General features: G+C 42.4%; 61 protein-coding genes (1 of these 61 cut by a window edge). 37 read left to right on the top strand and 24 right to left on the bottom strand.

Features of this window, described 5'->3' with window-relative positions; translation table 11 throughout:
- Positions 1-380 carry the 3' portion of a class I SAM-dependent methyltransferase gene (locus BLR82_RS05855; protein ID WP_074598014.1) on the top strand. Its footprint begins 235 nt before the window's first position, so 380 of the gene's 615 nt are visible here — the last part of the coding sequence; its start codon lies beyond the left edge, outside the window; it ends in the stop codon at positions 378-380.
- A 105-nt stretch (positions 381-485) separates the two neighbouring features.
- Here BLR82_RS05855 and BLR82_RS05850 read toward each other — a convergent pair whose 3' ends face one another.
- Complete coding sequence (locus BLR82_RS05850; protein WP_074598013.1) at positions 486-812, bottom strand: four-helix bundle copper-binding protein; 327 nt, start codon at positions 810-812, stop codon at positions 486-488.
- Between the two features lie 309 nt (positions 813-1121).
- Between BLR82_RS05850 and BLR82_RS05845 the strand changes: the two genes are divergently transcribed.
- The 6 genes from BLR82_RS05845 (at position 1122) to BLR82_RS05820 (ending at position 12214) form a co-directional block, all read left to right on the top strand.
- Positions 1122-3056 (top strand): PTS mannitol transporter subunit IICBA, encoded by a 1935-nt coding sequence (locus BLR82_RS05845; protein WP_074598012.1) that lies wholly within the window; start codon positions 1122-1124, stop codon positions 3054-3056.
- A gap of 164 nt (positions 3057-3220) precedes the next feature.
- Positions 3221-5308 (top strand): BglG family transcription antiterminator, encoded by a 2088-nt coding sequence (locus tag BLR82_RS05840; RefSeq protein WP_074598011.1) that lies wholly within the window; start codon positions 3221-3223, stop codon positions 5306-5308.
- 5 nt (positions 5309-5313) lie between these two features.
- Positions 5314-6456, top strand: a complete 1143-nt coding sequence (locus tag BLR82_RS05835; RefSeq protein ID WP_074598293.1) for a mannitol-1-phosphate 5-dehydrogenase — start codon at positions 5314-5316, stop codon at positions 6454-6456.
- Between the two features lie 838 nt (positions 6457-7294).
- Positions 7295-8917: a BCCT family transporter gene (locus tag BLR82_RS05830; protein ID WP_074598010.1), complete on the top strand. Its 1623-nt coding sequence runs from the start codon at positions 7295-7297 to the stop codon at positions 8915-8917.
- A 121-nt stretch (positions 8918-9038) separates the two neighbouring features.
- Positions 9039-10340, top strand: a complete 1302-nt coding sequence (locus tag BLR82_RS21445) for a globin-coupled sensor protein (protein WP_083334724.1) — start codon at positions 9039-9041, stop codon at positions 10338-10340.
- Positions 10341-10717: 377 nt separating this feature from the next.
- Positions 10718-12214, top strand: coding sequence for an esterase/lipase family protein (locus BLR82_RS05820; RefSeq protein WP_083334723.1), 1497 nt, complete (start codon positions 10718-10720; stop codon positions 12212-12214).
- Positions 12215-12286: 72 nt separating this feature from the next.
- Here the strand turns inward: BLR82_RS05820 and rpsN are convergent, their stop codons facing one another.
- From rpsN to BLR82_RS05805, 3 genes are all read right to left on the bottom strand, one after another.
- Positions 12287-12472, bottom strand: coding sequence for a 30S ribosomal protein S14 (gene rpsN, locus BLR82_RS05815; protein ID WP_011064535.1), 186 nt, complete (start codon positions 12470-12472; stop codon positions 12287-12289).
- A gap of 148 nt (positions 12473-12620) precedes the next feature.
- Positions 12621-12986, bottom strand: a complete 366-nt coding sequence (locus tag BLR82_RS05810; protein ID WP_074598009.1) for a DUF4363 family protein — start codon at positions 12984-12986, stop codon at positions 12621-12623.
- An 18-nt stretch (positions 12987-13004) separates the two neighbouring features.
- Positions 13005-13733: a DUF421 domain-containing protein gene (locus BLR82_RS05805; RefSeq protein WP_074598008.1), complete on the bottom strand. Its 729-nt coding sequence runs from the start codon at positions 13731-13733 to the stop codon at positions 13005-13007.
- A 200-nt stretch (positions 13734-13933) separates the two neighbouring features.
- Between BLR82_RS05805 and BLR82_RS05800 the strand changes: the two genes are divergently transcribed.
- Positions 13934-14176: a hypothetical protein gene (locus BLR82_RS05800; RefSeq protein ID WP_074598007.1), complete on the top strand. Its 243-nt coding sequence runs from the start codon at positions 13934-13936 to the stop codon at positions 14174-14176.
- 38 nt (positions 14177-14214) lie between these two features.
- Here the strand turns inward: BLR82_RS05800 and qoxD are convergent, their stop codons facing one another.
- The 4 genes from qoxD to qoxA form a co-directional block, all read right to left on the bottom strand.
- Positions 14215-14499 (bottom strand): cytochrome aa3 quinol oxidase subunit IV, encoded by a 285-nt coding sequence (gene qoxD / locus BLR82_RS05795; RefSeq protein WP_074598006.1) that lies wholly within the window; start codon positions 14497-14499, stop codon positions 14215-14217.
- Between the two features lies 1 nt (position 14500).
- Positions 14501-15097, bottom strand: a complete 597-nt coding sequence (qoxC, locus tag BLR82_RS05790; protein WP_074598005.1) for a cytochrome aa3 quinol oxidase subunit III — start codon at positions 15095-15097, stop codon at positions 14501-14503.
- Positions 15097-17043 carry a cytochrome aa3 quinol oxidase subunit I gene (gene qoxB, locus BLR82_RS05785; protein WP_074598004.1) on the bottom strand — a complete coding sequence of 649 codons (1947 nt, stop codon included), beginning with the start codon at positions 17041-17043 and terminating at the stop codon, positions 15097-15099. The genes qoxC and qoxB overlap by 1 nt, the downstream gene beginning before the upstream one ends.
- Positions 17044-17114: 71 nt before the next feature.
- The gene (qoxA, locus tag BLR82_RS05780) at positions 17115-18035 is read right to left on the bottom strand and encodes a cytochrome aa3 quinol oxidase subunit II (RefSeq protein WP_074598003.1); all 921 of its coding nucleotides are present in this window, start codon (positions 18033-18035) and stop codon (positions 17115-17117) included.
- A gap of 311 nt (positions 18036-18346) precedes the next feature.
- Between qoxA and BLR82_RS05775 the strand changes: the two genes are divergently transcribed.
- Both BLR82_RS05775 and BLR82_RS05770 read left to right on the top strand, forming a co-directional pair.
- A complete protein-coding gene (locus tag BLR82_RS05775; protein ID WP_245693652.1) occupies positions 18347-19042 on the top strand; it encodes a DUF1295 domain-containing protein in 696 nt (231 codons plus the stop codon).
- A gap of 138 nt (positions 19043-19180) precedes the next feature.
- Positions 19181-19960, top strand: a complete 780-nt coding sequence (locus BLR82_RS05770; protein ID WP_074598001.1) for an SIR2 family NAD-dependent protein deacylase — start codon at positions 19181-19183, stop codon at positions 19958-19960.
- A 56-nt stretch (positions 19961-20016) separates the two neighbouring features.
- Here the strand turns inward: BLR82_RS05770 and BLR82_RS05765 are convergent, their stop codons facing one another.
- From BLR82_RS05765 to BLR82_RS05755, 3 genes are all read right to left on the bottom strand, one after another.
- The gene (locus BLR82_RS05765) at positions 20017-20634 is read right to left on the bottom strand and encodes an HD domain-containing protein (RefSeq protein ID WP_074598000.1); all 618 of its coding nucleotides are present in this window, start codon (positions 20632-20634) and stop codon (positions 20017-20019) included.
- Positions 20631-21410 (bottom strand): potassium channel family protein, encoded by a 780-nt coding sequence (locus tag BLR82_RS05760; protein WP_074597999.1) that lies wholly within the window; start codon positions 21408-21410, stop codon positions 20631-20633. The genes BLR82_RS05765 and BLR82_RS05760 overlap by 4 nt, the downstream gene beginning before the upstream one ends.
- Positions 21411-21627: 217 nt before the next feature.
- On the bottom strand, positions 21628-22839 hold the full coding sequence (locus BLR82_RS05755) for a permease (protein ID WP_217629881.1): 1212 nt from the start codon (positions 22837-22839) through the stop codon (positions 21628-21630).
- Positions 22840-23146: 307 nt separating this feature from the next.
- Here BLR82_RS05755 and BLR82_RS05750 point away from each other — a divergent pair, with 307 nt between their 5' ends.
- Both BLR82_RS05750 and BLR82_RS05745 read left to right on the top strand, forming a co-directional pair.
- Entirely contained in the window at positions 23147-23587 is a 441-nt protein-coding gene (locus BLR82_RS05750; RefSeq protein ID WP_074597997.1) for a DinB family protein, read from the top strand.
- Between the two features lie 122 nt (positions 23588-23709).
- Positions 23710-24957 carry a sugar efflux transporter gene (locus BLR82_RS05745; RefSeq protein ID WP_074597996.1) on the top strand — a complete coding sequence of 416 codons (1248 nt, stop codon included), beginning with the start codon at positions 23710-23712 and terminating at the stop codon, positions 24955-24957.
- 325 nt (positions 24958-25282) lie between these two features.
- Here BLR82_RS05745 and BLR82_RS05740 read toward each other — a convergent pair whose 3' ends face one another.
- The 3 genes from BLR82_RS05740 to BLR82_RS05730 are packed head-to-tail and all read right to left on the bottom strand — an operon-like array spanning position 25283 to position 29077.
- Positions 25283-26452, bottom strand: a complete 1170-nt coding sequence (locus tag BLR82_RS05740) for a Ger(x)C family spore germination protein (RefSeq protein ID WP_074597995.1) — start codon at positions 26450-26452, stop codon at positions 25283-25285.
- A complete protein-coding gene (locus tag BLR82_RS05735) occupies positions 26439-27542 on the bottom strand; it encodes a GerAB/ArcD/ProY family transporter (RefSeq protein ID WP_074597994.1) in 1104 nt (367 codons plus the stop codon). The genes BLR82_RS05740 and BLR82_RS05735 overlap by 14 nt, the downstream gene beginning before the upstream one ends.
- Positions 27542-29077 carry a spore germination protein gene (locus tag BLR82_RS05730; RefSeq protein ID WP_074597993.1) on the bottom strand — a complete coding sequence of 512 codons (1536 nt, stop codon included), beginning with the start codon at positions 29075-29077 and terminating at the stop codon, positions 27542-27544. The genes BLR82_RS05735 and BLR82_RS05730 overlap by 1 nt, the downstream gene beginning before the upstream one ends.
- 667 nt (positions 29078-29744) lie before the next feature.
- Here BLR82_RS05730 and BLR82_RS05725 point away from each other — a divergent pair.
- Positions 29745-31499 (top strand): PAS domain S-box protein, encoded by a 1755-nt coding sequence (locus BLR82_RS05725; protein WP_074597992.1) that lies wholly within the window; start codon positions 29745-29747, stop codon positions 31497-31499.
- Between the two features lie 134 nt (positions 31500-31633).
- On the opposite strand, the gene cysC is transcribed toward BLR82_RS05725, so the two are convergent.
- The 4 genes from cysC to BLR82_RS05705 are packed head-to-tail and all read right to left on the bottom strand — an operon-like array spanning position 31634 to position 35214.
- A complete protein-coding gene (cysC, locus tag BLR82_RS05720) occupies positions 31634-32239 on the bottom strand; it encodes an adenylyl-sulfate kinase (protein ID WP_074597991.1) in 606 nt (201 codons plus the stop codon).
- On the bottom strand, positions 32236-33390 hold the full coding sequence (sat, locus tag BLR82_RS05715; RefSeq protein ID WP_074597990.1) for a sulfate adenylyltransferase: 1155 nt from the start codon (positions 33388-33390) through the stop codon (positions 32236-32238). Before sat ends, cysC begins: the two co-directional genes overlap by 4 nt.
- Positions 33387-34484, bottom strand: a complete 1098-nt coding sequence (locus tag BLR82_RS05710; protein WP_074597989.1) for a sulfate permease — start codon at positions 34482-34484, stop codon at positions 33387-33389. Before BLR82_RS05710 ends, sat begins: the two co-directional genes overlap by 4 nt.
- Positions 34485-34500: 16 nt before the next feature.
- The gene (locus tag BLR82_RS05705; RefSeq protein ID WP_074597988.1) at positions 34501-35214 is read right to left on the bottom strand and encodes a phosphoadenylyl-sulfate reductase; all 714 of its coding nucleotides are present in this window, start codon (positions 35212-35214) and stop codon (positions 34501-34503) included.
- 292 nt (positions 35215-35506) lie between these two features.
- Here BLR82_RS05705 and BLR82_RS05700 point away from each other — a divergent pair, with 292 nt between their 5' ends.
- From BLR82_RS05700 to BLR82_RS05640, 14 genes are all read left to right on the top strand, one after another.
- Positions 35507-36268: a phosphosulfolactate synthase gene (locus BLR82_RS05700; RefSeq protein ID WP_074597987.1), complete on the top strand. Its 762-nt coding sequence runs from the start codon at positions 35507-35509 to the stop codon at positions 36266-36268.
- 333 nt (positions 36269-36601) lie between these two features.
- Positions 36602-37000, top strand: a complete 399-nt coding sequence (locus BLR82_RS05695; RefSeq protein WP_074597986.1) for a VOC family protein — start codon at positions 36602-36604, stop codon at positions 36998-37000.
- Positions 37001-37052: 52 nt separating this feature from the next.
- Entirely contained in the window at positions 37053-37382 is a 330-nt protein-coding gene (locus BLR82_RS05690) for a hypothetical protein (RefSeq protein WP_139186893.1), read from the top strand.
- Between the two features lie 293 nt (positions 37383-37675).
- Positions 37676-38422, top strand: a complete 747-nt coding sequence (locus tag BLR82_RS05685) for a GNAT family N-acetyltransferase (RefSeq protein WP_074597984.1) — start codon at positions 37676-37678, stop codon at positions 38420-38422.
- A 102-nt stretch (positions 38423-38524) separates the two neighbouring features.
- The gene (locus tag BLR82_RS05680; RefSeq protein WP_074597983.1) at positions 38525-38707 is read left to right on the top strand and encodes a hypothetical protein; all 183 of its coding nucleotides are present in this window, start codon (positions 38525-38527) and stop codon (positions 38705-38707) included.
- A 2-nt stretch (positions 38708-38709) separates the two neighbouring features.
- Entirely contained in the window at positions 38710-38946 is a 237-nt protein-coding gene (locus BLR82_RS05675) for a hypothetical protein (protein ID WP_074597982.1), read from the top strand.
- Positions 38947-39323: 377 nt separating this feature from the next.
- Positions 39324-39875: a GNAT family N-acetyltransferase gene (locus BLR82_RS05670; protein ID WP_074597981.1), complete on the top strand. Its 552-nt coding sequence runs from the start codon at positions 39324-39326 to the stop codon at positions 39873-39875.
- Between the two features lie 27 nt (positions 39876-39902).
- On the top strand, positions 39903-40133 hold the full coding sequence (locus BLR82_RS20555) for an alpha/beta fold hydrolase (RefSeq protein WP_083334719.1): 231 nt from the start codon (positions 39903-39905) through the stop codon (positions 40131-40133).
- Positions 40124-40675, top strand: coding sequence for an alpha/beta hydrolase (locus tag BLR82_RS05665; RefSeq protein ID WP_083334718.1), 552 nt, complete (start codon positions 40124-40126; stop codon positions 40673-40675). The genes BLR82_RS20555 and BLR82_RS05665 overlap by 10 nt, the downstream gene beginning before the upstream one ends.
- Before the next feature lie 63 nt (positions 40676-40738).
- Entirely contained in the window at positions 40739-41974 is a 1236-nt protein-coding gene (locus BLR82_RS05660; RefSeq protein ID WP_074597980.1) for an MFS transporter, read from the top strand.
- A 20-nt stretch (positions 41975-41994) separates the two neighbouring features.
- A complete protein-coding gene (locus tag BLR82_RS05655; RefSeq protein WP_074597979.1) occupies positions 41995-42540 on the top strand; it encodes a Rossmann-fold NAD(P)-binding domain-containing protein in 546 nt (181 codons plus the stop codon).
- A 23-nt stretch (positions 42541-42563) separates the two neighbouring features.
- On the top strand, positions 42564-43460 hold the full coding sequence (gene cidR, locus BLR82_RS05650; protein ID WP_074598290.1) for a cidABC operon transcriptional activator CidR: 897 nt from the start codon (positions 42564-42566) through the stop codon (positions 43458-43460).
- A gap of 168 nt (positions 43461-43628) precedes the next feature.
- Complete coding sequence (locus tag BLR82_RS05645; RefSeq protein WP_074597978.1) at positions 43629-44180, top strand: acyl-CoA thioesterase; 552 nt, start codon at positions 43629-43631, stop codon at positions 44178-44180.
- On the top strand, positions 44161-44535 hold the full coding sequence (locus tag BLR82_RS05640; protein ID WP_074597977.1) for a hypothetical protein: 375 nt from the start codon (positions 44161-44163) through the stop codon (positions 44533-44535). The genes BLR82_RS05645 and BLR82_RS05640 overlap by 20 nt, the downstream gene beginning before the upstream one ends.
- Before the next feature lie 66 nt (positions 44536-44601).
- Here the strand turns inward: BLR82_RS05640 and dacB are convergent, their stop codons facing one another.
- Positions 44602-46116 (bottom strand): D-alanyl-D-alanine carboxypeptidase/D-alanyl-D-alanine endopeptidase, encoded by a 1515-nt coding sequence (dacB, locus tag BLR82_RS05635; RefSeq protein ID WP_074598289.1) that lies wholly within the window; start codon positions 46114-46116, stop codon positions 44602-44604.
- 245 nt (positions 46117-46361) lie between these two features.
- Between dacB and BLR82_RS05630 the strand changes: the two genes are divergently transcribed.
- From BLR82_RS05630 to BLR82_RS05610, 5 genes are all read left to right on the top strand, one after another.
- Positions 46362-47150, top strand: coding sequence for an alpha/beta hydrolase (locus tag BLR82_RS05630; RefSeq protein WP_074597976.1), 789 nt, complete (start codon positions 46362-46364; stop codon positions 47148-47150).
- Between the two features lie 211 nt (positions 47151-47361).
- Positions 47362-47901, top strand: a complete 540-nt coding sequence (locus BLR82_RS05625; protein ID WP_074598288.1) for a GNAT family N-acetyltransferase — start codon at positions 47362-47364, stop codon at positions 47899-47901.
- Positions 47902-47925: 24 nt separating this feature from the next.
- On the top strand, positions 47926-48588 hold the full coding sequence (locus tag BLR82_RS05620) for an HAD family hydrolase (protein ID WP_074597975.1): 663 nt from the start codon (positions 47926-47928) through the stop codon (positions 48586-48588).
- Between the two features lie 170 nt (positions 48589-48758).
- Entirely contained in the window at positions 48759-49646 is an 888-nt protein-coding gene (locus BLR82_RS05615; RefSeq protein WP_281242163.1) for a TetR/AcrR family transcriptional regulator, read from the top strand.
- Complete coding sequence (locus tag BLR82_RS05610; protein WP_083334717.1) at positions 49646-51121, top strand: MDR family MFS transporter; 1476 nt, start codon at positions 49646-49648, stop codon at positions 51119-51121. The genes BLR82_RS05615 and BLR82_RS05610 overlap by 1 nt, the downstream gene beginning before the upstream one ends.
- A gap of 136 nt (positions 51122-51257) precedes the next feature.
- Here BLR82_RS05610 and BLR82_RS05605 read toward each other — a convergent pair whose 3' ends face one another.
- A complete protein-coding gene (locus BLR82_RS05605) occupies positions 51258-51458 on the bottom strand; it encodes a Spo0E family sporulation regulatory protein-aspartic acid phosphatase (RefSeq protein ID WP_074597972.1) in 201 nt (66 codons plus the stop codon).
- Between the two features lie 396 nt (positions 51459-51854).
- The gene (locus tag BLR82_RS05600; RefSeq protein ID WP_074597971.1) at positions 51855-52007 is read right to left on the bottom strand and encodes an aspartyl-phosphate phosphatase Spo0E family protein; all 153 of its coding nucleotides are present in this window, start codon (positions 52005-52007) and stop codon (positions 51855-51857) included.
- A gap of 171 nt (positions 52008-52178) precedes the next feature.
- Here BLR82_RS05600 and BLR82_RS21265 point away from each other — a divergent pair, with 171 nt between their 5' ends.
- The gene (locus BLR82_RS21265) at positions 52179-52568 is read left to right on the top strand and encodes a hypothetical protein (protein ID WP_074597970.1); all 390 of its coding nucleotides are present in this window, start codon (positions 52179-52181) and stop codon (positions 52566-52568) included.
- Between the two features lie 131 nt (positions 52569-52699).
- Here the strand turns inward: BLR82_RS21265 and BLR82_RS21260 are convergent, their stop codons facing one another.
- The 3 genes from BLR82_RS21260 to BLR82_RS05585 all read right to left on the bottom strand — a co-directional run bounded on the left by BLR82_RS21260 (position 52700) and on the right by BLR82_RS05585 (position 54581).
- Complete coding sequence (locus BLR82_RS21260; RefSeq protein ID WP_245693651.1) at positions 52700-52993, bottom strand: hypothetical protein; 294 nt, start codon at positions 52991-52993, stop codon at positions 52700-52702.
- A gap of 8 nt (positions 52994-53001) precedes the next feature.
- Complete coding sequence (locus BLR82_RS05590) at positions 53002-53913, bottom strand: MFS transporter (RefSeq protein ID WP_245693650.1); 912 nt, start codon at positions 53911-53913, stop codon at positions 53002-53004.
- 62 nt (positions 53914-53975) lie between these two features.
- Positions 53976-54581, bottom strand: coding sequence for a TetR/AcrR family transcriptional regulator (locus BLR82_RS05585; RefSeq protein ID WP_074597969.1), 606 nt, complete (start codon positions 54579-54581; stop codon positions 53976-53978).
- Positions 54582-55021: 440 nt separating this feature from the next.
- On the opposite strand from BLR82_RS05585, the gene BLR82_RS05580 reads away from it, so the two are divergent.
- The 4 genes from BLR82_RS05580 (at position 55022) to BLR82_RS05570 (ending at position 56762) form a co-directional block, all read left to right on the top strand.
- Positions 55022-55174, top strand: coding sequence for a small acid-soluble spore protein P (locus BLR82_RS05580; RefSeq protein ID WP_074597968.1), 153 nt, complete (start codon positions 55022-55024; stop codon positions 55172-55174).
- A 54-nt stretch (positions 55175-55228) separates the two neighbouring features.
- The gene (locus tag BLR82_RS21440; protein ID WP_281242160.1) at positions 55229-55363 is read left to right on the top strand and encodes a hypothetical protein; all 135 of its coding nucleotides are present in this window, start codon (positions 55229-55231) and stop codon (positions 55361-55363) included.
- A 161-nt stretch (positions 55364-55524) separates the two neighbouring features.
- Entirely contained in the window at positions 55525-56478 is a 954-nt protein-coding gene (locus tag BLR82_RS05575) for a bifunctional riboflavin kinase/FAD synthetase (RefSeq protein ID WP_074597967.1), read from the top strand.
- Positions 56479-56513: 35 nt separating this feature from the next.
- Entirely contained in the window at positions 56514-56762 is a 249-nt protein-coding gene (locus tag BLR82_RS05570) for a YuzB family protein (RefSeq protein ID WP_074597966.1), read from the top strand.
- Positions 56763-56805: the final 43 nt, after the last annotated feature.

The following is a 56805-nucleotide window of genomic DNA, read 5'->3' as shown; positions in this document are numbered from 1 at the left end:
TGAAGATCCAGCTTCTGAATGCAGAGGCGGAGAAACTTCCTTTTGCGGACAATACATTTGATACAGTGGTAGCAACATTGGTATTTTGTACGGTTGCAGATCCCGAAAAAGTCATATTAGAAATAAAGAGAGTGAGTAAACCCGGTGCAAGGATACTTTTATTCGAGCATGTGAAAGTATCAAACCCGTTCTGGGCGAAGGTTCAAGACAGACTTACGCCAATCTGGAAAAGAGTGTGCGATGGCTGTCATCTAAATCGGAACACACTTGGTTATTTTAAACAGGCGGGATTATCTATGCAAGAAGTTAAAAAGTATTACAAAGGAACATTCATAACGGTAGATTGTTTATACCAGCCAGAAAGAAAGGGTCAGACTTAAAAATTCCCGGTGGAAGCTAATTAGTGAAGTAGTGCTATCATGTTTTTTTGTGTGAGAAAAGTCTCCGAAATGTATTTCGGAGACTTTTTAAGAGTGTCAAATAAATTAAGCGACCTTACGGCAAGCATCTGCACACTTCATGCAGATATCCGCACATTTCTGGCAATGTTCTTGTTCGTGTTTTTTACATTCATTTCCACAGTCTTCACAAATTTTAGCACATACAGAGGCAAGCTCTGCTACATATGGTGTACCATGCGTAATTGCTTGAGCCAGGTAACCGCAAATATCCGCACATTCACGATCAAGACGAATGCATGGTGCCATCATTTTCACGTCGTCTTCATTTAGACAAGCATCATAACAATGGTTGCACTGCACCATACAGTCATGTAAGGTATTGAGGAGCTCTTGATATTTTTCGTGTGCCATTATAACTTCCCTCCAATAAGTATTTATACTTTAATACTTTCCCATTTTAGGCTCCACTAAACAGATAAGTCCCTGCTCAGAGAGATGCCAGGGAATATGAATGGCTAATAAAATACACCGCCAATAAATGAGAATCAACTTGGCTGATAAGTACACAATAATGCCATAGGTCATTATGCATAGGAGAAACATTACCTTTGTCTTATTGACTGCGACAAAGGTAATGTTAGTGTTTCTTGAATGGCGCTTACATGTGGCTTATGATGATAACGTCTGATATTATCTTATTTTATTGAAAGGAAGTATAGTATGGCTCAATCATCTGTAAAAGTTGGAATACAGAAGTTTGGTAATTTCCTTAGTTCCATGGTATTACCCAACATTGGTGCTTTTATAGCCTGGGGTTTGATTACGGCATTGTTTATTCCGGATGGAATTATTCCGAATGAAGAACTTGCCAAATTAGTTGACCCAATGGTTAAGTACTTATTGCCGCTATTAATCGGTTATACAGGCGGTAAATTGATTCACGATCAACGCGGAGGGGTAGTCGGTGCGATTGCTACCATCGGTGTGATTGTCGGAGCTCCTGATACGCCAATGTTTCTTGGCGCGATGATCATGGGTCCTCTTGGGGGATATGTGATCAAAAAGTTCGATCAGTTGATTGAAGGGAAAATCAGAACTGGTTTCGAAATGCTTGTCAATAACTTTTCTGCCGGCATTCTCGGTGGATGTCTTGCAATCCTGTCTTTCCTTGCGATCGGACCAGCAGTAGACGGGTTCACGCAAGTTTTAGTGGTAGGTGTTGACTGGTTAGTAGGCGCAGGCTTATTGCCATTGACAAGTATCCTGATCGAACCGGCAAAAATACTGTTCCTGAACAATGCGATCAACCACGGGGTATTGTCTCCGATTGGACTTGAGCAAGTGCAGAATGCAGGGAAGTCTGTGTTATTCCTGCTAGAAGCCAATCCGGGTCCAGGTCTGGGTGTCTTGCTGGCCTTCTCTCTTTTCGGAAAAGGTTCTGCTAAACAATCCGCACCAGGTGCAGGAATCATTCACTTCTTGGGCGGTATTCATGAAATTTATTTCCCGTATGTATTGATGAAACCTATGTTGTTCATCGCTGTCATTCTTGGCGGAATGAGCGGTGTATTTACGCTGGTACTGCTGGGCGGAGGCCTTGTTGCTCCTTCATCGCCGGGAAGTATTATTGCCATTACAGCTGTCACACCTCCACAGGCTATGTCTTATGTCGCCAACTATGCGGGTGTGATTGTGGCGGCGGTAGTTTCATTTGTTATTTCGGCAATTATTCTTAAATCCGGAAAACAGTCTGAAGAAGATATTGATGAAGCTACCAAAAAGATGGAAGAAATGAAAGGGAAGAAAAGTTCTGTTGCAGGTTCTGTATCTTCAGGAGCTGGAAAAAACACAGCGGAACATGGTGTTATGCCTGAAGACGTAGACAAAATCGTATTCGCTTGTGATGCCGGCATGGGGTCGAGCGCCATGGGAGCATCCTTGCTGCGCAAAAAGGTGAAGGAAGCGGATCTTGATGTTACGGTGACGAATACGTCCATCAGCAATCTGCCGAGTGACGCGCAAATCGTCATTACACAGGAAGAGCTGACACCTCGTGCTCAAAACAAGCTTCCGAATGCTTACCATATTTCGGTGGATAACTTCCTATCCAGTCCAGAATATGACAAGCTGATTGACAGCTTGCAAAGCGGGGTATCAGAAGAACTGGCGGAACTTACGGAAGATTCTCAGGAAGAAGTAACAGAACCAGATCCGGGAAAAGCGGATGATGATGACTTGCTTCTCGAAGAGAACATTTTTATCGGACAGGAATTTGACTCGAAAGAGGACGCAATCCGCTTTGCTGGGGAAGCGTTGGTGAAAGCGGGTTATGTAGAAGAAAGCTATGTTGAGGCCATGATCGAGCGGGATAACATAACATCCACATACATGGGGAACAATGTGGCGATTCCACACGGAACAGAAGATGCGAAGAAAGCGGTACTCAAGTCTGGTTTCACGGTAGTACAGGTACCGAATGGCGTCGATTTTGACGGAGACGAAACAAAATTGATTTTCGGTATCGCAGGAAAAGACGGTACCCATTTGGAAATCCTTTCAGGAATCGCAGTCATTTGTTCGGAAATGGAAAATATCGAGCAGATGGTTCAGGCGAAAACACCAAAAGAACTGAAGGACATCGTTAACAGTAAATAAACGCAGCATAGATTAGAAAGGCGGGGTATTCCTGCCTTTCTGTTCTCATTTAAGCCAAAAAACTGGAATGAGGGACAAGAAGAGTCGTAAGTATTTTCTTGTTTTCCTGTATAGATGGACAAAGTACTTAGAAGAACATTTTAATGTAGAAATGAGTGGGTAATATGTTTATTACATCACGAGAAAAATCCATCATCGATCTGATTGTCAGAACCTCAGGAAAGCATACCGCACAATCTTTGGCTGCGTTTCTTAATGTAAGTGTTCGGACGATTCAGCGGGATCTGAAATCAGTAGAAAAATCGCTGCAACAATTTCAGTTGGAATTGACCAGAACGTCGAGCGATGGGCTCGTCATCGGTGGAAAAAATGAACATATTTACCGTCTGATGCAGCATCTTTCCAGTCTGAATCCGACAGATGAAACACCGGAGGAGCGAAAACTTTATCTATTGATTACCTTGCTGCAGGAGGGGCCGTCTTTTAAGACGCAAGTGCTGGCAAAACAGCTTGGCGTCAGCACGGCGACGTTGAGTGCTTATTTAGATGACTTGGCTGCCTGGCTGGAAAAATTCCGGGTAAGACTTTCGAGGAAACGTGGAGTAGGCGTGGAATTGCACGCTCAGGAGTCCGACAAACGAAAGGCTTTGGCAGGCTATTTTTCAATGCATTTCCACGAAGAGCTGATCGAGCAGTTATACTTGCTGCAAAAAGGGAATCAGGTAGAGGGTCCGGTATTGAGTTACTTTTCTCCGCAATATTTATTGGAAATAGATACGTTGGTCAGCCGGACGATCAATAAGGGACAAACTAGACTTGCCGATAGTGATTACATCGGTTTGGTTATCCATATATGTATCACGATGCAGCGAACGGAAAATCAATTTCCGATAGAGGAAATTGACCGATCTGTGGATAAATCCTCTATGGAGTACCAGGGAATGAAGCAAGTTTGCGAAGAGTTGAAACAAAAGTATGAAGTGCCTCTTACGGGAGCGGATGTACGGTTTCTGTCGGTTATTTTAAAGGGGTCCAAACTACAGGCTGCTGATGCCATTGAATATGACAGCATTATGCTGGGCAGATTGATTAAAAATGTTATCGCGGATGTTTCCAAACAGCTCCACGTCCATTTGTCAGATGACTTCTCGTTATTTCAGGGTCTGCTGGCCCATATGGAGCCTTCTTTGTTCCGATTGCAGCAAGGAATGGAGTTATTCAACCCTTTGACAGAAGATATTAAGCGGAAATACCCGGTATTGTTTATGGCAGTGAAAAACAGTCTGGAAGAACAATTTCAAGATGTCCGGTTTCCTGATGAAGAGGTCGCTTTTATCGTACTACATTTTGGTTCGGCACTGTTGATGAACGAGGAAAAGGCATCTATCGAGGCGGTAGTTGTCTGTCCAACAGGAATCGGCGCCTCGAAAATGCTAGCCAGTCGTATTCAACAGGAAATCCCGGAGATCCAAGAAGTAGAAATATTATCGATCAATGACTTTCAACATGCAGATCTGGATTCATTCGATATCGTTATTTCTACCGTGCGGCTGCCTTTCACAGAATTTGATTACATTCTGGTGAGCCCTTTGCTCAGCGAAGAGGACACGAAAGCGATCCATGATTTTTTACAACGAAATCTGGAAAAAATGACAAGCAAAAAACACTATTTGCAACCAGCGAATGAAAACAGACCTGTTAACCATACGGAGCAACCGGCAATTCATGATTTGCTTAATGAAATCAAGGAAGTCCATTCCAGCATAGAAGGAATCCTTGCTAATCTTCGTGTTTTCCGCCAAAAACAAACGACTGATCATCGGGAAGTATTGTGGAAAATGGTTGAACAAGCAGAGGAAGACAACTTGCTGGATGCGCCGAAAAAAATTATGAAAGAGCTTGAAGAGCGTGAAAAAAGAGGCGGCTTAGGGATTCCGGGTACGAACATGGGCTTGTACCATTGTCGGGATGATCATATTCATGAATTGATTTTTCAGGTATCTCATTTAGAGCAGCCCTGTACCATTAAAGGAATGGATGGACAAGAAGTGCAAATGAAAAACTTGTTGTTAATGCTTGCCCCCGACAGTATGAGCCATCGTGAGCAGGAAGTACTTAGCCTGATCAGCACGAGTATAATTGAAAATGATGTCGCCATGATGATTTTTTCATCATCAAACGAAGCAATGATTCGCAAAAAATTGGAGGACCTGTTTTTGAATTACCTTCAAAATAACTTGATAAAGGAATGATGACATTGAAACAAACCGTTCACTTTGGTGCAGGAAATATCGGTCGTGGTTTTATCGGTGGTTTATTCGCCGAGTCTGGTTACCATGTCACTTTTGTCGATATTGCTGACCAAATCATTGATAAATTGAATGAACAAAAAAGCTATCAGGTTAAATTGGCTACAGAGCAGGAACAAACGACCACCATTGAAAATGTATCCGGCTTGAACAATATGAAACAGGAAGAAGGAGTGATCGAAGCGATCAAGGGTGCCGTTTATCTGACCACGGCAATTGGTCCGAACATTCTGCCGCGGATTGCTCCTTTGATTGCCCGGGGGCTAACAGAGCGTGTCTATGAAACGGATGAAGCGCTCTATGTCATTGCTTGTGAAAACCAAATCTCTGCTACTGACATTTTAAAAAAACATATCTTCGAAAATCTTGATGAGGACACCAAAGAAAGATTGGAAGGGAGAGTGTATTTCTTCAACTCGGCAGTCGACAGAATTGTTCCTATCCAGGAAGATCCAGAGTCGCTTGATGTTTTGGTGGAACCATACTTTGAATGGGTTGTCGAAACAACTCAAACGATCCCGCCAATTGAAGGAATGACCGTCGTTGAAGAGCTTGCCCCTTTTATAGAGCGTAAATTATTCACCGTGAATACAGGTCATGCAGTGATTGCTTACTTTGGCTATCTAGCTGGAAAGAGTACAATCGACAAAACGTTGGCTGATGGGACTGTTGCTAAGCAAGTACAGGATACCTTGAAAGAAACCGGGGCTTACCTTGTGAAGCAATATGGTTTGAACGAAGAAGAGCATTTTGCTTATATTCAAAAGATTATCGAACGGTTTAAAAATCCGTATTTGAATGATGCTGTTACAAGAGTTGGCCGTGCTCCAATGCGTAAGCTGGGACCAGAGGACAGGCTGATTCGGCCGGCGACAGAGGCCCAGAAAGTCGGATTGCCGTTTACGAATTTAGCGAAGGCGATCGCAGCTGCACTGTTATTTGATTACCAAGAAGATGAAGAAGCAATGAAAATCCAGGAAATGCTCAAGGAGCATGGACCAGCATATGTGCTGAAAGAAGTGAGCGGATTGGATGAAAACAGTGAAATCAGCAAGGAAGTAATCGAGCAATACCATGCATTGAAACAATAATATCTAGTTATACGAAAAACGCCTGGAGGAAATTTTCCTTCAGGCGTTTTTGTTAGCTCTTTTATGTAGTGTCGTAATAAATATAAACTGCGACATCGTTTGAGTGCGTCTTCCTAACTTCCTACTTTTATCGAGTGGGAGTACGGCGCTACGGAAATACCCTGCGCTTTCCGCGGGCGGCTGGTGAGCTTCCTCGAGCTAACGCTCTGCGGGATCTCACCGAGGCCATTCCTCCCGCTGGAGTCTCCGGGTATTTTCTCCGCTGAGAACAGCTTCCTGTTTATAAACGAGTGTAATAGACATTCTTCTCTTGAATCACTTGTTACTGGATGTAGCTAGGATAACAAGCAGAGTCCAAGAGAAGGACAAATGACGGAACCCAGCTGTTTTTAATGAAGGAGAAGTACGATTCCTGGCAAGCCTTTTTAGATATCTTGTTGAGTCTCAAGGAAAAAGTTTCTACACTTGCGACATTCAGCAAGCTTCTTAGCGCAGGCAGCATACGCATACTCCTGCGGGAAAAGCGCGAGCTGAAGATTCACTTAGGAAAGCGGTCTTCTTTACCAAGTTAGCTGAAGCCGTGCCCGCGGAAAGCGAAGTATGCTACCGAAGCGGTGGTTAACAACTTTATTTAACAGGCAATGGAAATTCCCATTACAGTTACTGCGCAGTTTCTAGCCAGTACGAACAATTAACAACATTGGGAAGGTTATTATTTGTCATTGAACGGTTAATGAAGCACGGACCGGATAAAAATCCGTTTTTAAACAAAACTAACTGACAAAAGGTTCTTATTCCTATAAAAAATTATCCGTTATTATCAGGAAAGGAAGATAATATGAAAAATCGCTTAATTGATTGGCCGACTTTTATTGGAGCCTTAATAATATTGCTGGCAGTTACCATCCCGCTCGTTCTGTTCCCTGAACAGGGTGAATCATTTGTCCTGGCGGCTAATGATTTTGTCACCCAGAACTTCGGTGTTGTTTATTTGCTTGTCGGCTTTGTTTTGTTTTTCTTTCTGATATACGTGGCGTTTAGCGTAAATGGACACATCAAACTGGGTGAAAAAGACGAGAAGCCGGAGTTTAATACTTTTTCCTGGGCAGCCATGCTATTCTGTGCCGGAATTGGTTCTAGTATATTGTACTGGGGAACGATTGAATGGGCGTACTATTATCAGGACCCGCCCTTTGGGATTGAAGCAGGTTCCAGAGAAGCAATTCAATGGGCCAGTTCATACGGAATATTCCATTGGGGGCCGATTGCCTGGGCTATTTACACCCTTCCGGCATTGCCAATGGCTTATTTTTACTACGTCCGGAAGAAACCGGTATTAAAAATAAGTGAGGCTTGCCGGCCATTGATCGGGCGGCTAACCGATGGTCCCGTCGGTAAACTGATCGATATTTTATTTATGTTCGGACTAATGGGCGGAGCAGGTACCACTCTTGCACTAGGTGCTCCGATGATTGCGGAGGGTGTCTCCCGTTTGACAGGTCTGCCCGCAAATATGACCATGCAGACGCTAATTCTGATTTTGTGTACGACCATTTTCGCTATAAGCGCTTATTCGGGTTTGCGTAAGGGAATCAAAGTGCTCAGTGATTTGAACCTATGGTTGGCCATCTTTTTACTGGCATTTATTTTTGTATTCGGACCGACTACCTTTATTGCAGAGACGACGACCAATAGTATCGGCTTGATATTGGATAACTTTTTTCATATGAGTACTTGGACAGAACCATTCAATAATTTAGGACCGTTCGAACGTACTGGTTTTCCGGAAGGATGGACGGTGTTCTATTGGGCATGGTGGCTTGTGTATGCCCCGTTTGTGGGCTTGTTTGTCGCGAAAATCTCTCGTGGCCGGACGATCCGTCAAATGGTCCTTGGAACAATTATCTATGGCTCGCTAGGTAGTTTGCTATTTTTTGGAATCATGGGGAACTTTGGACTGTATATGCAGCTTACCGGTCAGTTCGATGTTGTCAATGTTTTGAATAACCAAGGTGCCCCTTATGCGATTATCAGCATAATCAATCAACTGCCATGGGCACCTTTGATTATCCTTGTTTTTACAGTCCTGGCGATTATCTTTCTGGCAACCACATTTGATTCAAGCTCTTATATTCTTGCCTCCGTTGTCCAGTCGGAAGTGGAGGACGAGCCATTACGGTGGAATCGTTTGTTTTGGGCATTCACCCTATGTTTGATGCCGTTGGTGCTGATGTTTATCGGAGGGTTGTCGACATTACAGACAGCCAGTATTGTCGGTGGGTTTCCGTTACTCTTTATCATGCTCATGCTGGCATGGTCGTTCATGAAAGCATCCACCGATGATTTGAAAGCATCCGAACATTATAAGCCGAAAACCATCAATCTTGACTATAAAAAGATCCTGCAGCGGTTGAGACGAAAGAAGAAGAGGCAGGAATCGTCCGATAAAACAGAAAGCTGATTGGAGTTTGCCTGTGAAGGTTAAACGTTTCCAATATGCCCGAGTTCTCATCTTCATAATCCCTCCCATACTTCCGATATAAAATAAGAAGGAAATAAAAGGGATATATGGGGGAAAAAACATGCAGTTAGGATTAAAAAAGCGAAATGGTTCAAGCAAGGGGACTTTCATCGATGATACACTTGCCGGGAAAACAAGGCTGAACATCGACCACCATGAGGATTTGAAGAAACAGATCAGAATGATAAATCTGCAAAAGCAGGATTTAGTGGTGCTCGCTTCCTTGAAGCCTTTTGTTCAGGAGAAAATCCATACTATCGTGGAACAATTTTATCGCAATTTGGAGCACGAAAGTTCGTTAATGAGTATCATTGAAACGAATAGCTCGGTCGACAGGCTGAAAAAAACACTGCTCGCCCACATTCAAGAGATGTTTGACGGGAAGATCGACGATGACTTTATTGATAAGCGGCTGAAAATTGCTCATATACATTTTAAAATCGGGTTGGAGCCCAAGTGGTATATGTGCGCCTTCCAAGACTTATTGCTGTCTCTTATTGCCATCATCAACGAAAAAATACAAACAAAAGAAGAATCGCTTAAGGCGATCGAATCCGTAACTAAAATATTGAGTTTGGAGCAACAACTTGTACTGGACGCTTTCCAGCAAGAAAATGAGAAAACCCATCGACAACAAGAGGAAGAAAAGAACCTGTTGCATAGTGAAATCAAGGATACCTCTTCTGAGTTGGCAGCAGTGTTTGAGGAGACCACAGGATCGATCGGGGAGCTGGTAGCTAACTTAGAAGGGATTTTACGCATTTCCAAAGAGGGTACCGAAACATCGATGGATGTTGAGCAGACCTCGATCACTGGAAAACAGGATTTGGAAGGCCAGCAAGAAAAAATGACTGATATTAATGACAAGATGGAAAAAATCAAAGAAGAAACAGTAGGGCTCCTGGAGATATCCAACCAAATAGGAGAAGTAGTCACCATTGTGACAGGAATCGCAGAGCAAACGAATTTGCTAGCCTTAAATGCCTCAATTGAAGCTGCCAGAGCAGGTGAACATGGGAAGGGTTTTACTGTGGTTGCTGACGAAGTGCGGAAGCTCGCCGAAGAAACGAAGAAGTCTGTATCAAGTGTCTCCGAGCTTGTTGGTAAAACGGACGCCCAAATTAATGGTGTTTCTTCGTATATTTCGGAAGTAAGGGAGTTAATTCATAACGGAACAGATGACATGAAACAAATCAATCAAGTGTTTGATACGATTGTATTAAAAATGAAACAAAGCAAGAATCAAAGTGATTCGATTGAGGTGGAAATCGAAACCTTCAAAAGCAGTCTGGATGAAGTCAATAATGCTGTGACCCATGTAGCCGGTTCCATTGACGGACTCGTGGAATTGACGAAAAAGTAAAGCGTCAAAAATCGCATAAGTCTAGTCTTTTTAGTGATAAAATCATCAGCATTTTCCAGGATGCTGGTGATTTTTTGCATGATAGCGCTAAGATTTACAAGAGTTATCATCGCTGAAAAACACGCAGCTTTCCACAGCTAGTTTTGAGAGCCTTCTCGAGCTCAGGGCAGCGTGGTTTCAGACAGATGTTTCCTATCTGCTAATCACCACCATCCTCTTTCCTACCCTGGTTAAGTTCTGAATTTCACATGGTGAATTTCTTCATTTTTCTTTCTCAAGACAAGGGTATGTAAAATATTACATTGTTTCCGTATTAAGGTTCTACCGCATTCATCTCCTTATATACTCTCAATGAGAATAAAAAAAGGAGTGAGGAAATGCTGAAAAAGGTTCTGGTTGTTGGTGTTCTATTGTTTTGTCTGCTTCCTACAGCAGTATTGGCTGGATCATTTGGTAAAGGGGATCCACCAGGGAATACGGGTGAATGGTATGTCGGGATAACACCGTCCAACGGTTCAGATGCCAATCATCCCATTTTGTTCGTTCACGGTCTCAACAGTTCTTCCTATACATGGTGGGAAGACAATGACATGTATGATACAGCATTATTAAACGGATTTGAAACGGCATTTATCGATTTATATCCGACCAGCGATATGTGGGACAATGGAGCATTGCTGGCCGAGAAACTTCAGGAGATATATTCCTTCTTTGGTGAGAAGGTTGTCGTCGTAGCTCATAGTAAGGGTGGCATCGATGTACAATCTGCTGTAATTCATTATGGAGCCGCCCCGTATGTCGAGAAAGTCATTACGTTATCGGCCCCACACCACGGCAGCCAGCTTGCTGATCTTGCTTATAGTAGCTGGGCCGGTTGGCTGGCGGGAATATTGGGCAACAAAAACGATGCAACCTATTCGCTGCAGACTGGTTACATGGCGAATTTTCGAACCGTTACGGATTCCATTACAAATGATATTCCTTTTCTTACGTTTGGGGGAACGGAGCGAGGAAGCTTTGGTAGCTCGCTGTATTGGGGAGGTTTGTATTTGAGCAGTTTTGGACCGAATGACGGGGCAGTCACCTTCGCAAGCTCCAGGCTGCCTTATGGAACGGAAGTAAGTGCAGGGGCATGGAATCACTATACCATTAAGCAAGGTAGTTCTACCTTTGAACTCTTTTCTGGTTTTTTATCTGAAGCTGGAGAAGGAACTGAAACCTTGTACAAACCATCCCAATTGGAGAAAAACGAGCAGTCGGTTCAACAGGATGAGCAGTATGGATTTATATTAAGAGGAGGGCAGTCACAAGGGAAACAAACAGAATCCTTCTATGTAGAAGGGAAGGCTGAAGGATTGGTTGTCGACTGGATAAGTGATAAAAAAACTTCACGATTACAACTTGTCGGTCCTGATCGAAAAACATACACGGCTTTTTCCGTTGAGGTAGATAAAACAGATTACTTAAAGGGAGCGTACCATCATCGTATTTCGGTACCAAAACCACTACCTGGTAAATGGTCGATGATAGCTGACACCGATCTGTCACAGCATTATTTGCTTCAAGCAGCTATCGATGGTCCGCTTAATGACAAACTGAATGTGGAGATGGGAGAGGGGCAATTTAATGTTGAAGCAAAGGACCAAGTAAAAAAACCTACTGTAACCGTTAAACTGGTGAAGTATCAAAATAACCAGCAACAAGCCCAGGTGATACAGAGTCTTGATCAGATTTCTTATTATCGCTTGCCAGATTTGGGAGAGGGTGTGTATAACGTAACATTCGATATTCAAGGTGAGAGTGGAGGAGAGAAATATGAACGGACGATTGTTAAATCGGTTTTTGTTGATGAGGAAGGGAGGAAGTATCCATGACTATCGTGAAAAGGAGACGGCCTATGGTAGGAAATAGACAGGAAGAGTCAGCCTTTTCAGCTGACCCTTGTTTTACCAGCTTGCTTTCTTGACGCCAGGAATTTGTCCTTTATAAGCTAATTCTCGAAAACAAATTCGGCATAGCTTGAACTTACGAATGACAGAGTGTGGCCGGCCGCATCGCTCACAACGCGTATATTCTTGTACTTTAAATTTTTGTGGTCGCTTCTGTTTTGCTATCATCGACTTTTTGGCCAATTGGTTGTACCTCCTTTTAGAAAATTGTTTATAAAAATAGATGAAATAAGATAGGTTTAAACAAATATTATATCATACTTAGAAACAATAAGTTAATGAGAATATTACCCAATATAACTTTTGGATATAAATAGAAAGCTACCGTCATTTATCTGGCTAATTGTTCCCACTGCCCATAGTAATAATAGATTTCTTCCAACACACTTTGATCATCTTCGGCTTCGACTCCGCCGCGAATGCGGGCGATCGTTCCGTCTATTTCTAAGAGTTGTTCTTTTTCCACGCTGAATTGGATGCGCCGTACGATTTTATCCCAGGCTTTTTCCATCGTAGCTGCTTCTGCTTTTACCTCGCTCCAGTCTTTATTCTTCACTCCTGCTTCAATATGTTGAATCGATTCGTATAGACGGTCGTCATTTCCGAGTGGCTGTTTTAGAAAGGCGCCGCTATTCATTACGGCAATGAAAATAGCTAAAGTCAGCAATGGAATAAAGTATAAAAGAAACTTTTTCATCAGTTGTTCCCTCCATCCTTAATAAGGTCCATCATAATCGCCCATTTCAGTTTCTTTTCCAATATTGTCTTTAAAGGTATCGATATAAAGACTGTCATCAGGCAGGATCAATGCATAAGAAATTTGTTTAACGTCGTTTATCTGTTTGGCTTGTAATTGTTGCTGAAGCCACTCCCGGTCTTTGTGCCGCTGAGTCAGGTTTTGTTCCAGCACGATGCCGTCCTGTATTATTTCTGTAGCTAATCGACCGGTTTTGGTTGGAATCTGTAAATCCTTGCGGGTGACGGGAAGATATTCCGGTTTTTGTTTAACAGACAGTTCACCATTTATTTCGAAAACAGCATACTCTACCTGCGTGATATCAAATATTTGTTGACTGCGCAGCAAGGTCATCAATTCGCTCATTTTTATCCGCATTTTTCCAAGATTGGTCTCCAATATCTTCCCATCCTCTATGACGACTGTCGGTTCTCCATCGAGTACTTTGCCTAGATAACGGTTTTTGATGGTGATGTATTGCAACAAACCAGTCAACAAAGCATAACCAACGAGTCCCAGCCAATGCGCCCATGCCTTGGCGGATAGATCGGTTGCCAGAGTGGCTGCAATGGAACCGATTGTAATGCCATTGATATAGTCAAAAAAAGTGAGTTGACCGACCTCTTGTTTACCGAGTAACCTGGTAAAAATCAACAAGGTGAAGAAGGATATAATGACGCGTACGATTACAACAACAGTTTCATTCATCGTGGGAATCTCCTTTCTTTCCTTCTTGTATTTTTTACATAACCGGTAAATTTATAAGTCTCGGGGAGTCATGTTTGACAACGCATACTAACGGAAATAATAAAAGGAAAGGAAATAAGGTTCACAATTCCGTAACAAACTTTTGACAAAAGTGTGAACAAGGTGGATAATAGAGGTAAGAATAAAGGAGGATGAGTTGGATGGCTACAAAAGCTCAAATTCTCAATGCAACCAAAATTACAGGGGCTGTCGTGCTCACGGCAGGTATTATCATTTTTCTGGCAGGTTTCTTTGCAAACGGTTCCAGTATTTTGACGCCGATTGGCATCGGGACTGTGATGGGGGCCGTGTTTATTTTTCTCATGGGTGTTTTCTTTGTAGTGACCGAAGAAATCCTGGAGAAAGTCGAACACCGGAAGCAAATGGGTTCTAAACATGCATAAAAAAGAGCACCTGGCAGCAGGTGCTCTTTTTCTATTATTTATACATAACCCCAAATCATTGCCAACAGTGTACCGAAAACAGTAAGCAGGGCAATGATGACTCCGTAATAAATATTGAGGTAAATCGTCCCTTTATCCTCTGATTCGCCAGCATGCATGAACACGATCAGCTGTAAACCGGCTTGAGTGAAGGCTGTTAAAAGCAATACAGTCATGCCAACGGCAAACGACATATCCAGAAAGTAAACCAACAGCGCAACGATTGTCAGGACTAACGAAAAGACAAAGCCCATGACTTGTTTACGTGGGAATAGTTCTTTCATATTACATCATTCCTTTCAAGTAGACGAAACTGAATATGAAAATCCAGACGACGTCCAGAAAGTGCCAGTAAAGCGAGAAAATGAATGATTTATTTGCCGTTTCCGGAGTGAGCCCCCGCTTTTTGATCTGGATGAGAATGAATAATCCCCAAAACAAACCGAAGGTAACGTGTGCTCCGTGCGTTCCTAAAGTGGACAGCAGAATCGATGTGAATGCACTTGTTTGCAGTGCAGCTCCTTCTTCAATATAAGTGAAGAATTCCACTACTTCGAATCCGACAAAGGCAAGGCCTAACAGCAAGGTAATGCTGAAGAAAGTAATTGTCGCTTTTTTATTCATCAGCCGCATTGCATGGACGCCGAGACCAATGGTAAAACTACTGGTCAACAGGATAAAGGTTTCAAAGATGACCGGTGTAATTTCGAAAATTTCACTGCCGGAAGGACCGCTTCCTGTCCAGCCTTCTAATGTGAAATAAGAGGCGAACAGGGTGGCAAATAGCATGATTTCCGCTCCCAGGAACATCCAAAAGCCCAATATATTCAAGTTGTTTTGTTCTGTGCTATATTCGAGAGGCTTTGTTTGGTCTACCTTCATTATCGGGCACCTCCCAATTTTTCTTCTGTTTCTTTCACTTCTTCTACCGGTATATGGTAGCCGTGATCCTGTTCAAAAGAACGGTGCGCCAGGCAGGCAAAGATACCAAGCAGTGCAATCACTGCCAAAACCCAGATGCTGAACACTAATGAAAAGCCGAGTACAAAGAAGATAGCACTCATGATAAATGGAACACCGCTGTTATTCGGCATGTGAATTTCTTTATACTCTCCAGAAAACAGTTTGTGTCCGTTTTTCTTGGAATCCCAGAATGCTTCACTGGAATTGACCTGCGGTGTAATCGCAAAGTTGTAATCAGGTACCGGCGTATGGGTAGCCCATTCAAGTGAGCGGGCATCCCACGGATCGGAACCGATATCTCTGGATGCATAGCGTGTGCTGTAATAAATATTGTAAACAATCGTTACGAACCCTGCGGCCAGCATGATGGCGCCGACAAAGGAAAGCATATTCCAAATGCCGAATCCAGTTGCTTCCGAGTACGTGTACATCCGGCGTGCCTGTCCGTCCAGTCCGGAAATGAACATCGGGAAGAATGCGACACATGTACCGATGGAAATCAGCCAGAAGGATAATTTGCCGATTCGCTCGTTCAGCATGAAACCGAACATTTTTGGCCACCAGTAGGTGAGTCCAGCCAACATGGCAAATACAACCCCTGGAATGATTACCAGATGGAAGTGGGCAACCAGAAACATCGTGTTATGGTATTGATAGTCGGCTGCCGACATACCAAGCATAACCCCGGTAACACCGCCGATTGTAAAGATCGGAATGAAACCTAGAGAATAAAGCATCGGTACAGTGATGGTGATTTTCCCTTTCCAAAGGGTGAACAGCCAGTTGAAAATCTTGATTCCGGTCGGTATCGCAATCGCCATCGTCGTGATGGAGAAGATGCTGTTGACCATTGCGCCTTGTCCCATTGTAAAGAAGTGGTGCACCCAAACGACAAAGGAAAGCACGGAAATCAACACAATCGATGCAACCATCGATTTGTACCCGTACAGATTACGCCTTGCAAATGTCGGGATGATTTCACTGTAAATACCGAAGGCCGGTAATATGAGAATATAAACTTCAGGGTGCCCCCATACCCAAAACAGGTTAGCCCATAGCATATCCATCCCGCCATCGGTGGTAGTAAAGAAGTTACCGCCGAATAGACGATCGATGGTTCCCATAGCCAAAGCTACTGTCAACACAGGGAAGGCAAACACGATGATCAGGTTGGTGATCAAAGCTGACCACGTAAACATCGGCATTTTCATCAGTGTCATGCCAGGTGCACGCATTTTTAAAATGGTTACGATAAAGTTGATACCGGTAATCAGTGTACCGAGACCAGCGATTTGAATCGCAATCATATAATAGTTGGTTCCAACTGATTGGCTGAATTCATTCCCGGCCAGCGGGAAGTAAGATGTCCATCCGGCATCTGGAGAACCGCCGATGACAAAGGAAATGTTAAACAGCATGGCTCCCCAAAAATAAAGCCAAAAGCTTAAGGCATTCAGACGAGGGAATGCCACATCACGAGCTCCGATTTGCAGCGGTACGACAAAGTTCATCAATGCCATGATAAACGCCATGGCCATAAAGATAATCATGACCACTCCATGAGTGGTGAATATCTCGTTGTAGTGCTGTGAATCGAGCAGCGTATTTTCAGGGAGGGCCGTTTGCGCCCGCATCATGATGGCGTCAGCTCCTCCGCGGAAAAGCATCAGTAAAGCGGAGATTAAATACATCATGCCGATCCGTTTATGGTCTACGGTTGTCAGCCACTCACGCCATAGATAGCCCCATTTTTTTGTATAAGTGACACCTGCGACGATCGCTACCAAGGTAAGCGTGATGGCCACCATGGAAGCATAGATCACAGGACTTGGATGAGGTATGGCAAATCTATCAAAAAAGTCCATCCTTTTGTGACTCCTTTCAGGAAATAACTCGGATTGTCTTTCGTATCTTGGATTCTGTCAGTCTACTAGTCTCACTCGGAATGATTATGGTCTTCATGGTCTTGATCCATATTCATGTTTCCTTCTTCCGAATTGTCGGAGCTGTCGCCATGGTGATGGCCGCCATGCTCACCTTCGGGAGGAGGAGAGAATTCCAAATGTGTGCTTGAAAATGTCAACTGTCCAAGATGTCCCGGCTCCAGCAATTCGTTGTACTTTTCTTCCGTAAGCGGTTCTGCCGTTTCTTGGACTTCATCAACCCATTCATCGAATTCATCCGGTGCCACAGCGTTGACGCTGAAGGTGTTTTCAGCAAAACCTTCACCACTGAAGTTGGCGTTTCGTCCCATATATTCACCAGGTGCGTCAGCTGCCAGGTGAAGGGTGGTCACCATGTCGGACATTGCGTATTTTTGTCCACCAAGCTGTGGTACCCAAAAGCTGGTGATGGGCCCTTCCGAGTAAAGCTTGAATTCCAATGCTCTGTCGGTTGGAATGTAAAGGTAATTGACTGTTTCTATCCCTTGTTCCGGATAACTGAAATGCCATTTCCAGTTGGAAGATTGAGCATAAACAACCAATGGGTCCTGATCTTCATAACCTTCTGGAGTCGCTTCGACAAGATAGTTGCTTCGTACAGAAACGATCGAAAGAACAATAACGATAAGGACTGGTATACCGACAATAATGCCCTCGACAATGTGATTTCCCTCAATATGGGGAGGTTCATAATCGTCGCTTTGCTTGGAAGAGCGGTATTTAACCAACATATAAATTAAAATGGCAAAAACTGCTATAACGATAAAGGACATAATACCAATCGATAATAGAATGACATCTGCCTGTGTCTGGGCTTGCGGCCCTTTAGGATTTAAAACCATCAAAGGTTCACAGCCGGTCAATACAGCCATGACTGCAAACATAAGTAATAGTAAAGCGCCTTTTATTTTCATGAAGGTACCCCTTTCTGTTTATTTAGTAGCTTATCAAGAAGCTAAAGCGGTACATGGTCTTTTCATTTAATTATCATAGTACGGTGTATGAAAAAATACAATTATATGTGAAGTTTGTCACAAAAGGTTCATGAATTTAATGTGAGTTTTGTCACTGAATGTTCATGATTATATATAGGAAGAAGTTCATGATAAAGAATGCTAGTATGACGGTTTTTACTAACTTTCAGTAATTAAAATTCGTATTAATTGGCAGGCGATAATCGTCCCTCGTTTTATCTGGCATTTTTGGTAAAATGAATAAGGAGGAGATGAGCAGATTGATGTATCCAAAACATGCAGCTAGTATGCCTCAGAAGGTGATGCTAGTTTTAATGGAGACCGCTATATTGTTTGTAGCAGGTTGGCTACTTCTAGGGAATGGCGGACAAATGGTGCATGATTTAGTTGGTAAAGGCTTTTTAAAAGGAAACACAGAAAGAAATAGCATGCTGTTTGTTCTTTATTTAGTCGTCTATACTCGTATGTTTCTGACTATTTTTTATCTGTTGAAAAGAGAAATGCCTTGGAAAGAAGCATTAACGATACCGTTTGCTTTTTCCTTCTATTATGTTGGATTTTCCCTGTTTGCCTTAAACACGGAACAACCACTTGTCTGGTGGGACTTCCTGTTGGTACTGCTTTTTCTGGTAGGTTCATTTCTTAATACCTTTTCAGAACTGCAGCGCCACCGGTGGAAAAAGGATCCGGTAAATCGGGGCAAACTATTCACTGGGGGATTGTTCCGATTTTCCATGCACATCAATTATTTCGGCGACCTTGTTTGGGTGACAGCTCTTGCACTACTGACACGTTCAGGCTTTGCCTTATTTATTCCCTTGTTATTGTTTTTTCTGTTTGTCTTTTACAATATTCCCCTGCTAGACCGTCATTTAGCATGGAAGTACGGCAGTCAGTTTACCCATTATCGAAAAACTACCAGTAAATTCATACCCTTTATTTACTGAGTCTACGCCACTTAGTATGATGAAATCTTTATAATAAGAGGCTATGAATGAAGCAGCCTGTTTCGTCATCAGTAATATCATGAGGTGGAAATGGGCAAATTAAAGGGATGTTTTGATCCATACAGCAGGGGGGATATTATGTCGCTTGAACTATTGTTAAACAAGATAGTCAACAATGAAGTGATCATTTGGGCAGGAGCTGGCTTTTCGCTTTATGCCGGGATGCCTGCTGTCGACGAAATCAAACAGGAAGTCCGAGGTTTATGCAATGGACAGGAATGGAAACAATTACAATCAATGAAGCACTTTCCGGATATGGTAGAGGAATTTATTCGCCTTCGCCATGGATCCCGCAAACCAATTGTTCAAATCCTGACCAGGATGATTGACAAAAATCCGGGGAGCCTTGACGTTCACAAGCAACTTGCCGGGATTTCTACCATCGATACCATTATCACGACAAATTATGATCGGTTATTTGAACTGGCTTATGGAAATAGATTGGCAACCGTTTTCACAGATGACCAGTTGGAAGACGCAGACAAAAAGCCTGTACAGCTTTATAAAATCCACGGTGATATCCGGACACCGGAAAGTATGTTGATTTCCAGCGGAGATTATGAGCGTAGGCATACGAGCAAAATTTGGCAAAGACTGAAAGCACTGGTGGCTCAAAAATCCACTTTGTTCATTGGGTACAGTTTTGCGGATGAAGATAATGATCTTTTAATTACCAATGTGTTAAAACATCTGGAAAAAAACGATCAATTATCATACATGGTCACTCCTGACCTGCCGGAATTGAAGCTGACTCATTTACAGAAGAAAAATATTGAGCCAATCAATCTAACGGGGGAAGCGTTCGTCCATCATATCTACCAGTACATGAATGGAAGTGAAAAATCTGTGGAAGTGTGAAAATAAAAAAGCCCCTTTCTCCATATCAGTCGAAATTAGGGCAACATGATCCAAGTTTATAGAAGGTGGTTAACATCGGTTAAAGAAACACCAGCTTTTGTCAACTTTGATTCTGCCTCCTGCTCGACTAATCGCCGAAACGAGATAAGTGCCTGATCGAAGTCCGTGTGTCTCCCCAGCATAAAGCTCATTTTATATTCAACTTCCAGCCAAGTATCTATTGCTGCTTCATTATGTTGGAGTTGTGCTTCCAGCTTATCGAGCGCATTGGCGACTTTTGCTTCATAACTGGACTTATCCTCAAATTCTAACCACAGCTGCTGAATGTCTTTTCCTAAATCACCGCCAAGCGTCTTACGGATATTTTCTATTGCCTGAAGCTCCCTTTCTTGTTTTTCCATCTGTGCCTGCTGGTTGTCCATCGTGTCAAAAGCCGGGATATCTGTCGCCTCTGCTTCCACCAGGTCATGGATGGTGATCATTTTCAAAAGCTTGGCTGTGTCGACTTGTTTGTCTAGATAAGGCTCCAGAAAAACCGCCATCAATGCAACCCGCCATGAGTGCTCTGCGACACTTTCTTGCCGTCCATTGGATAGCCAGCTGTGCCGCAACTCATACTTTAATTTTTCAGCTAATTTAAGTACCTCCAGTATTCGTTTCAATGCTTCATTCATTGTTTTTCCTCCTTAGTTAGAGCATTAGAGGAGTAACCAACTGGATGCTCATTGATCTTTTCTTTTTTTAGTTCGTTCACTAGTAAAGCGAGTTGTTTCATTTCTGAATAGGTGAGGTTGTCAAAACGATCTAATTGGTTTTGTATAAACTCTACGGTGGGATGGTTGGTTTTCTTTTCCTTAACGAAAAAGGTAGTTATCGATCCAGTAAGCATTCCAATTATGCCAATGCCGATCAACATTAAAACGATAGCAATCAATCTCCCGGGGGCAGTAGAAGGGGAAATATCACCATACCCCACAGTAGTGGTAGTGACAATCGACCACCACAGCCCATCCATAAAACTGTCGATATTTGGCTCAACATATCGCACAATAATTGTTGAAGTAAAGATTAGCAGGATAGACACTGTTAATACTCTATCTAAGCCATTGGTCCGAAGAATAGCGAATAGTTGCTTGTAACGATTTTTAGACAACGAAATGATTCGCAGGACTCTAAATAACCTGGCAACACGAGCGGTTTGAAAAATGGCATCGAGAGGCAAAGCCGCGATAATATCCAATGGATTTTGTTTGACATACTCCCATTTTGCAGGACTGATTATTAAACGTACAGTTACATCGAGAAAGAAAAACACCCACACGAAAAAGTGCAGATAAACCCACCTTTCCTCATCAAACCAGATAAAAAAGACGGATATAAAGGCAAGAATGACCATAAAAGTTTCATAAGCTAATGTCCAATTGACATTCCTAAAAAAGTTCTTATTCATTGAATCATTCCTTGTTATCAGCTTGCTATCTATCATTCTACTAAATTGTGTATAATTTTGTAAATAAACAGTGGGACAGGTTCAGAGGCATATTCATAAAGAGGGTTCTCATCCAAGTTCGGTTGGAGTGTGCATACCTAGCTAGTCCCAATAGCCGTAATGAAGGGAGAAATAAAAGGTTCCATCCTCCTTTTAAAAGAGAATGGAACCTTTAATCCTATAGCATCAATACAAAATGAAGGAGCGTTCCTATAGCCAAGAATGCGATACAGATCCAGGTGACTATCGTTTTAAACCGAGAATCCCCTTCCATGCTCATCATGCCTGCATGTGCACCGGACTTTTTAAATTGTCGAAACAGCCAAAGGGCGAACAGGGCAATCAGGGCAAAAACAATATTGAACCAAAAGGTATAATCGATTTGAAAAGGACTTTCGTTCATGATTTGCCTTCCGGATTCCGGAAGAATACCGAGTGCTGCAAAACCGCCATGGATCAATAAAGCTGTAGCCACAATCGATACATAAAATATACCGGCTATATAAAGAGCCAACTTCCAACCATAATATTTTTTATTGACCATTACAATTGGCGGAACAATCAAGTCTGAATAAATAAAGGCCATGATGCCAGCGAATGTTACCCCGCTTGAAGCCAAAATGGTTGATATCGGAATATTCCCCATCGAGCCGATAAAGGTTAAAGCAGCTGCCAGTGGAGCTATCAATGCATTTTCCAATACTACCCAAAACCCACCATCTGTTCCTGCCATGAATAGCCCTTCCCAAAATGATTCAGGAACGAAGGTTGCCATGATACCGGCGATAGTGAAGCCGATGGTGATGTCTTTCCATACCATTTGCCAATTCATGACGAACTCATGTCCAACCTGGTACCAACCTTCCTTTGTACGAATTTTCTTTTTCCAGTCAAATTCCTCCTGTTGTTCATCTTCCGTTCGTTCGCGTGCAGCTTGAACCCATTTTTTTGGCATGGTTATACGCGCGAGGACGGATACGACGATAATTAAAAGGATGCCTCCGATGATTTCTGCCACAACAAATTGCCATCCCAAAAAGATATAAATCAAGATTCCTAGTTCAATTACCAGATTGGTAGAAGCAAATAGAAAGGCAAGCGTAGCAATAAAATGTGCACCTTTTTTGAATAAGCTTTTTCCGGCAGCAAGAGCCGCAAAGGAACAAGAGGAGCTAATCGCTCCAAATAGTGTCGCTAAACCGATAGATTTAACATTATATTTTCCAATATATCCGGCCAATTTCCCTTGTGGAATGAATGCCTGGATCATCGAACTGATTAAGTATCCAAGGACGAAAGCCCAACCGGCTTTCCAAAAGAATCCGAGGGACGTAATCGCGGATTGACCGAGCTGTTCCCACATAATTGTCACCTCCATTTTCTTTTCCATAAAACAGGAACTGCTTTGACTGGGCAACATCGTCTTATCCTGTTTTATTTCCACTGTCTCCAATCCGCTAAACGATACAAAAAGTTTAAGTATTCTCGTCCGGATAATGAAGTAAGCGGATGACTATATTCATCTAGCAGGACTGACTCTTCATGCATGCTGTTATGTTTTCTTACTATTTGAAATAAAAGCGATCTTTTGGTTACAAAAAGCATAGCCGGAAAAAAGGTTTAAGAATTCAGAAGGAAAAGCACTACAGACTGGCGTAATGTCTTGAAGAATGGCAAAAAAACGAGGGAGAAGACAAATGGAAACTTTATTAAAGCTTTTTGATCATTTAAAATGGGCAGATCAACGTCTTATGGCTTCGTTAACAAAAGTAGACGGGCCTGACACGAAGGGAATGCGGCTATTTTCGCATATTCTAGCGGCAGAACAAGTGTGGCTTGCAAGAATTGCAGGAAATGTGTCTGTGTCTAATCCAATCTGGCCGGAGATGAATCTGGAGGAAAGTACGCAAAGGATGAAAGAAAATCATTCACAATTCGAAATGATTTTGGAAAATGGCGATGTTGATAAGTTAGTAACCTACCAAACCAGTACAGGGAAGTTTTATACACATTCCCTGGGAGACATCTTGATTCATTTGACATTGCACGGTCAACATCACCGCGGTCAAATCAATCAATGGCTTCGGGAACAGGGAATAGAACCTGTGAATACGGATTTCATCACCTTTCTTCGTTAAAAAGCAATAGATTTTGATATAAGATAGAAAACCGGCTAAATAGTTGTTTCCTAAAATCGGTGGTGGGATAATAGTGCAGAAGATAAATCGAAAAAGGCGGATTTATAGAAGGAAGGATACTTGTGGGAAGAAATTTTTTACGAGCGGTAAAGCATCGGACAGCAATGGTTTGGAATATTCCTTCATTCCCTATTTTATTGCTTTTGAATTTTATGGTAGGGCTTTCAATGTCTTTGTTTGTCCCTTTTTCCTCGATATTTGGGTTGGATGTAGTAGGCATGAGCAACATGGCATACGGTGTGTTCATGACGATAATGGCAGTAGGTGGGGTGGTCATCAGCACATACATCGGCAAACTGTCGGATCGGAACATAAGTAGAAAGATGCTGCTTGTAATCACTTCAGTTGCTGCGATAGGTGGTTATATAGGCTTTGCATACATCCGCGATTATTATTTGTTATCAATAGTGGCGTTTTTTCTGCTTGGCATGGCTTCTGCCACGATGCCCCAGTTATGGGCGCATGCCCGGGAGATATTGGAATCCTCTGAAGTTCCCAAGAGGGAAATCCCTTTTGTAATGAACATCTTTCGTATGTTTACAGCGCTTGCTTGGACAGTCGGCCCGGCATTTGCTGGGTGGATACTGGTGCTCGTTGATTTTGAAGGGCTATTTTTACTAGTGGCGTTAGGATTCTTTATTTGTATCATCGCGGTAGTGGCGTTTATCAAGGATGAGCCGAAAGAGAGGGATATGTCGGGGAAACAGGTGGTGCTCGGGAAGTTTATTTTCCGTCCTTATATATTTGCTAATATAGTGGCTATGTTTCTATTGCATGCAGCAACGACGATCAACATGCAGAACATCCCCCAGTTTGTCACAAAGGTTCTCGGAGGTACGGAAGCACATGTCGGGATGATTTTTAGTGTTCCTCCTGTTTTTGAAATACCATTAATGATTGCCTTCGGTATCCTGGCAACGAGGCTGGATCTAGGATGGCTGATCAAACTGGGTTTTTTATTTTCTTTTGTTTATTTTTTGTTGTTGTGGAACGTGACAGCCCCATGGCAGATTTACCCGCTGCAACTATTGAGTGCAGCCAATGTGGCAATAACTGCTGGTTTGGCCGTGACCTACTTTCAAAATTTCCTTCCAAAAGAACCGGGAACGGCTACAACTTTATATATGAACGCGCAAAAAATCGGTCAGACAATAGGGTTTTTATTGTTCGGTTATTTATCCTCCCTGTTGAGTTATGAAAATGTATTTATCATATGTATCATTTTTACGGGAGGGGGATTCCTTATTTTGCTTACTGTCGGAAAGAAAAAAAACGCCGCTTCACCTGCATTGCATGATGGCGTCAGATAAAAGGAGAACTTTTGGATGCTTACACATCCGTCTATTGATTCTTTGATCTACGCTTTTTTATTCTGGTATAATTCGCGCAGACGATTAGTCCCTCTTAAGACATTAAGCCGGTTAAACAAGCATTTGGATCAGATTGTCACGACTATAGTTTAGATTGCTTGCAAAATGCTGATCCGCCTACTCTCCTTCGTTTAGCATTTCTTTTTGGAGATGAGATAGGGTTCCTATCATCGTTGGGAGAAAAATAGACTATTGTATCATAAGGGTTTTCCACAATATTGAAAAGAGTGAAACTGAAAAAGCAAAGAATTTTTTCTGTGCTTTTTCAGTTTGGTATTCGATTCGGAGCTTCTTTTCGTAAGGCATTTTCATGCTGAATCTTAACATCCACCTCTACCTCTATGTTCATCTTCGGATAAATTTCCATCCAATCGCGTTTTATACGGTTCCAAGTCTCCGGGTATTTTTCCCGAAGCCCTCTTCGTAAAAATAAGACATCCTGATTCTCTTCTTGCATTTTACGAATCATTTCTGTAGTCAATGTCTTAATATGATTGGCAGTCGCTTTTTCCATTTCGGAGATACTCATTTCTGCAGGGCTGTCTATTACGGATATCTCTTCTTTAATTCGATAATGGACTTTAGGGGAACTACCATTTACTTTGATTGTGGGTGTACTCGACTGCGTAATACTGCTGGTTATTAAGTTTCCTTTTTCCGTGGGTATTTCTAATATGGTCCGTTTTTCTATCTTTCCTAAGAAATACATCCAAGCTTTGGCTTCCGTTTCGGTAAGCTCCGTTTCCAGCTTGTACTGGTCGTAAAATGCCATTTTGTTTACTTGTACCCAAGTGTTTTGTCCGGAGGCATCTGATTTGTTCAAACTATCATTCATAACCATATTGGCCATGGGTGTATAAGCAAGTACATCTGGATCTGATTGATGAACAAATAATTCATTTAAATTTACGGGACGATAGGTTGATGACCGATTGGCCATATTAAGAATGTTTTTCACTCCGCTCGCCGGGTTCGATTCAAAGGGGATTTTCGAGCGTAATAGATCTTCGGCCTTTCCCTTCGCTGTTATGACATTTACAGTTCTTCTTATCTCGAATTCCCGATCAATTGTTGTGATTACATCCTTTATTCCCTTATTGGCTACTCCTTCTCCAATAAGTATCAATTCCATGTGTGAATAGATTGGAGTACGGGGAGAGATTTCCGTCAGCTTAGCCATTGCCTGTCCAAGTGAATCAGCTTCAATCGAGTAAGTCGTGTTTTCCTGACTGCCGGTGCTTTGGGATCCTTCTGTTGAAAACTGTTCCGGCAGCGCCCAGTGAAAGGTCACGCGCAGCTTTTCTTCATCCGTTATATCCAATGCCATTCCCATAAGGAAATTAACATTCGATATCTCATTTCGATCCCAGCAACCTGTTAAAACGAGCAGACAAAAGAAAATAAGGATACCTTTTTTCACTTTAGTTTGCAGCATGGTTCCTCACCTTTACCCGGATAATAAAAGTAATAAGGATCAGGATAGGAAAAATCACCTGGAATAGTAAACACCAGTAGACCCACTGGTCAAAAATGAAAAGAAGTAGACTTGAAGTATCTGGTAAGAGTGTGACAATACAAATAAATCCAACAATGATTAAAATGACATCCAGGATTTTACCGTTTTTATTCCGATTCAGGGCTTGTTTGAATGTTTTGACGGATACGGAAAAAAAGATACCGCTGACCAACAGTATTGCTCCGGCCCAGATAGTAACGAGAAAAATTTCCATTCGCTCCATAAACTCCCCCATTTGAATCATCGTGATTAATTCTACTGTCGGATATTGAAGGCGCTGTAATTCGAACGGAGAGAATACGCCGATTTCTTCCATAACGATAAAGCTTGTCAGGAGCAAGGCAAAAACCACCCCTGCGAATATTTTTCTGTGCTTGCGTCTCTCATTTTTATAGTTAACGAATGGAACCAGCGTTGCGATTAAGAAAACTTGGCCATAGCTGGCGAACGCAACAATCGTACTGTATGCAAATCCTTTTGCTTGAGAGGGCAGAACCGGTTGATAATAAGAAAGGTCTACTTCCGGAAATACAGAAAGTGCCAGGAAAGTCAAGGTAACAGCCAAAAGAATCACAATCATGTTGCTTGCGCGTGCCAGTACTTCAATTCCCAGAAGGGAACAATACAGGCAAAGAAGCAATACCAACAGGAGGATGGAAATCATTGGCGTAGCCGGAAGAAATAAAACCTTGAAAGTAGTCACAATCATTTGAGCGTGAATGATAAATAGTACAAAAAAGTAAACGAAATAGCTGATGCCTAATACCCCGCCGCAAAATTCTCCGAATAAATAGTGCAATACAGCTGGAAAACTTTTGCCAGGAAATTGTTCAACTATCCATAACATCATTTTCATCAAAATTACTGCCGCAATGATGGCCAAAAGTAAAGGAAGCCATAAATGTTGTCCAACGTGTTCAGCCATCACAGCAGGAGCAAATACGTAAATTTGCACAAGTAAAGTGAGTATAATTAAAGATGTTATCTGGCCTTGGGTGATTCGCAACATTAATCGTCCTTTTTACGGTATTTTTTACCGGGATTTAATTTACTTGGAAATCGTTTTAGAGAAGGCTGATCAACAGTAAACTTCTGATACCTTGCTTGTTGAAATAATGGAAATCGAAAAATCGTATCGTTTAATCCCTTTGGGAATAATGGGGCATGCGGTGCTAAATATGGATAGCCGAACGACCTGAGGCTCGACAAATATAAATAAAGTCCCAGCAGGCCCCAGACAATGCCAAAAAAACCGAATGAGGCCGATAAAAAAATAAAAACAAAGCGGAGAATCCGAAAAGATACTCCCAAACTATAGTTGGGAATAATGAAGGAAGAGATAGCTGTAATCGAAACAATGATAATGACTAAGGGACTAACAAATCCGGCGCGTACTGCAGCATCTCCGATGACAAGTGCTCCGACAATGCTAATCGTGTTTCCGATTGCTTTAGGCAGGCGAAGTCCTGCTTCCCGTAAAAATTCGAATATGATTTCCATAAATAAGGTTTCAATCAACGCTGGAAAAGGGACGGTCTCTCTGCCGGCTGCAATGCTAAGAGCCAGCGCTGTGGGAATCATTTCTTGGTGAAAGGTAGTCAGCGCTATGTATAAGCTGGGCAGCAGTAAAGTAACGAACAAGGCGGCAAATCGGATCATCCGCAGCAATGTTGCAATGTACATAGAATCATAATAATCATCAGGAGCCTGAAGCAGAGAAAACATGCTAATCGGACCATACAATACAAAAGGAGATCCATCGACAAGGATCGCTATTTTTCCCTCCATGATATTAGCTGCGATTTTATCAGGTCGTTCACTGCTCCCGACTAGTGGCACGATTGCATAAGAATGATCCTTGATAAAAGATTGAATTTGATTGCTTGATTGTACGGCGTCTAATTCTATCCTGCTTAATCGCTTTTTAATTTCATTGATGATTTCCTCGCTAGCCACGCCATCCAGATACATTAAAACAATCTCTGTTTGTGAGATTGTACCAGCTTTTTTCTTTTCTACTTTTAAACGGTGGCTGAATATTCGTTTTCGTATCAAGGAAATGTTGGTTTGAAAACTTTCTGTAAACCCTTCGCGTGGTCCTTTTATCGTTGCTTCTGCAGCAGGTTCTTCTATGGCACGTTCCTTAATATCCAGAATATCGATTATGATGGCTTCCTTACTGTTAGAAACAAACACAGCAAAATTCCCTCTGGTCAGTGCCTGAATAACATGCTTAAAACTGGTTTCTTTTTTATAGCTGAAAGGAAGCTGCTCAAGCATGGAGGTTTCTTCCTTTGCGACAGCTTTCCTGAGATAATTTAGAATCTGTTTTACTTTTTTATCGTTTGCCAATGTCTCTATGTATGCAACTCCAAATTTTTCTTCTAGAGGAAAAAATACAAAATCATCCGTATTGGTTAAATAATTTGAAGAAAGATAGTCCAAGTTTGTTTGTACTTTATGAGAAATCGTTTGATCTTTCGTTGTAAACCGACTGGCGAATTGTTTTTCTGGAGCTTGCTTTTTCTTTCGTTTTCTCCACATAGTGTGCTGCCTTCCCTTTATACAAGTTAGTGTTCCTCTATTTTGCACGAAGACAAAAGGATTCATGCACAGATGGCTGTTCTTCTTCCTAGGTTAATCAAAAGACGTAAGGTGAATAATGAATTTTTTTCCGGGAAAGGTATCTTTTTCTTATGATTATTGATAGAATTTTGAGGGTTGTGAGTATTTTTGCCTATTTTTTAAGTAGGTATTTATTCCTTTACAGTGCCTGATTTTACAATAACCTCTCCCCTGCAAGAGTTAAGCAGTCGGGAGAAATCATCTGCCGAAACAGTAAAGGAAGTGGAAGCAGTGGTGATGGAACTGGCTGGCCAAGTCAAAGACATTAAGCCAAGATAAAACATATAACCAATCCAATGACCTGAAAAGCCTGCAATGATTCAACCATTGCAGGCTTTTCTTGTCAGTAAGCAGGACAAAGGTTTGGTAAATGTTGTTGTCGAAAAATGTTGAAAAATAGCTGGGTAACGCATGAAAGCATGGTATAATTGACAAAAAGAACATATTGATGGAGTTATATTACCGGTTACCTGGTTTTCATTGAATATGCCCAGGTAACCGGCTGTTTTGTTTTGAAGCGTTGATTTTGGCTGAAAGGGAATCTTTTCAATATACTTCCGGTCGCCGATAAGGAGAACGATAATCGATGTTTGCTAAGTATAAAGACTTCAAATATTTTAATCTTATTTTTGATAGCATTCCTGACATGGTCTTTATGATTTCCCGCGATAAAAGCGGGGAATTTTATTATGTGACAGCGAATCAGTCTGCTGTCGACAATCTTAAGTTTCCAGCTGATTATGCAGGCAAAAAAATAACAGAGCTAATGCCGCCCTATTCGGCAAAAGTTATCATTTCAATGTACGAGAAAGCTTTGACTACCGGGGATGCTGTTTTATATGAAGAAAAAATAGAATTTCCCGATGGTATGGAAGGAAGTCCTAAGATCAGGACGGGCTGGGTAGAGTCAAGGCTTACTCCGGTACTCAATGAGCAGGGTGAGTGTGAGTATATCATTGCCATCACTAGAGAAATCACAAATCGTAAGAACCGGGAACGGGAGTTAAGCCGGGTAAAAGAACAATTCGAATTGATCTTTCAAAATGTAGCTGATGCTGTTTTTACCTTTGATGAGGAGGGCAATTATCAGCATGTAAATCCTGCCTTCAGCAAGCTGTTTGGCTGGTCAAGGGATGAGTTGACTGCTAATCCAGCTATCAGTATTCTCCCGGAGTCTGAGAGGGAAAGAGATAAATTTTCCGAAATTCTGACCAGGCTGAAAAATGGAGAAGTAATTGAAAATGACTTTGCTGAACGCCAAACGAAAAATGGTTCAACAATTCGTGTTCTCGCATCTTATACGCCTATTCTAGAGGATGGAAGGATGAATGGCGGGATTGCTGTGTATAAAAATATTACCAATGTGGAAGAATTGCGTGAACAGTTGAGAGAAAGCGAGGATAGATATCGGATAATCGTCGAGAATTCCAATGACCTAATCAGGGTTACCGATAGCCAGGGAGAGATTGTCTATGCTTCACCTTCCCATGAACGTATTCTCGGTCTGCATCCGGGTTTCTTCGAGGGGAAGTCGTTTCTTTCTTTTGTCCACCAGGAAGATATGCACAAGGTTAGCGAGTTCTTTAAAAGGATTTTGGATTCGGGTGAATCTGATGAGATGGAATATCGCCGTCTTGACAAGCATGGAAATGTAATATGGGTCCACTCTAAAGGCGGACCTGTCCGAAATACGAAAGGGGAAGTCGAGAAAATCGTTTTTGTTTCGAGGGATGTATCCGAACGTAAACAAAAAGAAATCGCTCTGGAAGCGCAGGCACTGCATGATGAACTGACCGGACTGCCAAACCGCACGCTGTTTACCAGGTACCTGGATGAGGCAATGAGTGACACCGACCGAACCGGTGCACAAACCGTATTAATGATGTTGGATTGTGACAATTTTAAGAGTGTCAATGATGAGCACGGTCATCATGCCGGTGACGAGGTCATCCGCGAGTTTGCAAGACGGATCACTGCTGTTATCGATGCAGATCAGATTGCAGCCCGCTTGGGAGGCGATGAATTTCAGGTTTTATTGCCGGAATCAATGAAAAGGGAAAAAGCAAAGACAATCAGTGAGCGGATTATCACTGCAATGGAAGAACCATTTGTTATCAACGAGGTTAAGCTTTATTTGACCACCAGTATCGGTATTTCCTTTTATGCAGCAAATGAACAAAAAACAAAAGAGGTTTTGGTGAAAGAAGCCGATTTGGCACTTTATCAATCGAAGAATCAAGGAAAGAATAGGTACACCATTTATCAAGGGGCAGCTAATAAGAAACAGGCCGTGAATAGCAGTTGGCTGAAGCGACTGTTTCAAAAAAAACTAGGTGAGTAGAAATCCTGCTGAAATAATCAGCAGGATTTTTATGATTGATTCTACAAATAGGATAAGCAATCCTTCACCCCATTAGAGTGATTGGGGACTGACCCTCCCCTTGTAAATCGAGGGGAGGGTCAGTCCCCGGGTGCTTAGTTTTTTGGTATGAGGTTTTGTTCTTCCAAGTATTTTATAATGGTTTGTGCCGCCTCTTTAACAGTGCAGTGTTCTGTATCGATGGTCAATTCTGGATTGATCGGAGCTTGATAGGGAGAATCGATTCCCGTAAAGTCGCGGATGGTCCCTTGTCGGGCTTTTTGATAAAGTCCTTTCGGATCCCTGCTCTCACACACGTCGAAAGGACAATCAATAAAAATCTCATGGAATTCTCCTTCTTCGAAAAGCTTTCTAACCTGGTCCCGGTCTTTTCGATAGGGGGAAATAAAGGCAGTCATAACAATCTGTCCGCTGTCGACAAATAATTTTGCCACCTCGCCGACTCTCCGGATATTTTCTACTCTGTCTTTCGGACTGAATCCAAGCTCTTTGTTCAAGCCATGTCGGATGTTATCACCGTCCAGGACGAAAGTTCTTATCCCGAGTTTATGGAGCTGGTAATCCAGTTCGTTTGCCAGCGTTGACTTGCCAGATCCAGAATAACCAGTAAACCACAAAGCACAGCTTTTGTGATTGTTCAACTCCTGGCGAGCTGATTTGGTTACCGTGGCAGGATGCCAAATAATATGGTTTTGTGTCATGTGCTACTCCCCTCTGTTACGGTTTCCGCCATTCCTTTAATCAACTTGCTTGCAACTTCCGGCCTGCTAAATTGCTTCGGAGGCATCTTGCCTTCACGAAGCATTTTTCGTACTTTGGTTCCCGATAATGCAACATGATGTTCCTCTTCGTGTGGACACGTCTTACTGGTTCCCATCCCTTCACATTTCCTACAGAAAAAGCTATTTTCAAAGCGTAAAATCGTTATACCGATTTCCTTCTCAGAAAATTGTTCAAATATTTTTTGCGCATCATAAGTGCCATAGTAATCGCCGACACCTGCATGATCACGGCCGACAATAAAATGGGTACAGCCATAATTTTTACGGACAAGGGCATGGAAAACGGCTTCTCTTGGTCCGGCATATCGCATGGCCGCCGGAAAAACGGCTAGAAAGACACGGTCCGCAGGATAGTAGTTTTCGAGCAAAATTTGATAACATTCCATACGAAGGTCACTGGGAATATCACCAGTTTTTGTTTCGCCGACCAAAGGATGGAGCAATAATCCATCAACATTTTCCAAGGCGGTTTTTTGAATATATTCGTGGGCCCGGTGAACCGGATTGCGTGTTTGAAAGCCAACAACGGTTTTCCAGCCGAGCTCGGTAATTTTTTCTCTCGTCTGGATTGGCTCCAAATGGTACCCGATGGAAAAAGCTGTTCTTGGCGGGAATTTAATCAATGTAATCGGACCACCGAGATAAATGTTCGGGCGTTGATAAAGTTTTTTTACTCCGGGATGCTCGCGATCGGTCGTTTGAAATACATTAGCCGCCTCCGATTCTTTGTCTGGTGTGAAGATATCCTCGATTGACATGATGCCATATATGGTTCCATCGTAAACGAGGTTGATTGTATCATGGATTCTGATGCGGCTGGCCGTATCGGCTTCAACCGGCAAGGTAATGGGAATACTCCAAGGGAGTCCGGAATCCAACCGCATCCTTTCGACTACTGCCTGGTAATCTGTTTTGTTCATGAAGCCGGTTAAGGGACTATAGGCTCCAGTGGCTATTAATTCCAAATCACTGAGAGCCATTTCGTCCAGTTGTATTTGCTGATTATTTTCATCTGGGAGATAACCTGTATCTACCTGGTCTACGAGTTTACCACCGTGTGGTTTTATCATTTTTTTATTACCTCCTGATTGGTTAAGACTACAGGCTTTTCATACAAGGGGGTCGCCTGCTCGACTGGCTTCCATAAGGACAGAAGCCCGACGAGACCGACGAAGGCCAAAATCATCAGGACTCCTGATAGATCAAAATCAATCATTATTTTCACTAGATTATAAGAAATGACCAGTGAGAATAGTGGAGAGAGCAGCCAGGTTTTGACCAGTTTGGCAAAAATCGCTCGTTTCCATAGCCGGTTTCCTTGATCTGCTGCTCCGGCTCCTAATATACTGCAGGTGGTCACTTGTGTATGGGGAACAGGAATGCCGAAAAGCGAGGAGGTAATCACCAGAATGGCGCCAATTCCGGAGATGGCGCTTCCTTGAAGCAAGCTTAAATCGGTAATCTTCTTCCCGTTCGTTTCGATTACTTTGCTTCCTAGAAAAAATGCTCCTACAGCGACAAATAAACCTCCAAACATCGTGCCATGGCCGATGGAAATCATACCTGATGCGACTAAAGGGCCGACAGCATTGGCGACGTTGTTCATTCCTGCCGAGAATGCCTCCATAAAGCCTGTGAAAATGACCAAAACAGCGAGTGGTTTTTTCCAGCGGTCACTTTGCATTGTAGGAAAAGTGGCTTCAATTTTCCGGATCAGTTTATTGATCGAAAATGCGAGAAAAAATGCCAAACAGGGAACGAAGAGCCAACAAAGGACAATGATCAGCAGTGTTTTGACATATAGTATTTGAAAAGCAATCCCGACACCTACAATTGCACCTACGGTCACCTCACTGGTGGATAATGGGATTCCCCCCAGGTTGGCGATAAATAATGCCAAACCAGCTGAACTGAGAATAATGAGTACGATAGGGACGGAAATGATGCTTTCTGGAACGATTTCAGAACCGAGTGTCTTGGCAACCTCTCCACCGCCAAGTGCGGCTCCAAACCATACCCCTGCTGCACATAAAAACAATGCCCATTTACGCGCTTTGATGGCGCCTGAACCATAAGCGATTCCCATGGAAGCGGCGGCGCCACTGGCACCGATATTCATAGCAAAGAAACCGGCAATTACAAATGCAAGTATGATCATAATCATTGCCCACAGCCCCTAATCAGGCCTGATGAAGCCCACACTCTTTTTTGGAGAAATTTGTCCACCGGCCAGCTCGGAAATCGTTGTCGGATTGAACTGGTACGGTACATTTTGCACAACCGATGCTGGGATAGTCATGGTCATGCAGCTCGTTGTATGGTAATTGGTTGAGCTTGATATAGTTCCAGACATCCTCCCATGTCCAGTGGATCAATGGACAGATTTTTATCTTGCCGAATTTCTCGTCTTTGTTTACATAGTTGACATTGCTTCTGGAAGTAGATTGCTCACGCCGCAGACCGGATATCCAGGCATCGACGTCCTGGAGCTGTTGTTGTAACGGTTCAATTTTCCGGATGTGACAGCATAGGTTAGGATTTCTTTCCCATAAGTTTTCTCCCAATTCTGCCGCCTGTTGGTTAAGTGTCTTTGCTGGCTTTGCCATGATGAGTTCAAGCATCGGATATTTTTTCTTTACTTTTTCGATGAGTGAATAAGTCTCTGGAAAATGCAGCCCCGTATCAAGAAATATCACCTTTGCCTCCGGTTTTATTTTCGAGATTAAATCAATCAGGACCATCCCCTCTGCGCCGAAACTGCAAGCATATGCAATCCGGTCCTCGTACGTGCGATAGGCCCACTTGATAACATCCATAAAGTCTTTCCATTGTAGATCAAGTTGTTGCCGTTTGCTTTCCTCCCATGTTTCAAACGTTAGTTTTTCTGTCTCCATTATTTTCCCTCCGCTTTGTCCGGAATTGTTTTTCTATTGAAAAAGAAAGACATATGCTTTCTCTTCCGGCATTCTGGGTGTTTGCCATAAGGTATTTGTATTCAGACAGTCGCTTGATTGTTAAAAAGGGGCTTTTTTGAAAGGTTGTAACGAAATTCTTCTGGGCGAATATACATGGGTGTAGACTGCAGGGCTTGAAAACCACCGAAATGGAGACGGAACTGTGGGTGGTCCGGGCAGGTTGGTAAGGCTGAAGAGTGCTTAGTATTTCCGATGGTGAGGTGAATGGAGATTGACAGAAACAAACTTGCGGTTACCGATGAGGGAGAGCAAACCGAGAGAAAGCGGCATCACCGTGTTAATCGACAATGGGGCACCACTTCAATTACTTAAAGCTACAGTAGATAATGCCGGTGACTATATCGATTTTATCAAATTCGGCTGGGGAACCTCTTTACTATCCAAGAACTTGCAAGAAAAAATCAATTATCTAATCAAGAATGAAATTGATTACTTTTTCGGTGGCACTTTGTTTGAAAAGTTTTTGAGTCAGGAAAAAGTAGAAGCCTTTTATGACTACTGTCGCAGTTTTGATTGCAGCTATGTGGAAATTTCCAATGGGACACTCGCTATTTCCAATCAGCAAAAAGCGGAATATGTAAGGGAATTTTCCAGGGATTTTTCTGTTTTCAGTGAGGTAGGCACGAAAGATTCTTCCGCTGCTTTAAAAGAACATTCAAAAGAATGGTTGGCCAGTATACATGAAGACATAGAAGCAGGAGCTGCTAAGGTAATCACAGAAGCGAGGGAGTCAGGAAGTGGCGGCATTTGTGGGGCGGACGGCAGCATTCGTCACGATATTTTTAAAGAAATTGTCGCTGCCGGCATACCAATGGAGCGGCTTATCTTTGAAGCCCCGACTAAGTCGTTGCAAACCTTTTTTATCAAACAAATCGGTTCTAACGTTAATTTGGCCAATGTTGCTTTAAACGACGTAATTAGTCTGGAAACACTGCGTCTCGGTCTGCGTTCGGATACGTTTCATTTATATTAGGAATGGTTTTCATATTTCATAGATATAGTTATTTACTCGAAGTTGATAAGACTGCGAACTAGTTTGAGTGAGTCTCCCTGCCCTCCTACATTCGTTGAGTTGGAGTTCAGCGCTGTAGAAATACCCTGCGCTTTCCACGGTCGACTGGTGAGCATCCGGCGAGGAGGCTGAAGCGTTTCCCATGGAAAGCGAGTGTTTTTTCACAATGCTGATCACTCATTTTGTAAAGAATAGGAGGAAGCAGCGACAGAGTTAGTTCGCAATTAATATCTTTTATGCTTAAACAACAATCTTTTAGAAAACAGTTTAAATTATAAAAAAGAGGTGGAGAGAATGAGAGAAACGAATAAAGTGTTTCACTTAGCGATTCCGTGTAAGGATTTAGATGAAACGGTTGATTTTTACGAGAAACTGGGCTGTAAACTGGCCAGAAGATACGATGATCGGGTCACTTTTGACTTCTTCGGTGATCAAGTGGTTTGCCATTTAAGTCCGAATAACATTGATGAGAATCCTAAAATGTATCCAAGACATTACGGGGTAACGTTTTTAAATCGGGAGGAATATGAACAGGCATTGGAATATGCCATTGCTGAAAAATTACCGTTTTACACGGAGCCTATGGTCAGATTTAAAGGAAAACAAGAAGAACATATGACCTTCTTTTTAATCGATCCAGCCAACAATTTACTGGAGTTTAAATATTACCATGATTCTTCCATGGTTTATTAATCCGAAGAACAACCCGGCTTATTCAAGTCGGGCTTTTGCATGGAATTCGGTTATGAAGCTGGTATTTTGGGTGTTGCTAGAAAAAAGTTCATCTCTTAATGAGGCTGGAAATGGAATGTTGGGGGTCAAAAAAACTCTTCGAGTCAGAAAAGATAATGTTTGTAGGGAATCTGCAAAGCGATGGCCTGATTTCGTGATTGACTATTCTGCCAATTCGAATGGAAAAAATGGTATGATGGAAAAACAAGATATTCTAAAAAGAATAGGTGGTCGAATGTCAGTGGTAAGAAGTATCCTTGAATTGAAAATGTGTGGTTCAGTGCTGCGGGATCTCACCGAGGTCTTTCCTCCCGCTGGAGTCTCCGGGTCTTTCCGCAGCTAGGAACAGCTACCTGTTTTTATAAACGAGGGTACTAACATTTTTTTTGATCAATTAGTGCAACAAGAAATGTCTTATCAAAAGACATAACTAGGAAAACAAGCAGAAAGTCCAAGAGAAGGAGAAAAAGGAATCCTCGAATAATGGGTATGTTCCGTTACCGGTTTTGGAGCAATATCTAGTGGCACCTGGGTTGGGAGACCGGGCAGGTATAACTGGTTGTTTGCTGTTGGCATCAACCTTAATAGTCGAAAAATAAAGCTGCTGGCATAGTGTATATGGAAGGAGGGGGAGGTATGGGCATTCCAATAACAAACGATGAGCTACTGTTCAACCAGATTAAATGCCTGCAAGGAAAGGACTACTTGACCATTGAAGGAACAAAAGATTTAACCGATCGCCAGCTGCAGCGATTAATACAAGTGATGGCTGAGTCGCCGCAATTCAAAACCATACCGGCCATCACGATTCTTGTTGATGGCACTCTAACTGAAACGATGGTGAGCATGTTTCAAACCTGCGGCTTTCATGTACGTGATGAAGTTGCCTTTTATCAAAGAAGGCTAGAGGATTTACCAAATGTTCAGTCGGATTGGACCATACGATCTTTGCACGAGCTAAACCAAATAGATTTTCTAAAGATTTGGAAAAGGGTCATTTCTGGTTCTTTGAATGCCACTTCAAATCTTTCGATGGAAAAACAGATGGAAAGTGTCAAATCAGAACTTGGAAATCGATATAAGGATTCTTGCCTTGTAGCTTTTGAAGAAAAGAAACCGATAGGGGTACTAATGCCTCATATCGAGCCAGGAACGGAAAAGGAAGGGCGATTGTTTTATTTTGGGCTTGTTCCGGATGAAAGAAATAAACGAAAAAGCAGGTTGCTGCACTTGCATGCTCTGGCAAGATTGAAGCAGGATTTTCAAGCTGCAGTCTATGTTGGGAGTACAAGTGTGAACAATATTCCGATGAGAAAGGTTTTTGAGCGGAACGGTTGTAAATGGATCGACAAAAAACTGGTTTATACGCGTACTGTAACTTAGACAGACAAGCTCGTACTATTTGCTGTAGGTTCTAATCAGCCACTGTTTTTGATGAATTGGCAGGAAAGGAAAGTTCGAAAAACGGCATAAGGAGGAGATCGATTGAGCTCGAATGGTAACTTAATTATACCAGCTGGATTGTTTATCGGATTAGGCTTAGGCGTGTTATTTCACAATCATGCCGCAGGGATTTTCATCGGTTTAGGTGCGGGATTTTTGTTACGCTTTGTATTTTCTTTATTTGAAAATAAACTAGCGGATAAACAAAATATCGAGGGAGATTAAAAATGAAATTAAAGGCTGTAAGAATAATTCTCATTTTAACTGTCATCGGCACTTCAGGCGTTAACCTACTGTCTGGTAACCCTGACTTGCTCCCATTTACGATGGTTGCGGGAGCAGCTTTACTTTTAGTGAATGGAATAAGTGATCTTACCAAATCCGATCCGACTAACTGGGGGTATATGAGTTTGGCGGCGTCTCTGTTTTTATTAATCGTATCCATTGAAGGATTTTTAAGTTAGATTCTTTTTTTTTATGAGTTACTCCTCACTTTTGTATAAACGATGGTACCATTCCTTACTCTGTTTTAGGTATTCTTTGCAAGGTGGGTGTAACTACTTCTCGCTGCGGAATTATACTACGCTTTCTGCGGGCGGCTGGTATGCCTCTTTGTGCTTATACTCTGAGGGGGCCTCACCGTGGCTTTTCTTCCCGCAGGTCAGATGTTCTAGGTGGGACGAGTAATAGCAGTTCCAAGGGAAGGACCAAGACTCTCAATGGGAACAGATGGAAAAATGAGTAGATTCTAGTCATACAGAAGATATGGATAGCAAACTAACAAAAAATTTGTAGTGCCCTCTTTCCCGTTGTTTGACCTTGACTAAAAGGAGAGACTTGATTGAAAAATATTAGAACCAAAACAAATCGACTAACCATCCGGCCGTTGGAAAAGCTGGATTACGATAACTGGCTGAGACAATTCAAAGCTAGACAGCCGTCCAGGCATAAATATGACCAAGGGAAAGTGGATATGAGTGAATGTACGGAAAAATGGTTTGCAGGATTAGTGGAAAAGCACCAGGCTCTTGCAGCCGCGGATGATGCCTACATTTTCGGGGTATTTCGAAAAGCGGATGGCACGCATCTCGGGATGATTGACTTTTCCACTTATGAGAGGGGCACATTTCAATGGGGCAGAATCGGCTACACGATTCATAATCACTTTTGGCGTCATGGTTATGGAAAGGAATCGGTCAAGGCTGCCCTGCAAATGGCGTTGACCGATTTGGGGTACCACCGGATTGAAGCCCATATCAACTTGGATAACAACCCGTCGATTAATCTCGCTATAAGCTGTGGGATGGAGTACGAATGTACCAGAAAAGGATTTATTTATGAATTCGATCAATGGACAGACAATCTTGTTTATTATATCAATGCTAATGGATAGGATATATTCTATTAGGAGGAACCGATAATGCCGCATTGTTACATAGAAGGCACTGCGTTTTATTACCAGAAAATCGGACAGGGAATGCCAGTGTTGATGCTTCACGGATTTGGTCCGGACTCAAGATTGATGAGCGGTTGTATGGAACCAGTTTTTGAAAGACGGAGTGGATACCAGCGGGTTTATGTCGACCTACCTGGGATGGGAAGGACAAAAGGGAGGCCCGGGTCCGAAAGTGCCGATAGCTTTTGGAATTGATTATTGGATTTGTGGATGAGGTCATAAAAGGGAAGCCGTTTTTAATTGCTGGGGAGTCTTATGGTGGGTATCTGGCCCGCGGACTGCTGGAACATAGACGGAAACAAATTAAAGGCGCTGTGTTTATTTGTCCTGTTATTTTTCCTGAAAGGCAAAAACGGACCCTCCCGGAAAAGATACATGTATGCCGAGATGAAGTGTTTCTTCAATCACTTGATCGTGGGGATAGGGAAGCATTCACAAGAGAAAACACAGTGCTTAACCGTAAAACATGGGTACGTTTCCGAGAAGAAATATTGGCGGGACTGCGGATGGCCGAAGGGGAGTTCCTTGCTAATGTCCAGGACAACTATCATTTCACTTTTCCAATTTGTTTTTTTCTGAACCAAGTCTGTTTTTATTGGGAAAGCAGGACGCCGTTGTCGGTTACAAGGATGCGTTCAAACTGGACTGGATATTTCCACGCAGTACTTTTGTTGTACTGGGACGGGCCGGACATTATTTGCAGATCGAACAAGCGCAATTGGTTGAAGTCCATATAAATGAATGGCTCGACAGGTTGGAGGAAGTGTACAGGCAGCATTCAGATTGAAGGGAGGAAAGGGATGCAAAACAAGAAGACAAAAATAAACGCAACGCTATTGTTAGCGGGAGTGGGAATTTCTTCTTTTGGGGACTTTGTTTATTTGGTTGCCATCAATGTTCTCGTTCTCCAGTTGACTGGTTCGGCGGCCGCTGTCGCAGGGCTATGGATAATGGGTCCTGTTGCTTCTATTTTGACGAAATTCTGGTCTGGAAGTTTGATAGACCGATTGAACAAACGGAGGTTGATGATTCTAACAGATGTTTTTCGCGCTTTGTTAGTAGCTGTCATTCCGTTTCTCAACGCTATTTGGCTTATATACATTTGCTTGTTTTTCCTGTCTGTAGCCAAGGCATTCTTTGAACCAACGTCTATTTCATATATAACCGGAGTGATACCAAAACAGCAGCGGAAACGATTCAATTCTTTCCGCAGTCTGGTCACCTCCGGCGCTTTTTTAGTCGGTCCTGCCATTGCTGGGGTGTTGCTGATGGTGACGACAGCGAGCATCGCCATCTGGATTAATGCCGTTTCTTTTTTGCTTTCCGCCTTATTTTTGAGCTGGCTGCCAAATCTGGAACAGAAGGAAATTACTCCTAAAACGTTTGCTTGGAGATTCCTGAGAGATGACTGGCAGCAGGTCATCGATTTTAGTAAAAAACAGCGGTACGTCATGTCGATTTATTTGTTTGCCCAATTATTCATGGTGGTCGCATTGGGAATGGATGCGCAGGAAGTCGTCTTTACGCAGCAGGTACTTGGTTTAACAGAGGCAGATTTTGGATTGCTTATCAGTATCACAGGAGCGGGATCTATCGTCGGGGCAGCTACCATATCGTTTCTTGCAAAGAAACTATCGATCCGGCTGTTGGTTGCCAGCGGCTATCTACTGGTTGCAGCAGGTTATTTCATTTATGCATTTTCCTTTTCTTTTTGGTCGGTGGCTGTCGGATTTATTATTCTTGGATTCTTTAATGCTTTTTCGTCTACTGGTCTCCTGACGTTTTACCAAAATAATGTACCTTTATCAATCATGGGCAGAATCACCAGTGTGTATGGTACCTTACAAAGTCTGTTGCAAATTGTGTTTATTTTGTTGATTGGATTTACTGGAGACTTGGTTCCGTTACGTTATAGCATTATTGCTGGTTCTTTATTGACTGTGGCCTTGAGTGTCGTCCTGACAGTATTGGTTTACCAGCCTTCCCAGTATCGGCACTTTGCGGAAGAAGCAGAAGCTGCCGAAAAGGCCTATTAAATAAATAGGGAGCTGATTGGATGAATGAAAAACACGCTTTGGTCGTCGGTGGAACAGGCATGTTGGCAAAAGTGACATTATGGCTGGCAGACAATCATGCCAACGTCTCCGTGATTGGCAGAACGCAAAAGAAACACAGGCAATTGTTAGAGAGGGCAAGTGACCCGGCACGGCTTCACAACATTGCAGTGGATTATCACGATTTGGGCGCACTGGAAACCAAACTGAAACGGGCTATGGATGAACATGGACCGATTTCAGTCGTGGTTTGTTGGTCGCCCTTTTATCCTGCTGTTGAACGGATTGGTCGGGTGATTTCCGAAAGGACAGACAACTGGCAGCTTTACCATGTAAAAGGGAGCAGGCGATATTTTGACGATGAACCATTAAGGGTGCCTGCATCCTGTCTATATCGAAGTATTTACTTGGGATTTGTCTCCAATGGAAATCGATCAAGATGGTTGACACACGATGAAATAGCTGCTGGTATAATAGAAGGTGTGAAGAATGATGAAGATAGAGCTGTCGTCGGGACGATCCATCCTTATGAGAATCGCCCTCGCTGAATGGAAGAATTGAGGTGCATACCGTGGATATCAGACATTTAAAATACTTTATAGAGGTTTGCCAGTACAACAGTTTTACTCGAGCCGCGGATCATTTATATGTGACGCAGCCGACTATCAGCAAGATGATTAAAAACCTTGAAGTGGAGCTGGGTGTTGAGCTTTTTGATCGATCAAAAAAGCAGTTAGAATTGACGGATGCAGGTCGGATTATTTTGGAACAAGCCCACACAATCGATAAGGCGTTTGACAATTTGCAAACAGAATTGGATGATCTATTAGGATTGCAAAAAGGGCATATTCGTATCGGTTTACCTCCTATCATGGATGCCGATAAGTTTATTCGACTTTTAGGTGACTTTCATCAACTGTATCCACAAATAACCTTTCAGCTTATAGAAAACGGGACGAAAAAAATCGAGGAAGATATTTATAATGATGAGTTGGATGTGGGAATAACCGTGTTGCCGACAATGGAAGAAGAATTTCATTACTTTTCTTTCATGAAAGAAGAATTACGAGTAGTAATCCCTGAATTTCACCCGCTTGCTTCCAGAAAGCAAATAAAATTAGAAGAATTAAAGGAGCAGCGTTTTATATTGTTCAACAAGGATTTTGCGCTGAATGATCAAATTTCAGAGGCCTGTAGGAATGCTGGATTTATTCCCCGGGTAGTAGCTGAAAGTTCCCAATGGGACTTTATCGGGAAAATGATCGCGACAAATTTAGGCATTTGTATTTTGCCATATAGTGTGTCACAGCTTCTAAAAGAAAATGTAAAGACAGTAAAAGTAGTTAAACCGACAATTGAATGGGACTTAGCGGTCATATGGAGAAAAAATCATTACTTGTCTTACGCAACAAGAGAATGGCTGGAATTTACCCAGGAGCGATTGACATTAGGAAACATCTCTGAATAGAGGTGTTTTTTTTGTGGGCATTTTACAGAAGCAATGAGTTACTCGTAGGGACTGAAGCGATTACATAGATAAAATCTATCTTTACAATAAAAAATATCCATTTTACGAATCCTTTCCGGCAGTCTTACACTCAATAGGAACACAAAAAAAGAAGGAAGGATCGATCAAATGATTGATGCAAAAAACCCAAAAGAAAGCTTGATCGTCAATACGGATCAAGTAATGATTAACGATCTGAATAATTATAATACATTGTTTGGCGGCGTGTTGATGAAAAAATTGGATAACAACGCTACCTTGTCGGCGCGACGTCACGCCAGAGTCAAAGAATGTGTGACCGCTTCGACAGATTCTATTGATTTCCTGCACCCAATCCATCAGACCGATTCGGTTTGTGTGGAATCTTTTGTTTCTTACACGGGCAATAAATCGATGGAGATCTTTTGTAAGGTCATTGCAGAGGACATGCTTACAGGTGAGCGCAGGATGGCGGCAACGGCATTCTTAACGTTTGTTGCACTTGACGAAAACAAACAGCCAATTAAAGTACCAGAAATCATCCCGGAAACCGAGGAAGAAAAGTTTCTTTACGAGTCAGGCAAAGAGCGTGCAGAAATTCGTAGACAACGTAGAAAGCATAGCAAGGAACTAACGGAAAAAATCGGCATAAGAAAGCCATGGGAAAGAGGAGTGAAGATGCATGACCAGGAAATTAGCTAGTTTGACAGAAATCTATCAGGCTAAAGAGGATATAGAGCAATTAAAACAGCAGAAACCGGAACTGTATGAACAGCTTCTTCACGTGGTGAGCCTTACAAGACAGCTTCAGATTAAATACGGTTATCTGGGTTCCCTATTGATGGAGGAAAACACACCAAAGTATCAGCCGAAATTTGTAAGGGAGTCCGTTCTCAGTCTTTATCTTGAAGAAGTAGAAAAACTGAAAAAACGTCAGGATATTGAGTTAGTGAGGGATATCATCGAGAGGAACCACCGGGTAAGCGAATCGAAAATATGCCTATTATTGCTTGGAGCCAAGCCGGAGCTGCTTCAAGGATCCATGATTATGAATTAAGAAAGAAATTTGAAGGATAGAAAAAAATAAGCTGTTCCCCATCCCCTGCAGGAACAGCTTATCTTTTTAGAATTCATGCTTTGCAAGTGTCACGGCAATCTCGTCTTCGATAGCAGTGATACCAGAACTTGCTCCTAAATAATTGTTTATCATAATGGAAAAGATTAGTTTTTCTCCATCTTTGGCTGTAACATAACCAGTCAGTGTTGAAACACTATTCAATGAACCCGTTTTTGCTTTCACGTTTCCTTTTGCAGGCTCTTCTTTCATCCGCGAACGGAGGGTTCCACCGACCAAGCGATCGGAAATACCGGCCACAGGGAGTGATTGCTCCCAGATTGGAAACCAGCTTTTTTCTTGGGCGTTGTACAATAATTGGGTCAGACTATTGGCAGGGATATAGGTTTTATGCGACATACCTGATCCGTCACGCAGTTGAACAGTACTGGTATTCACACCCAATTTTTTTGCAACTGTCTCGGTCACCTGCAGACCCTTTTCCCAGCTTCCTTCCCCGTGCGCTATTTTCCCCATTTCCTTTGTCAAGATTTCTCCGTGTCCATTGTTGCTTAACTTCATAAAAGGAATCAGCAGTTCGCGTAAAGGCATGGATTTCTTTTCGGCAAGCATCGTTGCTTGCTTTGGGGTTTGACCGAAAGAAACATCTGTTTTACCGATAAAATGAATGCCCTGTTCTGCCAGCGTACGCTGAAAAACATTCAATGTATAACCGGTGGGCTCCCATACAGAGGACCACGATTTAGAAGTGGAGCCGTTTAATGGCATACTACCTTCAATGAGTATTTCGTTTGTACCGTGCTGGCGTGTAATGGAAATATCCTTCGACTCATCTCCAGCAACCATACTGGTCTGGTTGTTGATTGTTAGGTAGTCATTCTTAGGTGTCATATGGACGTTAGCAGGCTCTCCAATTTGATCCGAAGGTGTTACCTCGACAATGACCGTTCCGGCATCATAATCAGAATCAGGAGACAAGGTAAGAGCAGATACCTGGGCACCGGTGTAGAACGGTTCATCCGACCAATTTAGGTCTTCAGACAAACGGACGTCATCATACCAAGTGTCATCACCAACCAGCTTGCCTTTAATTTTGTGAATGCCCTTTTTATGCAATTCTACTGCAAATTCCCTTAAGTCTTGTTCCAGTAATGTCGGATCCCCTTTCCCTTTGAGATAGAGATTACCATGTAGTACATTGCCTTTTACTGATCCATCAGTCCATACCTCTGTGGTAAATTGGTAGTCAGGTCCCAAAGTTTCCAAGGCCGCAGTGCTCGTCAATAATTTCATATTGGAAGCAGGACGTAACCGTGTATTACCGTTTTGTGCATAAATCAATTCACCCGATTTGGCTTTACGGACGCTAACACCTGTCACAGTACCGATGAGTTTATCATCTGCCAGAATTTCATCTAACTTTTGTTTTAATGTGGTTGGCTCTGCTGTTTGGCTTAGAGGAGGATCTTCAGAAGCGGTGAGCTGGAAATTGATCGTTTGTCCGGTTAACGGAAGGAAGACTAGAATTGCAAATACAAGCAGAATTAAGGTACGCTTTTTCATAATAGACAACCTTTCACATCCTCTCTTAAATGTTTGAATAGTTAAATAATAATAGATTTATACTCTAATATGGTGAATTTTCTGGAAAACAATTCCGATTACCTAGTTGGATGGAAGCTCTTATGGCTTTTGCAGGAGGAATATAGTTATAGTCTTGATTCAGCCTATTAAAAAAGTGTGGGAAAAAGAAGTGCTTTCTATACAATCGTTGATTGAAAATACAAGACCGAAAAGGAGAGAAGGCGTTGGAAAAGAAAAGAGGATTATTCCCAGGTGTAGAACAGATCGAAATCGAGTCCGGCAAATATGAACATTACAAGCTGATGTTGTGTGTTCCGGATCAGGAAGTACCGTTAGAAGGATTTCCAGTACTTTACGTGTTGGATGGAAATGCTTTCTTTCACACGGTTTGTGAAATGGCACGCGTGCAATCGCATAAGTCAGACAAAACCGGCGTTGTTCCGATGGTTATAGTCGGTCTGGGCTATCCGACAGAAAAGGACTTTGATCCAGCATACCGCCTCCGAGATTATACGTTTCCGATTCAAACCGGAAAAGTTCCACCCCAATTTTCTGATTATGAAAATGGACAGGCGGAAGCTTTTGCAATGTTTATTGAGTTAGAAGTAAAACCGTTGATTTCAGAGCAGGTATCCATCAATACACAGAAGCAGGCGCTGTTTGGCCACTCACTTGGGGGATTGTTCGTCCTTTATTCACTATTCAACTATCCTGGTTCATTTCAACGTTATGTCGCATGCAGTCCGTCATTATGGTGGGATAATCGAGGAATCTTCCGTTATTTTGAAAGATGGCAAAATAGGATGAAACGAACAACAATGGATACGGGGATTTTTCTGGCGGCCGGATCATTGGAAAGAGACTTCATGCGGGAAGACGTCAGGCAGCTCGCCGATAGGTTTGCTGAATTGTCTCCTTCCTTGTTTTCCGTCTATCATGAGGCGGAAGGTGAAAACCATATATCCGCTGTCCATAGCGTGATAAGCAAAATCCTCCGTTTTGTTTCCTTCTGAAGGATTCCGGATCAATAGGTCTGTTATCCCCGGGAAGAGGAGTGGAAGTCAGAACGCTCTTTCTTTTGGTCTCTTCTCGTTTTTCATACGAAGAAAAGAAGAGAAAGTCTACGAAGTTAAATGCAGTAGATATAGTATGTGCTGAAGTGAATGACAAACTTTAAGGCGAATTCAAAGGAGGGAGCCTATGATTCATAATGAGGAAAACCTGTTGCTGGAGGGAAAATACATTTATTTGCGTCCATTCGAAACGGCAGATGCAGCTCAAACACTGCAGCTGCAAAAAAGGAACAAGAGATTTTTTGAGCGTTTTTCGATGACTCGGAGTGAAGCGTATTACACCTTATCTGCTCAACAGAAGTTAATAGAATCGTTTCGTGAGAAAAGAGAGGCAGATGAAGAGTATCACTTTGGAATCTACCAAAAGAGCGATCATTTGCTGGTAGGGACCATTCAGTTGTTTCAAGTTGTGCGCGGTTCTTTGCAAAGTTCATTTATCGGTTACTTCGTTGATAAGAATTACAATGGAAAAGGGTATGCCTCAGAGGCGGTGAAACAAATAACTTCCTATGCATTTGATGTATTACAATTACACCGAATAGAAGCAGGAGTAATGCCGCACAACAAGGGATCAATCCGGGTCCTGGAGAAAGCGGGTTTTCACCGGGAAGGGATAGCCAGAAAAAATGTATTCATTGACGGGAAGTGGGAGGATCATCTTGTATTGGCTCTTCTTAACCCCGCAGATTAGATTTCCAGACATGGGGGGTGCAATATGATACAGGCTGTTCTGTTTGATCTGGATGGCACTATGCTGGATCGTGAAAGGAGCATCCGGTTATTCATCCAAGGTCAATATGACCGGATGGAGGACTATTTACGACATGCGGATAAAGAAGAGTTTATCGAAGCTTTTATGAAATTAGACGCCGGCGGATATGTTTGGAAGGACAAGGTGTATCAGCAGCTGGTCAATGAATTTTCAATTAAATCTGTTTCCTGGCAGGAATTGCTGGATGATTACATAAGCCAATTTAGACACAGCTGCATCCCTTTTCCAAACCTTGTAAGCGTCCTGGAAACCTTGAAAAATAAGAGGTTAAAGTTAGGAGTTATCACAAACGGCCGTTATCCTTTTCAATTGGATACAATTAAAGCCCTCGGTGTCGAACGTTTTTTTGATTTGCTGCTGATTTCAGAAAAAGAAGGGATCAGGAAACCGGACCCAGCTATTTTTCACAGAGCTTCAAAGCAACTGAACGTTCCGCTGGAAAAATGTTTATTTGTCGGCGATCATCCGAAAAAGGATATTGCTGCAGCAGGAAACACAGGGATGGTTACTGTTTGGAAGAAAACGACCGGCGATAGCGCGAAAGAAGCAGACTATACTATTCGACATTTGGAGGAATTGCTTGAGATAGAAGTGGTGAATAAATAAATCATGGAAATGAGGCTAGGAACAAGGAGCAGAGATACATCTCCTTGTTCCTATTTTTTTATCTGAATAGCCCTTTGTTGACAAAAAGCATTATGTGTCATAAGATAATCCTCATGATAAAATGACCAAGTGGTTCTAAAAGGTAACCAGTTGGTTTTGGGGGGAGACAGATCAGTAAAAAGCAGGTTTTAAAAGAGGCGGCAAACCGGCTATTCGCGGAAAAAGGATACCATATGACCTCCGTACAGGAAATAGCTTTTGAGACAGGGGTTTCCAAGGGCGCTTTTTATAAACATTTTGCTAGTAAAGAGGCGTTATTAATTGAATTGGTTAAGGACACCCACAATAAAATGTTTCGAAAAGCCGATTCCGTTCAGATTGGCGGGGCTTTGACCGGAAAGGAATTATTAAAAAAGCGAATAGAAATCGAGCTCGAACAAACTCGGCAAAACAGTTCGATATTCTTTACATTGTTCAAAGAATTTCCACCCGGGGAATCAAATGAAATTTCTCATATGATGAAAGAGTTCCATATGAAATTAATACAGTGGCATAAACAAAGTTTAATCGAGGCATTTGGAGACAGTCCTGCGATTTGGGATATCGTCGTCATGTTTGAGGGGATATTGAAAGAGTATATTTATCTGCTAGTATTCAAGCAAACCCAAGTGCCGGTGGACCGATTGGCTCATTTACTGACAGATGTTTTAGAAGCAATGATTAATCGGGCGAAAAATCTGCAACCCATTCTCAGTGAAGAGACGGTCTTACCGGATAAACAGACTGATAATCCTGCCATCTTGAAGCAACAGCTGCATAAACTATTAGAGGCTGTCAGACAAGAGGCTGAAACACTTGTTGTATCGGACAAAACGAAGAATAATACATTAGCGGCTCTGAATCATCTTTCGGATGAAATACAAAAAGACAAGCCGCAGACATACTTGCTTGATGCATTACTTCATTATTTAAAAAGGCAGGATTCTATCATAGGCAGTATTCTGCAAATCGAGCATACACTTAACAGATTATTGAGGGAAGAAGGAGAAGATAGATAATGGAAGAACAAAACCAACAAACAAGCCAGCCCGATATAAAAATCGGTCCGATGCTAGCCGTCATGTTAATCGGTGCATTCGTCGGTTTATTGAATGAAACTTTGCTGGCAACCGCATTGCCATCCATTATGGCTGATTTCGGCATTACAGAAAATAAAGTGCAATGGCTCACGACCGCTTTTCTATTAACGAACGGGGTAATGATCCCGATTTCCGCTTTTTTAATTGAACGATTTACGACAAGGAAGCTGTTCATGACTGCTTTCAGTATTTTTGGATTGGGTACATTGATCAGCTCCCTGTCCCACGTATTCCCTTTACTACTAACGGGCCGGGTTATTCAGGCCGCTGGATCGGGAATCATGCTTCCGTTGATGATGACCGTCATATTAACCGTTATCCCGAGAGAGAGACGTGGTGCCGTTATGGGGATGGCGGGAATCGTGATCTCGTTTGCCCCGGCAATCGGACCGACGCTGTCCGGCTGGTTATTGGAATACTTTGCATGGAGGGCGCTGTTCTATATTGTGCTGCCCATCGTGATTTTAACCATTGTATTTGCTTACTTTTCAATGAAGAATGTCACTAGATTAACGAAGCCTAAGATCGATATTTTGTCGATTATCATGTCATCTTTCGGTTTCGGCGGATTGTTGTATGGATTCAGCAGCGCTGGGGAAGATGGCTGGAGCAGCTCCAAAGTACTTATTTGCTTGATTGGCGGTGCTATCATCCTGGGGTTATTCATATGGCGCCAGCTAAAATTGGCCACCCCGCTGTTACAATTCAAAGTATTTAAATTCAACATTTTCAGTCTATCCCTGGTCATAACCATGATCGTATTGATGTCAATGATCGGTGCAGAAACATTGCTGCCGCTATACATGCAGAATTTACGTGGTTTTACACCACTTGAGTCCGGCCTGATGTTGCTTCCGGGCGCGGTTGTGATGGGAATCATGTCGCCGATTACAGGGATGATGTTCGATAAATTTGGAGCGCGTTGGCTTGCGGTTCCTGGTTTGGCTATCGTTGCAGTCACAACCTATGTTTTCACAAACTTGTCAATGGAGACTTCGTTTACGATGCTTGCCATTGTGTATGCTGTCCGTATGTTCGGTTTGGCGTTAGCCATGATGCCGGTTATGACTGCCGGTCTGAACCAAATTCCAGATGAATGGAATGCCCATGGTTCAGCAATGGCGAACACGATGCAACAGGTGTCCGCATCGATTGGTACTGCTATCCTTATCACAGTGATGACAACTGCTTCCAAAAACTATCAGCCGGATATGTCTTCCCTGGCAGGACTATCCCAGGCGGATGCCAAGCAGCAGGTAGCCAATAGCGCCTTGTTGCATGGCTATAATAGCGCCTTTTTGTTTGCTTCCATTCTTGCTTTGGCTGGGATGCTGCTGGCATTGTTTTTAAATACGAAAAAAACTGCCGAGAAAACGACGGCAGCAGAAAAATAGCAGTAGCGGCATACTTCTGGGAGTCCGGAGGTATGCCGTTTTTTTTACACGGGAAGATAGAAGAGGGGATAGCTTGATCGAGATTGACGAATAATGGTGGTTCCTATATTTTCAGCTGAGGATGTTCTAGTTTTATCTACTCTTTTTCCTGTGAACGCCGGAATGGCCTGCAGCCGTATCGATCTCCGTACTTTTCCATTCGCCAGCGGACCACCACCTCGTGCAACTCATTGGTAAGGCGAAGCAATTCCTCATCTGACAAACTGTGCGATTTTTCATAAACAACATACATTTCCATTCTTAGCTGTTCCATCTTTTGTTCTAGCTGTTTCAACATAATACTTCTCTACTTTCTTATGTAGATTGATTCATTACCCAACTTTTACAACAATAGCTTATCTTTTTTCCTCATAGACTTGTCGTAAAACCTTGTGTCTCGAAATGAAAAATTGAAAGGACTTTTGTTTGTAAAGCAATTTTATTTTCCATTCGGTACAGCAGTATCGCCTATGGGGAGCTGGTAAGAAAAAAGTTGTTATCTGACATTGTATTATCAAGGAAACTTCACTCCTATTCAAGGGAACGTGTGTTCTTATTGTATAGGAACAGCAGTGAATAGGCAAGCATACGATAGACTTATTTTAAAAGGAAGCAAAAAAGAAAGTAAACATGGTGTGGGACGGTGTTAATCTTGAGGATTATACAGGGTCTTGGAGTTTTCGAAAAAACCGATTTAGTGAATGGACTTTGTTTTTTGGAATTCATTGAGCAGCTTATCCAGCGCCTGGGAAATTTTTAGGACCTCTTTCCCGTCCGGCTCATTGCTATAGGCTTTATACATCTTCAACCTTAATTGCTCTATCTCTCTTTCTAGATCTTTTTTCATAAATTATACCCTACCTTATCTATCATTCTATTGAAATAGTATCTTTTTTTTTGAATTAATTCAATTAATATTAGTACCTTTTTCACAAAAATTCCTTTATTTGGATATAGAAACGAAAGTTAGACGGATGACATACAATGAGAAGTAACCATAAGGAAGGAGGTTCAGAATATGTATCATCCATGGCAGGTACCTTCGAATCAACCAGTCGAATGGTGGGAAAGGGGACAACTGGATACGCAGCCAGGTACTCCTGGTTTTCCTTCATTTCCGCCACCGACGCAACCGCCGGGAGGCACTCCACAGGCGGGACCCCCTACAAGTCCCCCGCCATCTGTGGTACCGCAGCAAGCACCATTTCAAACCTATGCGGTCGACCCAGGAGGAATCCGCGGCTGCTTATTCCGTTTCACCTATGTTTGGCTGGAAGGTTTTGAATCCTTCTGGTATTATCCTACCTTTGTCGGTCGCCGTAGCATAGCGGGTTACCGCTGGACTGGATTCCGGTGGGTTTACTTTGGAATTGACTTGAATCGGATTGAATCATTTCAATGCTATTGATGAGGAGCACCCACCTAAGGGCCGGTATGAAGGATTTTCCTTCACCGGCTTTTTTTCTGATTTTAAAGAGTTCGACTATTACTTTCTGTTTAAGAGGGTGGGCAGCATTTTTGGGAATTTTTTAAAGCGGTTCAGGAACTGATTTGTGATGTCGTTGTTCCGTTTCTCTCCGACGCATTTCTTCCAGTCAATCGACTGAAAATGATAATGGTGATTACTCCCATTAAAAGAAATGCAAACGTTAAGACAGAAGTTGGCAGGAAATTGCTGAGAAAAATAAACAAACCGGCAATCACAGCGCCAAGAATTGTCATCAACCCAAATACAGCCATGTAAGTACTTCTTGCATGGTCTGGTACCATGTTGGCAAGCATTGTCTGTTTTACTGGAATGTGCAGCAATTCTCCCAAAGTAGCAAAGAACATGGCGGCAATCAGCACAATGGCTGAATGGTGAAAGCTGAGTACAGTATATCCAAGGAAGCAGTCAAACAGACAACCAAAATAGTATTTTCAGCTTTCAATATCCCTAATAAATTGATACCATCTGCCTGGAACGGCAAGAACGGCACCAACTGTCTCGCTTCCGGTATGTCTTCTGCCAGACGAAGCCCGATGTAATTAGTCAATTGTTCCTCTGTCGCGACGATAAGTAAGTTTGCCAAAGTGAATGCGGCAAAAGTTTTGTGTCTCAAGACGCTGAAATAAGTTCTGACTCCATTTCCCAAATCTTTTTGAGGAGCTGTCTTCTTATGATATTTGGAAGTATCGGGTTGAAACGACTCCTTGATAAAGAAAACGGTCATTCCGAGCGAAATCATGGTAGCAGCTGCTACACCTAAAAACAGAAGGAAATGATGGTCCATGAATAGGAAGGCACCGGTAATCCCCCCGATAGATATGGCAAGGTTTTGCAACCAATAAGAAAATGTGTAAACTGCTTTTCGGTTTTCCGGATTACTTTCATCGATGATCATCGCTTGGTAGGCAGGGGTCGCTGACCCGAGAGAAAAATGAATGATGACAAAGAGAACAAAGGTGAAATAAGGAAGGCTCAGCCAAGGGGAATTGACTGCTGCCACGAATAGAAAGCCGCAAAGCACGATTGTTTCAGAAAAGACTATCACCGGCTTTCTTCCATTCTTATCTGACATGTACCCCCCGGTAAAGGAACCGGCGATATTAGCTGCCATTACGCTCAAAAACATAAAGCCCGTCACTATCGTTCCCAGCATATTCGAGAAAAAAACGACAAGATAAGGAGTAACCGCCGCATTAGCTGTTGTGGTGATAAATTGAAGGACTAACCGAATTTGAATGGTTCGGGAAAAAGAAAAAAAGTTCATGATTCGTTCTCCTTTTTTGATTGATTAATCAATCATTTTTGTAAATTAGAAGAACCTTCACTTTATGGAAGGTTCGGTCCGAATAACCGTATGGCAACCGGCGCAAAATCAGACCAAATATCGTGTTCGGGTTGATCAGCCAAATTTAGCCGGATTCCCATCAGGAAGGAAGTGTAGGCAATAGAAGAGGTGAGAGGGTCTACCTCACTTCGAAGCTGGCCACTGCTTTGTCCTTTAGCCACCAAGTCTGCGATCTTATAACGGAAGGTATAATAAAATCGGTCAAGCTCCTTGAATTGGCGTTCGAACCGTTGATGCTGTCCGATTACCTGGGTAACAAGCCGCAAGTAAGTACCGACACTGGCAAATAAGCGGATATGCTTGTCGATCATGGCTTCTAATTCCTTGTAAGGGTCTTCTGCATTTGGATCGAAGTCCAATAACAGAGGGGAAAGTTCTTTTAGACGTTCTACAACTGCATGATGAAATAACTCTTCTTTGTTCTCGAAGTAGGTAAATACGCTGCCGAAACTTATTCCAGAGGCTTTTGCCACTTTGGAAATAGTGGTGTCGTTATACCCATGTTCTGAAAACAGGATAATCGCCTGTTCCAAAATCTTATCTCGTTTTACTTTCATTTTTTCGATTTGATTACCTGAAAGTGGCATATGCTTCTCCTTATTAACAATTGATTGATCAATCAATTATTAGTATATACTAAGCTCCTAATAATTGTAAACGTATTCTTTAGCGTTTCCTTACGATATCCCGTGTGTACTATAAAACGATAAGTAAGCTTTGACAACTTCTTGGTATCCTTTACAGGTAGTTGCTATTTAGGCACCCATTTGGTAGCGAAATAAGTCTGGGATGTAGCGTATATGGAAAGTGCCAAATACCATTACTTCAGATTTTGCATTAGTCACTTTCCTTCGTTCTCCTTTCTTATGGTATTCCTGTTTAGACAAGTTGGTGTATATAGGTCATAGTAGAGAATATTCCGAAAAGAAGAATGCTCACTCGACTTATATTGAAAGCACAAATCATTAGGAATAAAGAGGATGTGTTAATTAGAAACTATTCTTAATTACAGAAAGGAGGACATTAAATGTCAGGTAGACGTGAAGGTCCAAAACAACAAAAGCAGCCCAACCTGCCGAAAAGTCCAAACCAGCCTTATGGGGAACCGCTAAGCGGATCCCACCAAGTGAAAAATCAAAACCATTCCCGTCAGAAACGAAAATCTTCTCATGATTTATAGAAAAGGGCAGCCTTTCCGGGCTGCCTTATTCTTATAGGACGGGGAAATATCAAAATGGTTGAAAAAACGGTGTTGTTAATATTTCCGGCAATGGAGTACTACTATATCTTCGTATTCGGCAATGGGCACCGATCGACTAGTTTTCAATCAAAAGTGCTTGGTACTTTACAGTTTAACGGTTTTATCTAGTATAATGGGGATGTCTGGGATTTTGTCAGAACAAAAAACTGGACGATGGGTAGAGAAGCAAACACTTACGTCTGTTTTGCCCGTGCAGGGTACTGATAAATAGAGGAATTCGAATGGCTGTCGAAGACAGCGAGAATCAGCAAATAGGGAGCTAATAAGGAATGGAGATTATTCAAATTCAAGACGCGCCTCCAGCGAGTAACGAGCCAATCATTTTATGTATCGGAAAATTTGACGGTGTTCACCTCGGTCATCAGTCGATATTACGGCAGGCAGGACGGTTGAGAGAAACCGGGCAGTCATTAGCGGTCATGACCTTCCACCCGCATCCCCTGTGGGCTTTAAAGCGTGATGAACGATACAGACAATGTGTGACACCACGTGGAGAGAAATACCGTCAGCTGGAACGTCTTGGTGTCAGCAAAGTATATGAAATTGAATTTACGGAAAAATACGCAGAGACGACCCCTGAAACATTTGTTTATCAGCATCTATCCTTGCTGAATATTAAAGGGATTGTGGTAGGGGAAGGATTCAATTTTGGCAAAGGCCGTAAATCGGACACCGACCTTTTGACGGATTTAGCAGCTGATATCGGAATTCCAGTGACGATAGCGCCATTAATGACAATTGGCGGTCAGAAAATCAGCAGTACGGATATCAGGTCCTCCATCAGAGAGGGACAATTTGAAAAAGTGAACACATTGCTTGGCAGAAACTATTCCGTTAATGGAAAGGTAGTAGAAGGGGATGCGCTTGGCAGGAAACTCGGCTTTCCAACAGCTAACTTAGCGCCGGATGGTGATTACGAGTTGCCAGGAAGCGGTGTTTATCTTGGAAGCGTCGAGATAGCTACAGAGAACGATATGGCGGGTGAATGCTGGTATGCATTAATCAATGCTGGCTACCGACCAACAGTAAATGGGAAAGATTACCTGATTGAAGCCTATTTATTGGATTTCTCTGGCGATCTCTACGGCAAATCAATGAAGGTGTCGTTCATTCAAAAAATGCGTGAAGAAGAAAACTTTGCTTCCCTTGATGAATTAATCAAGCAAATGAACAAGGACAAAGAAGAGGCGCGCGTGATACTTGGACTAAATCATCACTCCTGAAAAGCCGAAGTTTGCGGCAGAGAGAGGGGCTGACAATGGGAATAGTAGTAGTCGAAATTTGCGACGCCAGTTTGATCAATGAAGTGGATGTTGAACAAATACTGGAATCGGAATATCCGGAAGTATCGGTAGTGAAATATGATTGCTTGTCCTTTTGTGGACTTTGCCGGGTACGTCCCTATGCCATGGTAAATGGGACCCGCGTGTTCGGTAAGACTGCAGAAGAGTGTCTGAAAGCAATCCGGGGCCAAATCGACGAAGAATTGGCTTTTTATATGGATTAACAGGACAAAATACGTCTTCGACTGGCTTCAGCTGTGCTATAAT

The sequence above is a fragment of the Sediminibacillus halophilus genome, from assembly GCF_900103695.1.
Taxonomy (GTDB): Bacteria; Bacillota; Bacilli; order Bacillales; family Amphibacillaceae; genus Sediminibacillus; species Sediminibacillus halophilus.
Note: the sequence above shows the minus strand (reverse complement) of the source record. Positions and strands in the feature narration are given on the sequence as shown.

Bases quoted from the DNA above. Each gene is read 5' to 3' on its own strand.
- BLR82_RS05830 (WP_074598010.1), top strand. From the start codon at position 7,295: ATGAAAAATCGCTTAATTGATTGGCCGACTTTTATTGGAGCCTTAATA.
- BLR82_RS05575 (WP_074597967.1), top strand. From the start codon at position 55,525: ATGGAGATTATTCAAATTCAAGACGCGCCTCCAGCGAGTAACGAGCCA.
- BLR82_RS05685 (WP_074597984.1), top strand. From the start codon at position 37,676: ATGGGCATTCCAATAACAAACGATGAGCTACTGTTCAACCAGATTAAA.
- BLR82_RS05690 (WP_139186893.1), top strand. From the start codon at position 37,053: ATGAAGCTGGTATTTTGGGTGTTGCTAGAAAAAAGTTCATCTCTTAAT.
- BLR82_RS05620 (WP_074597975.1), top strand. From the start codon at position 47,926: ATGATACAGGCTGTTCTGTTTGATCTGGATGGCACTATGCTGGATCGT.
- BLR82_RS05580 (WP_074597968.1), top strand. From the start codon at position 55,022: ATGTCAGGTAGACGTGAAGGTCCAAAACAACAAAAGCAGCCCAACCTG.
- BLR82_RS05805 (WP_074598008.1), bottom strand. From the start codon at position 13,733: ATGAATGAAACTGTTGTTGTAATCGTACGCGTCATTATATCCTTCTTC.
- BLR82_RS05725 (WP_074597992.1), top strand. From the start codon at position 29,745: ATGTTTGCTAAGTATAAAGACTTCAAATATTTTAATCTTATTTTTGAT.
- BLR82_RS05755 (WP_217629881.1), bottom strand. From the start codon at position 22,839: ATGGAAAAGAAAATGGAGGTGACAATTATGTGGGAACAGCTCGGTCAA.
- BLR82_RS05640 (WP_074597977.1), top strand. From the start codon at position 44,161: ATGACCAGGAAATTAGCTAGTTTGACAGAAATCTATCAGGCTAAAGAG.
- BLR82_RS05810 (WP_074598009.1), bottom strand. From the start codon at position 12,986: ATGAAAAAGTTTCTTTTATACTTTATTCCATTGCTGACTTTAGCTATT.
- qoxD (WP_074598006.1), bottom strand. From the start codon at position 14,499: ATGAAAGAACTATTCCCACGTAAACAAGTCATGGGCTTTGTCTTTTCG.
- BLR82_RS05695 (WP_074597986.1), top strand. From the start codon at position 36,602: ATGAGAGAAACGAATAAAGTGTTTCACTTAGCGATTCCGTGTAAGGAT.
- BLR82_RS05770 (WP_074598001.1), top strand. From the start codon at position 19,181: ATGTCGCTTGAACTATTGTTAAACAAGATAGTCAACAATGAAGTGATC.
- BLR82_RS20555 (WP_083334719.1), top strand. From the start codon at position 39,903: ATGCCGCATTGTTACATAGAAGGCACTGCGTTTTATTACCAGAAAATC.
- BLR82_RS05675 (WP_074597982.1), top strand. From the start codon at position 38,710: ATGAAATTAAAGGCTGTAAGAATAATTCTCATTTTAACTGTCATCGGC.
- dacB (WP_074598289.1), bottom strand. From the start codon at position 46,116: ATGAAAAAGCGTACCTTAATTCTGCTTGTATTTGCAATTCTAGTCTTC.
- BLR82_RS05820 (WP_083334723.1), top strand. From the start codon at position 10,718: ATGCTGAAAAAGGTTCTGGTTGTTGGTGTTCTATTGTTTTGTCTGCTT.
- BLR82_RS05605 (WP_074597972.1), bottom strand. From the start codon at position 51,458: ATGTTGAAACAGCTAGAACAAAAGATGGAACAGCTAAGAATGGAAATG.
- qoxC (WP_074598005.1), bottom strand. From the start codon at position 15,097: ATGAAGGTAGACCAAACAAAGCCTCTCGAATATAGCACAGAACAAAAC.
- BLR82_RS05600 (WP_074597971.1), bottom strand. From the start codon at position 52,007: ATGAAAAAAGATCTAGAAAGAGAGATAGAGCAATTAAGGTTGAAGATG.
- BLR82_RS05800 (WP_074598007.1), top strand. From the start codon at position 13,934: ATGGCTACAAAAGCTCAAATTCTCAATGCAACCAAAATTACAGGGGCT.
- BLR82_RS05750 (WP_074597997.1), top strand. From the start codon at position 23,147: ATGGAAACTTTATTAAAGCTTTTTGATCATTTAAAATGGGCAGATCAA.
- BLR82_RS05740 (WP_074597995.1), bottom strand. From the start codon at position 26,452: ATGCTGCAAACTAAAGTGAAAAAAGGTATCCTTATTTTCTTTTGTCTG.
- BLR82_RS05585 (WP_074597969.1), bottom strand. From the start codon at position 54,581: ATGCCACTTTCAGGTAATCAAATCGAAAAAATGAAAGTAAAACGAGAT.
- BLR82_RS05655 (WP_074597979.1), top strand. From the start codon at position 41,995: ATGAATGAAAAACACGCTTTGGTCGTCGGTGGAACAGGCATGTTGGCA.
- BLR82_RS05775 (WP_245693652.1), top strand. From the start codon at position 18,347: ATGAGCAGATTGATGTATCCAAAACATGCAGCTAGTATGCCTCAGAAG.
- BLR82_RS21260 (WP_245693651.1), bottom strand. From the start codon at position 52,993: ATGTTCTTTGCTACTTTGGGAGAATTGCTGCACATTCCAGTAAAACAG.
- BLR82_RS21440 (WP_281242160.1), top strand. From the start codon at position 55,229: ATGGTTGAAAAAACGGTGTTGTTAATATTTCCGGCAATGGAGTACTAC.
- BLR82_RS05570 (WP_074597966.1), top strand. From the start codon at position 56,514: ATGGGAATAGTAGTAGTCGAAATTTGCGACGCCAGTTTGATCAATGAA.
- BLR82_RS05840 (WP_074598011.1), top strand. From the start codon at position 3,221: ATGTTTATTACATCACGAGAAAAATCCATCATCGATCTGATTGTCAGA.
- BLR82_RS05705 (WP_074597988.1), bottom strand. From the start codon at position 35,214: ATGGAGACAGAAAAACTAACGTTTGAAACATGGGAGGAAAGCAAACGG.
- BLR82_RS05645 (WP_074597978.1), top strand. From the start codon at position 43,629: ATGATTGATGCAAAAAACCCAAAAGAAAGCTTGATCGTCAATACGGAT.
- BLR82_RS05765 (WP_074598000.1), bottom strand. From the start codon at position 20,634: ATGAATGAAGCATTGAAACGAATACTGGAGGTACTTAAATTAGCTGAA.
- qoxA (WP_074598003.1), bottom strand. From the start codon at position 18,035: ATGAAAATAAAAGGCGCTTTACTATTACTTATGTTTGCAGTCATGGCT.
- cysC (WP_074597991.1), bottom strand. From the start codon at position 32,239: ATGACACAAAACCATATTATTTGGCATCCTGCCACGGTAACCAAATCA.
- BLR82_RS05710 (WP_074597989.1), bottom strand. From the start codon at position 34,484: ATGATTATGATCATACTTGCATTTGTAATTGCCGGTTTCTTTGCTATG.
- BLR82_RS05730 (WP_074597993.1), bottom strand. From the start codon at position 29,077: ATGTGGAGAAAACGAAAGAAAAAGCAAGCTCCAGAAAAACAATTCGCC.
- BLR82_RS05845 (WP_074598012.1), top strand. From the start codon at position 1,122: ATGGCTCAATCATCTGTAAAAGTTGGAATACAGAAGTTTGGTAATTTC.
- BLR82_RS05610 (WP_083334717.1), top strand. From the start codon at position 49,646: ATGGAAGAACAAAACCAACAAACAAGCCAGCCCGATATAAAAATCGGT.
- qoxB (WP_074598004.1), bottom strand. From the start codon at position 17,043: ATGGACTTTTTTGATAGATTTGCCATACCTCATCCAAGTCCTGTGATC.
- BLR82_RS05760 (WP_074597999.1), bottom strand. From the start codon at position 21,410: ATGAATAAGAACTTTTTTAGGAATGTCAATTGGACATTAGCTTATGAA.
- BLR82_RS05735 (WP_074597994.1), bottom strand. From the start codon at position 27,542: ATGTTGCGAATCACCCAAGGCCAGATAACATCTTTAATTATACTCACT.
- BLR82_RS21265 (WP_074597970.1), top strand. From the start codon at position 52,179: ATGTATCATCCATGGCAGGTACCTTCGAATCAACCAGTCGAATGGTGG.
- BLR82_RS21445 (WP_083334724.1), top strand. From the start codon at position 9,039: ATGCAGTTAGGATTAAAAAAGCGAAATGGTTCAAGCAAGGGGACTTTC.
- BLR82_RS05590 (WP_245693650.1), bottom strand. From the start codon at position 53,913: ATGAACTTTTTTTCTTTTTCCCGAACCATTCAAATTCGGTTAGTCCTT.
- sat (WP_074597990.1), bottom strand. From the start codon at position 33,390: ATGATAAAACCACACGGTGGTAAACTCGTAGACCAGGTAGATACAGGT.
- BLR82_RS05850 (WP_074598013.1), bottom strand. From the start codon at position 812: ATGGCACACGAAAAATATCAAGAGCTCCTCAATACCTTACATGACTGT.
- BLR82_RS05660 (WP_074597980.1), top strand. From the start codon at position 40,739: ATGCAAAACAAGAAGACAAAAATAAACGCAACGCTATTGTTAGCGGGA.